Origin of the sequence: Algibacter lectus (assembly GCF_004368925.1) — a bacterium.
Taxonomy (GTDB): Bacteria; Bacteroidota; Bacteroidia; order Flavobacteriales; family Flavobacteriaceae; genus Algibacter; species Algibacter lectus.
The window spans coordinates 230,686-288,356 of the sequence record NZ_SORL01000007.1 but is presented as its reverse complement, the minus strand read 5'-3'; the positions used below and the strand labels follow the sequence as shown (position 1 = coordinate 288,356).

Below are 57,671 nucleotides of genomic sequence, written 5' to 3'. Positions count from 1 at the left end.
TTATTTAGACTTGATATAAATAGAGTTGCAAATATATTTTCTTTTTAAAGAAATCAAAGTTTATTTAGATTAAATCTTAATAAAAGATTAAAATGAACTGTTAACCTTTTTTAAATCAATCGTTTAAAACGTTTATTAAATCTTTAGAAAATATAGCACATTTACACCAAACACTTCTACCCTAGTAATGATTTACCAAATCAAAAAAGTTTAATTAATAAATACACTTTTTCGTAAAAACAAAACTCTTCTACACCTCTGAATTTAATAGATTTAGCAGTAATAATATTTAACTAATTAATAAACATTATGTAACATATCATATTGATTTAAATACGTTATTTAACACCAAAATAAAAAAACAACCAGACCAACATTATCAATGGATTTTTCTACAATAGTTATTTATCTTGGCTTTACATTAGCCGCCTATTCTGTAATAGGTAATGATACCATCCAAACGTTAGGGACTTTTCTAAGCTCTAATGAACGAAAAAAATGGTGGGTGTTGTGGCTTTATGCAGGTGGTATTCTAACATTTACCCTAATCTATGGTTACATTACTCATGACGGCGATGTCTCTTATGGACGTTTAGAAAAATACCCTATGCCAAACCCCTTTTCATGGTATTATATATTACCTCCTATTATTTTAATGATACTTACGCGTACCGGAATTCCTGTAAGCACATCATTTTTAATTCTTACGTTTTTTAACCAAAAGAATTTAACCGATATGGTTTTAAAATCCGTTTCTGGTTATGCGGTTTCTTTTGTTGCCGCCATTATTTTGTATTTGGCCATATCCAAAGTACTAGAGAAAAAATTTATAGAAAACCCAATTACAGCAAAAGAAAACCAAATATGGACCGCTTTACAATGGGGTTCTACCGGTTTTTTATGGTCGCAATGGCTTATTCAGGATTTTGCCAATATTTATGTTTACTTACCAAGACAACTCGAATTATGGCAGTTAATATTCTCTTTAATTATTGTATTAGTGATGCTCGCTTTTATTATCGCGAAAAAAGGAGGTGCCATACAAGGCATTATTAAATCTAAAACCAACACGGTAGATTTAAGGTCAGCTACGCTTATAGATTTTACATACGGTATTATTTTATTCTACTTTAAGGAGTTAAATAATGTGCCAATGAGTACCACCTGGGTGTTTATAGGTATTCTGGCCGGTAGAGAAATTGCCTTAAACTACATGCTTAGAAAAAATGAACCTAGAAGAGCTATGTTTAGTAATTTAGGTATGGATTTGTTTAAAGTTTTTATAGGCCTTGTAGTGAGTATTGTTCTAGTTTATGCTGTAAAATATTTAGCAACGCTATAACCTTACTTTCATTTAAAATTAAAACATAACCCTAATCGTTAAAAAGATGAAAAGCATATTATTTCCAACAGATTTTACCGAATTATCCTTAAATGCTTTTACATATGCTATGGAATATGCACAAAAGTCAAATTCTAAGTTAATTGTGTATCACACTTATACTGCCGGAGATCCTTTAAATGAAGATGCTCAGGCTGTTTACAATAAAGTAGATATACAGAACTTTAGAAGTAAAAAGGATAAATTTCCTCCATTTGAAAAACTTATTAAAAACAGTAAGGCAGGAAATTTAAACGTAAAATATGTTGTAGATGAAGGTACTTTTGTAGAGTCTTTAAAAAAGTATATTTTAAAAAAAGAAGATAAGATTGACTTGATTATTATGGGTACACAAAGTAGCCAAAATAGCCTGTTTAACATTTTTATGGAAACCAATACCATTAAAATATTAGAAGAAATTAGCAAGCCCGTTATTGCCATACCAGAAAAAGCTGTTTTCGATGGTTATTTGGATAATATTGTATTTCTAGTGGATTATAAGGAAGATGAAATTATTCCGTTAGGTCATGTTATCGAAAAATCTCAAGAATTCAATTCAAAACTACATGTTATTCATTTCGATTTAGCACATGTAGAATCAATTTCTCCTTTAATGGAAACCTTTAAGCAATCGTTAGATTTAGCCCACCTAAATAATGTAGAGTTTATTTCTATAGATTCTATTAACCTGAAGAAATCGTTAACAGAATACTGCATTAACAACAAAATAGATATGGTTTGCTTAATAAACCATAAACGGAATTTTTACCAACGTCTATTCTCTTTTAGTTTAACTGAAGATTTGCTAAACAATTTCGACATCCCGATAATGGCTATTTATCGTGACTAACAAAATATAATCCATAAAAAAAGCTCTAAAAATTTTTAGAGCTTTTTTTATTCTATAATACCAAGTAAATAATCTTTACTCAATTAAATCAATATGTCTGTCGTGATAGCCTAACAAGTATAAAACACCATCTAAACCAATGCTAGATATAGAACTTTGTGCATTATCTTTTACTTTAGGCTTCGCATGAAATGCAATCCCTAACCCCGCTAAATTAAGCATAGGTAAATCGTTGGCACCATCGCCTACCGCAATAGTTTGGCTAATATCGATACCTTCTTTTGCGGCTATTTCTTTTAAGTATTCTGCTTTTTTATTACCGTCAACAATATCTCCTAAATAGCCACCAGTTAACTTACCATCTACAATTTCTAATTGATTAGCATAAACATAGTCCATACCTAATTCTTTTTTTAAATACTCACCAAAATATGTGAATCCTCCAGAAAGAATAGCAGTTTTAAAACCGTAACTTTTTAATGTATCAATTAAACGGCGAGCTCCTTTTGTAATTGGTAAATTTACAGCAACATCTTGCAAAACTTCTTCGCTTAAGCCTTTTAAAAGCTTCATACGTTGTTTAAAACTTTCGTTGAAATCAATTTCTCCTTGCATAGCAGATTCAGTAATTGCTTTTACTTCATCACCAACACCAGCAAGTTCTGCTAATTTATCAATAACTTCAGCCTGTATCAACGTAGAATCCATATCGAAACAAACTAAACGACGGTTTCTACGGTAAATATTATCTTCCTGAAAAGCGATATCAACATCGAGATCATTAGAAATCTGCATAAACTTCGCAGTAACTTCAGCTTTATTATCAATTTGACCACGAATGGAAAGTTGAATAGAAGCACGTGGATATTCAGATTGCTTTTTTAAAGATAAACGCCCTGTTAAACGTTTAATAGAATCAATATTTAAATTCTTTTCTGAAATTACTTTCGTTACTTCAGATATTTGTTTAGCTGCTAATTTTTCACCTAAAAGTGTTACGATATAACGGTCTTTACCTTGAAGTGTAACCCAATCTTCATATTTATCTAAAGAAATTGGAGTAAACTTAGCCGAAATACCAAGCTCATAAGCCTTAAAAAGTAAATCTTTTAAAACAGCTGCCGATTTCTTTTTAGATTTTATTTCGAACAAAATACCAAGCGACAATGTATCATGAATATTGGCCTGACCAATATCTAAAACTTTTGCGCCATATTCGGCCAAAACGCCAGTTAAACTAGATGTTAAACCTGGTTTATCCTGTCCTGAAATATTTAATAAAACAATCTCTTTAGCCATAATTTAGTTTTTACTTTTTCAAAGATGTAAAAATCATTATTCTATTTGAATTATGAAAGTTTTTTATAGAATAATACACTTTGCCCTATTCTTGTAAAATATCAAACTGTTTGGATAAAAAAACACCCACAAATTTTAATTATTTGTGGGTGTTTAAATTTTACTTTACAAATCTACTATGCCAGCTTTCACTTGCAGGAACTTCCCAGTTTTCTTTAAACTCACCAACATTGGCAACTAAGTTATTGAAAACAATAGTATTTTTAGAAACAGCTTTGTCTTTTGCCATTTTACGGAAATCTGTTAATGTTTTATAAGCTACGTATTCACCTTGCTTATAAGACACGTTCATTTTATCCATTAAATCGACGTTGTAATCCTTTTCTAATTGCTGAATAAAATGCACCGAAGCATCTATAGAACAACCTGTAGCCTGACTCATAGATTGGTTAACACCAATAACGATAAAGCGTTTATACTCTATAGTGTAACCCGATTGTAAATCGCTACCGTGTGCCGTCCAGTTTTCTATAAAAACATTAAGTTTGGCCTTAATTTCTTCTAGCTCTTGTTCGTTAAACGAACGATTAGCTTGGTATATCCAAACGCGTGATTCTGGTGGTAATATATTAAAATCTACTAGCATTATTTTTTTCTTTATAAGATGAATAACGTTCGGGTTAATTAAACCTAAACATCCTTCATTTATTAAATTGAATTATTTATAAACCTTGAGACTGTGCAATTAATTCTGCAATATCTAAAACGGTTATTTCACTTTCTTTTTCTTTCACTTTTACGCCATCGCTCATCATTGTCATACAATATGGACAAGCCGTTGCTATGATTTCTGGGTTAGTTTTAAGCGCATCTTCTGTACGAAGTTCGTTTATTTCCTTATCCCCTTTTTCTGCATCTTTAAACATTTGCGCACCTCCTGCTCCACAACATAATGCAGTAGATTTGCTTCGTTTCATTTCGAGAAGATTTGCGTTTAATGTTGCCAATACATCTCGTGGTGCATCATATTCTGAGTTTGCACGACCTAAATAACAAGGATCATGAAAAGTAATGCGTTTTCCATTAAACACCCCGTCTTTTATCTCTAATTTCTTAGATTCGATTAACTCTTTTATAAATTGTGTATGGTGTAAAACATCATATTTACCACCTAAACTTGGGTATTCGTTTTTTAAGCAATTAAAAGAATGCGGATCGCAAGTTACAATACGTTTAACCTCGTAAGCATTTAAAACCTCGATATTCATCATGGCTTGCATTTGAAACAAAAACTCGTTGCCCGCACGTTTTGCAACATCGCCTGTACAAGTTTCTTCGGTGCCTAAAACAGCAAAATTAACGTTGGCTTTATTTAATATTTTAACAAAAGCACGTGTTATTTTCTTGGCTCTATCATCATAACTTCCAGCGGAACCTACCCAAAATAAAATATCGGGTTGTTTGCCTTGAGCCATGAGTTCTTCCATGGTTGGTACGTTTAGTTGTTCGCTCATTTTTATTCTTTTATAAATTAAAATGGTTTATTTTAATTATTTGTATTTATGTCTTCTTCTTCTATATCAAAATTTTCTCTTTTTAAACCCGCTAAATCCTTTTTTGAAACTCTAATGTATAAAGCATGTTTAAATGTGCCGTTTGTAAGTCGAACATTTTTATCATTACGAATTAAAAACGTTCTTCGGTAAGCCTCTTCTGATAGTTTTTCTATTTGAAACTCTGAGCAATAATCACAAAATACTTTTTTAACCTTAATTTCTGATGGATGACTATCTACATAGTCAATCGCAGCATAAACCTTTATTTGCAATGAATCTTTTTGGTATCCAACCTGAGATTGAACCCGATTAAAACAAAATAAATTTATAATTAATATGGTTAAAGCGTATCTCATTCATTATTTTTCATCTTTCCAATTCAAACGGTCCATTTGGTTGTATGGCCATGGCGCTCCGTTGTTCTCAATATTCGTCATCATGTTATTAAGTTCTGTTGGTGCCGCACTTTGTTCCATCACTAAATAACGACGCATTTCAATAATTATTGATAATGGATCTATACTCACTGGGCAAGCCTCTACACAAGCGTTGCAACTAGTACACGCCCAAATTTCTTCGTTTGTAATGTAATCGCCAAGTAATTGTTTCCCATCATCTTTAAATTCACCATTGTTGGCATCGATGTTTTTACCAACTTCTTCTAGACGGTCACGCGTGTCCATCATGATTTTTCGTGGTGATAATTTTTTACCTGTTAAATTTGCAGGGCATTCGCTAGTACAGCGTCCGCATTCCGTACATGTATAAGCATTTAATAAACTTACCCAACTTAAATCTTGCACATCGCTAGCTCCAAATTTAGCAGGAACTTCATCAACATCACCTTCTGCAGGTGCAGCAAATGGATCGGCATTAGGATCCATCATTAGTTTTACCTCATTAGTTACCGATTCTAAATTGTTGAATTGGCCTTTTGGTGTTAATTTGCCATAAAACGTATTTGGGAACGCTAATAATATGTGTAAATGCTTTGAAAAATATAGATAGTTTAAGAAAATTAAAATACCAACAATATGTATCCACCAAGCACTACGCTCTATAAAATGCAACGTTGTTTCAGGTAAACCTGAAAACATTGGTGCAATATATTGACTGATAACGTTTCCTGAGTTTACCCCTTGGAAATGCAAATCGGTAGCATTCATTATTAAGAAAAGGCTCATTAAAACCATTTCGAAATACAGAATGATATTTCCATCGCTTTTTGGCCAGCTAGTCATTTCACTTTTCCAAAAACGTTGAATTTTAATAACGTTTCTACGTATCCAAAATACAATTACAGATACAAAAACTAGACATGCTAAAACTTCAAAAGTCCCTATTAAAAAACCGTAGACAGATGTTGGCAAAACACTTAAACCTATACGGTGTGTTCCAAAAAGTCCATCGATTATAATTTCTAGAACTTCAATATTTATAATAACGAAACCGACATAAACCACAACGTGCAGAAATCCTGAAACAGGACGACGCACCATTTTACTTTGTCCAAGAGCAATGCGTGCCATGTTTTTCCAACGTTCGGGTTTGTTATCGCTAACATCAACATCTTGACCGAGGTTAATGTTACGGAATAGTTTTTTTACATTTTTTGCAAAATATCCAATGCCACAAAATAAAATTATAGCGAATACTATGTTTGGTAAATATGTCATTTAAATCTTAGTTAGTTTCTGGTTCTTGGTATGGAATTTCTTTCTTAGAAAGAATTCTAGTATAGCGGTTTGGGTGTAATTTAAAATCTAACAATAGAGACTCTAATTCTGCGGTTGCACCTTCTAAATTATCGTATAAATCGTCGTCTTTTAATAGTTTACCCATGGTACCTTCTCCCTTTTCTAGGTTTGCCATAATGTTTTCAAAACTCGCTAGCGTAGTTTCTAAATTCTTCATGGTAGCTGCTAAATCTGTTTTAGAAAGTTCTCCTGTCATTTTAGCCAAATCGTTACTTGCACTTTCAGCATTAGTTAAAACTGTAGTGATTTTAGATTGATTGGTTTGCATGATATTATTTAAAGCTTTTGAAGTGCCTTGAAAAGAATTCATGGTTTCACTCAAACTAGCCAAACTAGACTTTAAGTTTGCCTTTCCTTTTTCATCTAAAACATCATTTAAATTAGAAATTAAAGCATCGGCACTTGTAAGCATAATTTCAATTTTAGCTTGTAACGGTGTTAATTGGCTTGCTAATGCATCTGTAAAACCTGCTTTTACTTTTCCTGTTAACATAGCTCCATTTTCAGCTGTTTCTGCATTATCAAAAGCCGGTATTATAGCCACGGCTTTTCCGCCTATTAAACCAGTATCATATAATTGTGCAGTACTGTTTTTTGAAAATTCAAAATCGTTATCCACCAATAATTCTACTAATAATTTGCCTGAACCATCGCCTTTAAATTTCAAACTAATAACTTTTCCAACGTTAAGACCATTTATAGTTACAGGTGTTGCAGGTGCTAAACCTTCAACATTATCGTAAACTGCGTAGTAGGTTTTAGAACTATCTAATAGGTTTTGCCCTTTAAGGTAATTAAAACCAAATATGAAAAGGATAATTCCTAATAATACTAATATGCCTGTTTTTACTTCTCTAGATATTTTCAAATTGTATTTTCTTTAAATAACAAAGACAAATTTAAGATAATTTTAAAAAGAATGCTCTTATTTTCTGAATTACCTTTTTAAAGCTTCAGTAAGACTTATCTTTTTACCGTTCTTGAAAGCTACAACAAAACTAGATTTATAGCCTTTACTTTTTGCATCGCTCACCAATTGCTTTGTTTGTGTATAATTTGATGTAGAACCATAGTAATACTTGTATAAGTTACCTGTTTTTTCTTTAGAAATGGCAGATAATCCTTTAAAATTATAAGGTTTTGTAGCTATGGATTTTGAACTTGCCGCTATTTGTACTTTAAAAGTAACGTCCTTATATATGTCATCACTTGTTGATGCCGTTTCTTCAACTTCATCTTCAAAAACAGTATGGGCTACATTTTGTTCTATTGATGCCTTATATTGCAAAATAGCATCTGTAATAGCCTTAGACATATCTTGTTGTCCTTTTTTCGAATTTAAATACGCACCTTCTTTATTATTTGTTAAAAACCCCAACTCTACCAAAACACTTGGCATTACCGTTTGATGTAGCACAATAAAACCGGCTTGCTTAACACTTCTATCTTTTCGTTTTAATTTACCAACAAAATTACTCTGAATTAAACTTGCCAATTGAATACTTTGATCTAGATAATCTTCCATACCCATCATGATACTAATTGCCGATTCTGGCGAATTAGGATCGTATCCCGCATAATTTTGGTGATAATTATCTTCTAATAAAATCACCGAGTTTTCCTTTTTAGCAACTTCAAAATTAGTATTGTTTCTGTGTAAACCTAAAACAAAAGTACCTGCTCCATAAGCTTGAGAAGTGTGAGAATCGCAATGCACAGACACAAATAAATCGGCCTTAGCCTTATTTGCGATTTTACCACGAACAAATAAATCTATAAATTTATCTTCCTTTCGGGTATAAATAACTTCAATATTTGGGTTCTTTTCTAAGGCATTTCCAATAGATAAAACCACTTTTAATGCAATATCTTTTTCTTTATATCCATTACCCATATTACCAGGGTCTTTACCGCCATGCCCTGCATCTAGTACAACAACAAACTTATCGCCGTCGTTATTTCCATTATTTGCATATGAAGAAAATGTTAATACTAATATAAAAGATACGAAAAGTAATAAGGTGTTCGTTTTCATGAGATAAATCAGATTGTGTTTTAAACCGGTGTATTAAAAAATACGGCTATTTTTAAAATTAAAAGCATGCCATTTAAAAAATAGTAACGATTAAAATACTCGGTTTAGTTTAATTTAAAATTTTTCTAAGAATATAAAACATTCACAGAAAAATATATGTAATTTTGGCTTTTCAAAAACCGAGCCATACTTTTACAAAAATACATTTAAAAGCGTTGCAGACAAACAACTTTAATATACTTTTTGCACTAAGTTTTACCATGTTTATTAACATGCTAAGCTTTGGGCAGGACATCAAAAAAAAGACGGATTCTATTAAACCTTCTGTTGAAAATCGGGTGACAATAAAAACCGATAGTGTACTAGCACCAATAATTGATGAAAAAGTTCAGGATTCCACTAAAACCGATTCTATCAAACCTAAAAAAGGTCTTTTAGAAAATAAAGTGGTTTACAGTGCGGTAGATTACACCACCTTCAATCAAATAAAACACAAACTGTATTTATATAATCAAGCCAAAATTGATTATGGTGACATGAACATTTCTGCAGGAAGTATTATTGTAGATTATACAACAAACACCGTTCGTGCTCGAGGTATTATTGATACTACTGGTGAATACACTCAAAAACCCGTATTTACACAAGGAAGTAGCGTGGTAGAGCCCGACTCTATTGTTTTTAATTCAAAATCTAAAAAAGCACTTATATATAATTCTAAAACCGAGCAAGGTGAAGGAACTGTAATTGCTAGTATCACAAAAAAGGAAAACGATTCGGTTTACTTCTTAAAGAACGCAAAATATACAACAGCTGAAAATCTTGAAGATCCAGATTATTATATTAAGCTAAGAAAAGCAAAAATTGTTCCCGGTAAAAAAATTGTAACAGGCTTAGCTAACTTGTTTATTTACGATGTACCAACACCAATAGGATTACCTTTTGCCTTTTTCCCTCAGACTGAAACACATACATCAGGTGTTATTTTACCTAGTTTCGGTGAGCAAAACGATCGAGGTTTCTTTTTGCAAAACGGTGGATACTATTTTGCAATTAACGACCATGTAGATTTAACTGTTTTGGGAGATTATTACACTAATGGAAGTTACGGACTAAGAGTTGAAAACACTTACGCAAAGCGCTATAAGTACAGAGGTAATGTAGCTTTTAGATATGAAAGTTTAATAACGAGTGAACTTGGTTTTTCCGATTATGCTAAAAACACCTTGTACAACTTAAGATGGTCTCATAGCCAAGACGCTAAAGCTAATCCTAATTCACGTTTTTCTGCCTCGGTAAACCTTGGTAGTAGCAATTATTATAGCGGCTCTTTAAACCAAGTGAATATTGCAAACCGATTTAATAATACATTATCATCTTCGGTTTCTTACTCTAAAACTTTTCAAGGGGAACCACAGGTTAATGTTAGCTTAACAGCGACACACTCTCAAAATACGCAAACAGAAACCATTAATATGACGTTGCCTACACTGCAAGGTAGTATTGGTAGAATGTACCCTTTTGCTCCAAAAACGGGTTCTAAAAAAGGGATTATTCAAAATATAAATTTACAGTATAATCTGCGTGGGGAAAATAGAATTGAAACTACAGATTCTTTATTCTTTAAAAAGGAAATGTTCGACGATGCTCAAGCAGGATTTCAACATAGTATCCCGTTAACCACAAACTTTAAGTTATTCAAATATTTTAGTATGAGTACCAGTGCAAACTTCAATGAAGTTTGGACATTTAAAACTATTGATAAAAGTTTTGATACTACAACTAGAGAAACCGTTACTGAAACAGTAAATGGCTTCGATTCTTTTAGAACTTATAATTTCTCTACTAGTTTAGGTACAACTATTTACGGTATGTTCGATTTTGAAAAGGAAGGTAAAGATCCTAAAATACAGAAAATTAGGCACGTTATGCGCCCTGCTATTAGTTATAATATCAATCCTGCTTTCGATAAATATTATGATACTTACGAGGTTGTAAGTGCAGATGGCGAAACCAAAGAAGATGTATCCTTTACTAGATTTGAAGAAAGTATTTTTGGCACACCAGGTCAAACATTTTCTAGCTCTATGGGTATTTCATTATCCAATAATATAGAAGCTAAAGTACGCGATAAAGATAGCACGGCTACCGAGCCTAAAAAGGTGGTTTTACTTAATAACTTAAACTTTTCTACATCTTATAATTTTGCTGGAGATTCTTTACAATGGAGCCCAATAAGAATGAGTGGTGGTACACAACTTTTCGATAATCAATTAAGTTTGAATTTTGGAGCAACTTTAGATCCTTACGCTCTGGATAACAACAATAATAGAATTGATACTTTTAATGTTGATAACGGCGGAAGCTTATTTAGATTAACTAGTGCAAACATGACTGCTAGTTGGTCGTTATCTAGTGATAAAAAAGGCAAAAAAGATTCTAAAGACGACGATAGAAATCGTGATGAAAACTTGCAAGGTGGTGGTCGAGACGATGACATGTTTGGTGTATCTCAAGATTTCTCTAAACCTATCGCTAAAAAAGACGATGAAGATAAAGACACTAAAAGCGCCCTTTATCGCTATAAAATCCCTTGGAGTTTACGTTTAGCGTATGCAGTAAATTATTCTAACTCTACAAGGCAAAACGAAATATCATCGCACTCATTAATGTTCTCTGGAGACATTCAATTATCAGATAAATGGTCTATTGGAGCATCATCTGGTTACGATGTTAAAAACAATGGCTTCACCTCTACTCAACTACGTTTTGAACGTGATTTAGAAAGCTGGAGAATGAACTTAAGCTGGGTTCCTTTCGGAACGTATACCTCATGGAACTTTTTCATCGGTATAAAATCTAGCCTTTTACAAGATCTTAAATACGAAAAACGTAAATCTGCCGATGTACAACTTTAAAGTTAAGATGTTATATTTTTGTTTACACAGAAGTATATAATTCTTATTTTTATTGCTGAACTTAAACGATTTTCAACCTGATAAATAATTTTACTGATGAAAAAAATAATCACTACTACTGAAGCTCCAGCGCCTATAGGCCCATATAACCAAGCTGTATTAACAGGAAACACATTATATACTTCTGGGCAAATAGCTATTAACCCAAAAACTGGCGAGCTTGTTTTAGAAAATATTAAAGCAGAAACCACACAGGTAATGAATAACCTAAAAGCAGTTTTAAAAGCTGCTGATATGACTTTTGAAAATGTTATTAAATCGACGATTTTTATTAGTAATATGGACGATTTTGTAAACATCAACGAGGTTTACGGAAGTTATTTTGACGACGCCACAGCACCTGCACGCGAAACCGTACAAGTCGCTAGACTGCCTAAAAATGTAAATGTAGAAATTAGTGTTATCGCAATAAAATAGATAACAACCTTAGATTCTAAAGCGCATACTTATCCAACAACTCTTTTAGTTTTGGTAACTCAAGAGGTTTTGCTAAAAATTCATTAGCACCGGCTTGTTTTGCGCTTTCAATATCTTCTTCAAAAGCACTTGCTGATACGGCTATAATTGGTGTTTTATGTTGTTGATACTTTTTGGTTTTTATAATCTCACGGGTGGCTTCATAACCATCCATATCTGGCATATAGATATCCATAAAAATCATATCAAAATCTAATATTTTATAAAGTTCTACAGCTTCTAAACCGTTTTTCGCAAACGTACAATCGGCACCTTGCTTCTCAAGTAAAAACTTAATTACTTTTTGATTCATTCTATTATCTTCCGCAACCAACACATTAAATTTAGCATGAAGTCCAGGTGTTGCTTCCTCAACCATTTTAATATTAAGTGTCTTTTTTAATTGAAGACTAAAATAAAAAGTTGAACCTTCGTTCTCTTTACTTTCAAGCTTTAAGGTTCCCCCCATTAGCTTAACTAACTTTCTCGAAATAGAAAGTCCTAAACCAGCACCGCGATAATCTTTAATAATAGAAGCCGGAATATTAGTATCATCATCAAAAAAGCGCTTAACCTCGTCAGATCGCATCCCTACTCCAGTATCCTTTACATAAAATGTTACAATCTGTTCATGATCTATTCCCACAGTTTGATCGATAATAATAGAAATCTTCCCTGCATTAGTAAATTTAATAGCGTTATTAATCAAGTTAATTAAAACCTGTTGTATTCTAGACGAATCGCCATATACTAAAGATTTATCTTTTTCTTCAAACAAAAATTTAAAATCAAACTCCAATCCTTTTTCCCAGGCTTGGTATTCAAATACTTTAAATAGGTTACCTAAATCTTGTTTTAAGTCTATAGCGATAAAATTCAGTTTAACATCAGCACTATCAACTTCTGCATTATCCGTAACCATTTTCACCAACTGCAATAAATGCATGGATGAAAATTCTGCAATTTCTACCTGAGCCACCTGATCACTATCCAAATTGGTTTGTTTTAGCATATTTAGCATACCTAAAACCGTGTTAAGAGGCGTTCGCACCTCATAACTCATGTTCGCTAAATAGATTGATTTATGCTCGGCTAAATTTTCAGATTTTTCTAAATCTGTTTTTAATTCCTTTATTCTAGATGTTAAGTTTTCTTTTATTACTTCATTCTTTAACAAACTCTTTAAGAAGAATTGCAGAGCAAAAACCTGAATAACAGCTACTATAAAAAGAAATAAGGCCGCTAATTCCGCATAAATTTTATCATCAACAAAAAGATAACCAATGATTAAAATAGCCGCAATAGAAGTGAATATTGAAAAAGATAATTTCTTTTTAACGGTAATATACTTTACAGACTCCGGGATAAAATTCATTTATAATTGGCAGGTTAACAAATCAAAAAAGATAATGATTAAAACACTAATATAATTAATTAGTCATTCATTGTTCTATTCTTTTTGTTTAAATTTAAATTTTCTTTTAATAATTTTCAATAAAACACAATCGATAGTAATGCGCATAGAAAACGAAATAAAATTAGGCTTTAAAGATGTTATGTTCCGCCCAAAAAGATCTACTTTAAAAAGCAGATCTGAAGTAAGTTTAGAGCGTGAATTTAAATTTTTACACAGCACTACAGTTTGGAACGGCATCCCGATTATGGCTGCTAATATGGATACGGTGGGCACTTTTGAAATGGCCAAATCTCTTGCTAAAAAAGGACTTTTTTCTGCCATACATAAACATTACACCATTCCTGAATGGAAAGCTTTTTTATCTTCAATTTCAGAAAATCATTTAAATCATATTGCAGTTAGTACAGGTATTGGTAAAAACGATTCAGAAAAACTTGCTGCTGTATTTGCATTAAAACCAGAACTAAAATTCATCTGTATTGATGTAGCAAATGGCTATTCGGAATATTTCGCAGATTTTGTAAAAAGCACCCGAAAACAATATCCAGATAAAGTAATTATTGCTGGCAACGTAGTTACTGGCGAAATGGTAGAAGAACTAATTCTATCTGGTGCCGATATTGTAAAGGTTGGTATTGGTCCAGGATCTGTTTGTACTACTCGTGTAAAAACCGGCGTTGGTTACCCACAACTTTCGGCAATAATAGAATGTGCAGACGCTGCTCATGGATTAGGCGGACACATTATTAGTGATGGTGGTTGCACAACTCCTGGTGATATTGCCAAGGCTTTTGGCGCAGGAGCCGATTTTGTTATGCTCGGTGGTATGCTTGCAGGACACGACGAAAGTGGCGGTGATATTATTGAAAAAAACGGCAAACAGTTCCGAAAATTTTACGGAATGAGTTCCTCAACAGCTATGGATAAACATGTTGGAGGTGTGGCAGAGTATCGTGCTAGTGAAGGCAAAACGGTTGAAGTGCCCTATAAAGGTCCTGTTGACGTTACTTTGCAAGATATTTTAGGAGGTTTACGAAGTACCTGTACTTATGTTGGGGCATCTCGATTAAAAGAACTTACCAAACGTACCACATTTATTAGAGTTAACGAGCAGGAAAATAGATTTTACAATCATTAATATTTAGTGATTTAAAAAATGATTTATCAAAAAAGGGATAAACAATCCTAAAACTCATCAAATCATCATTTTTTATCTGCATAATTTTCAATGTTTTAATACTTATAGTAAAGCGTCTAGTTTTATTCAAAACCACTATTTTACAATGAAAATTAATGTATTTTTATAAGAATCTTTTTTACTAATAAATTCATTCATAATAAACCAAGAAATTTATGGCGTTAAAAATTGTAATCTCACACAAAACAAAGTACAAGTATGATAGACCTATAAATCTATCTCCACATATTTTTAGATTACGTCCTGCCCCACATAGCAGAACGCCAATTGAGGCTTATTCAATAAAAATTAAACCCGAAAATCAATTTTTCAACTGGCAACAAGATGCCTTTGGTAATTATTTAGCGCGATTAATTTTTCCTGATAAAACGACCGAACTTTCTGTTGAAGTTGAAATTATTGCCGATTTAAAAACCATAAATCCTTTTGACTTTTTTGTTGAAGAAGCTGCGGAAGAATACCCGTTTACTTATAGTGACACCATTAAAAAGGAACTTCTACCCTATTTAGAAATTACCGATAATGGACCGCTTATTCATGAATTTATTAAAACTTTAGATTATACGCCAAGAAAAACAATCTATTTTTTAATTGATATTAATCAGAAAATATACGAGTTCTTAAGTTATAATATTAGACTCGACCCTGGAGTACAAACTTGTGAAGAAACATTGCTTCAAAAAAACGGATCATGTCGTGATTATGCTTGGCTCTTTGTACAAGTATTGAGACATTTAGGCTTTGGAGCACGTTTTGTTTCAGGTTATTTAGTACAATTAAAATCTGATGAAAAATCGCTTGATGGCCCTTCTGGTCCTGAGGAAGATTTTACAGATTTACATGCTTGGGCAGAGGTTTATTTACCTGGTGCTGGTTGGATTGGTTTCGATGCTACATCGGGATTATTAGCCGGAGAAGGTCATATTCCATTAGCTTGTACCCCTTCATTTGAAAGTGCTGCACCGGTTTCTGGAATGACAGATATTTGTGAAACTGAATTTGAATTTGAAAATTCTGTAAAACGCATTTTCGAATCGCCTCGTGTAACAAAACCCTACACAGACAAACAATGGAACGACATTTATAAACTTGGTTTTAAAGTTGAAAAAGAACTAGAAAAAGGAGATGTACGTTTAACCATGGGTGGCGAACCGACTTTTGTTTCTATTGATGATATGGAATCGCCTGAATGGAACACAGATGCCGACGGACCACATAAAAGACAACTAGCAGACGACTTAACGAAGCGCCTATTTAATAAATTTGCTAAAGGCGGATTTTTACATCGCGCACAAGGTAAATGGTATCCTGGAGAACCTTTACCACGTTGGGGAACGGAGCTTTGCTGGCGTAAAGATGGTAGAGTAATTTGGCATAACGAAAAATTACTTTCAACCTTTGCTGATAATAAAATTGTACCCGAAAATGCCGATAAAATATTCTTAGAAACCTTAACCAAATATTTAGGTGTTACTGATAAAACAATAATGCCTGCCTTTGAAGATGCTTTTTATTTCCTTTGGGAAGAAGGTAATTTACCAACAGATATTGACCCAAGAGAAGATAAAGATGGCTCGTTAATTCAAAAGAAATTAGGAGAAATATTAGAGCAAGGCACAAATAAAGTTGTTGGGTATTTAATGCCTTTAAACAATAGTTTTGGTCAATGGCACACGTGTACATGGCAATTTAGACGTAATCATTTATTTTTAACGCCTGGTAATTCACCAGTTGGTTTACGTTTACCTTTATCATCATTAGTGCATAAATCGGAATATGAAGAATTTCCAAAATTCGAACCCGATCAATTTACCAAACGTGGCAGATTCCCTAGCTATAAAAAAGTAGCAACCAATAGATATACAGCTTTTGTTAACGGCGAATTAGAAAGTCCGAAAACTAATTATTTTATTAGAACCGCACTTTGTGCCGAGGTTAGAGATCAAAAACTATATTTATTTTTACCGCCATTAGATTGCGCTGAATTTTACCTCGACTTACTTTCTTCTATAGAAGCTACAGCAAAAACATTGAACATACCGGTAATTTTAGAAGGTTATCCAGCACCAAAGGATAACAGATTGGAGTCCTTAAAAATCACTCCCGATCCTGGTGTTATTGAAATTAATGTGCATCCAGCAAAAAACTGGGATGAGTTAACTAAAAATACATTTACGCTTTACGAAGAAGCAAAACAATCACGTTTAGGTACCGAAAAGTTTATGCTCGACGGTAAGCACACGGGAACAGGTGGCGGAAACCACGTAACTTTGGGAGGTATATCTCCTGCGGATAGTCCTTTGTTACGTAAACCTAGTTTATTACGAAGTTTATTAACCTTTTGGCAACATCATCCGGGGCTTTCTTATCTGTTTTCAGGGTCTTTTATTGGTGCAACCAGCCAAGCACCAAGAATAGATGAAGCGCGTATGGAAAACCTATACGAACTTGAAATTGCCTTTAGTCAAATACCTAAAGATGGTGAGGTTCCTTTTTGGTTAACCGATAGATTGTTTAGACATTTATTAACCGATTTAACCGGTAATACACACCGTGCAGAATTTTGTATTGATAAACTATATTCACCAGATTCATCATCGGGGCGTTTAGGTATTTTAGAGCTTCGCGCTTTCGATATGCCACCACATCCACAAATGAGTTTAATGCAAAATTTACTGGTACGTACTTTGGTGGCTTGGTTCTGGAAAAAACCTTACGAGCATGATTTAGTACGTTGGGGAACAGAATTACACGATAAGTTTTTAATAGAACATTTTGTACGAGAAGATATAAAAGACATTGTAAACTCTCTAAACAAAGCTGGATACCGCTTTAAAGAAGAATGGTTTAATCCTTTTTTCGAATTTAGATTTCCTTTACATGGTATGGTAACTATAAACAACATTCATATCGAACTTCGTGCAGCCATTGAGCCTTGGAATGTTTTAGGAGAAGAAATGACTGGCGGCGGAACGGCACGTTATGTAGATTCATCTTTGGAACGAATTCAAATTAAAGTTACTAATTTTACAGAAGAAAGATATGTTGTAACTTGCAACGGTGTTAAAGTAAACCTTAAAGCAACCTCTGTAAAAGGAGAATTTGTGGCAGGTATACGTTATAAGGCATGGGATCCGTATTCTGCATTACACCCAACTATTGGTGTAGATTCTCCTCTTGTTTTCGATATTGTTGACACATGGAACAAACGTTCTATTGGTGGTTGCACCTATTTTGTATCACATCCTGGCGGACGTTCTTACGACGTACATCCGGTAAATAGTTACGAAGCAGAATCTAGACGAATTAACCGTTTTTGGGAATCTGGGCATACGCAAGGCGAAATCGATCCGATAAAAGAAACTATAACAGATGATAATACATCAAGCATTACCGTTAAAAAGAAAGGAAGTTCTAAAAAATTCAATTATAAAGAATTACCTGTTAATTTTGAGTTTCCTAACACAACAGATTTAAGAAAAAAGTAATTAATAAATTAAATGACCATAGATTCAAATACACTATTTCAGAATTATTTTACCAATCATAAAAATTATGATGAAGTATTGAAATCTAATATGAAAATTAACCCAGAATGGGATGATTTACTATCTAATTTAATCACCGCAGGTCCTGACGAATTAATTTCTAGACAAAAAGAAATTGATTGGTTAATGGACGAAAACGGTGTAACCTACAATGTTTATAACGACCCAAAGGGCTTACACCGTGCTTGGGATTTAAGCATTGTGCCTTTTTTAATCCATGATAAAGAGTGGCTAACCATTGAAAAAGGTTTAAAACAACGCGCTGAGTTACTCAATTTAATTTTAAAAGATGTTTACGGTAAACGTGAGCTTATAAAAAATGGTATTGTACCTCACGAAGTATTGTTTGCTCATCGTGGTTTTTTACGCCAATGCGATCAAATAAAATACAACACCTCCAAAGATTTACTAATTCATGCAGCCGATTTAGCAAGAGGCCCAGATGGCCGTATGTGGGTGGTTAACGATCGTACGCAAGCACCTTCTGGTTTAGGTTATGCTTTAGAAAACAGATTCGCCATGAACAAGGCGGCATCAAATTTATTTAACGGTATAAATGTAAAACAACCAAGCGATTTTTTTCAGGATTACAACCAAATGCTTATTGATGCGGCTCCTAAAGATATCGATAATCCAAACATTGTTATACTAACATCTGGTCCGCATAACGAAACTTATTTTGAGCATGCCTACATGTCTTCATTTCTTGGCTATCCTTTAGTAAAAGGAAACGATTTAGTGGTTAGAAATGGTAGAGTTTGGATGAAATCTTTAAAAGAATTAAAGCAAGTTCATGTTATTTTAAGGCGTGTAGATGATGTTTACATGGATCCTTTAGAACTTCGTGAAGATTCTTATTTAGGCATCGCAGGTATTCTAGATGTTATTAGGCAAAAAAACGTAAGCATTGTAAACCCTATAGGTAGCGGTGTTTTAGAAAACTCTGGACTTATCCCGTTTATGAATGCTATTTGTAAGTATTTTTTTAATGAAGAATTACTGCTTCCGCAAATAGCCTCTTGGTGGTGTGGACAAGAAAAGGAACGAAATCATGTTTTAAAGAACATAAAAAAATATGTTGTAAAACGAATTGATCGCTCTAATAGAGAAAGTATATACTTCTGTGAATTTTTAAATGAAGCTAAACTAAATAAATTAAAAGAAGAAATATTAGCAAATCCTTATCGATTTGTAGCACAAGCAAAAATACAATTTTCTACTGCGCCAGAATTTATTGAAGGTAAATTAGAGCCGCGCAAAATAATGTGTAGAACCTTTGCTATCGCCAAAAAAGATGGTTACAGCATTATGCCAGGAGGTTTAGTACGTGTTGCCGCAGAGCGGGAGAACTTAATAGTATCCAACCAAAGAGGTGGCATTAGTAAAGATTTTTGGATTGTTAGTGATACGCAACAAAACTACTTCCATAATTATGCTTGGGATAATACATTTAGAAACCCTGTATCAGATATAAATGATTTACCTAGCCATACCGCAGAAAACTTATTTTGGTCTGGTCGTTACTTGGGGCGTGCTCTAGTCACTTCTCGCCTATTACGCATGTGTTTAAATAGTATGCAAAGTTCGCAATATAAAAATGGTGAAGTTCCTCCCGAAAATTTAAAAATTATTTTTGAAGCCATAACAGGAATCACCCATACTTTACCGGGCTTTGTGGGTAAAGGCAAAGAAGACGTGCTTAAAAACCCTTTAAAAGAACTAAACGCACTTGTTCTAGACAGTTATAAAGTAGGTTCGTTAGCACAAACTTTAGGTAGTTTCAATAATTCCTATTACACCTTAAGAAATTTATGGTCTAAAGATATGTGGCGCGTATTCGATGGTATCAAAAAACTATGGAATAAGCATGATAAAGACAAAGAATACTCGGTAGCAGCATTAATAAAATTACTCGATAGCACCATTACTCGCCTTATTGCTTTTATGGGGTTAATAGAAGAAAGTATTTTAGTAGACCAAGGTTTACTTCTTTATTTTATTGGTTTGCAAACCGAACAAGCAAGTTTAACCATTGCAAAATGCAGATCTTTAATTGTAGCGAGTTATGACGAAGATTTAGAATATGAAATGCTTGAGGCTTTATTATCTAGTCATGAAAGTTTAAATATTTACCGTTACAGTTACCGATCTTACCTAAGTGTTGAAAACGTGGTAAAATTAGTTATACTTAACGATAAATACAGCCGTTCTCTCACCTATCAATTAAGTCGTATTTTAAAAGATATTGGCAAATTACCATTACCAACTGGGATTACGGGTAACTCAAAATGTTACGATTTAATTCATGAGGCCAATCAAATAATTCTAAAATCTAATATCGATACATTATTAGAATTAGATGAAACAGAAGCTGTAAGAGAGAATTTAGAAGATATGCTTTCTGAACTTAGTGAATTATTGCATCAAACATCTTTATCTATTTCTGATACATATTTCAATCATTCATATCAACAAAATCAATTGGTTAATCAAAACTTTCCACTTCAATAATGGTTTTTCAATTATCACATACCACAAGTTACAAATACGGCAATGGCGTAACATTTTGCCATAATATCGCGACCTTAAAACCACGTGATTTTTTGGGACAAACCATTTTAAGTTACGACTTGGAAATTAGTCCGAAACCAACAGAAATATCTGAACGTACTGACTTTTTCGGAAACACCATCACCCGTTTTTCCATACAGCAATACCATAAAGAATTAAAAGTAATTGCAAAAAGCAAAGTGCTTCGTGATTATACTTTGGCTCCTGATATACATAAATCTGAAAGTGGTTTAACTATTACTTTAGATGAAGCCAAAAAGGAATTAAAATCTATTTCACCTGAAATTTTAGAAGTAAAACAGTTTTTATTAGAATCTATTTTAATTGCTAAAATATCCAAAAACATCAGAGACTACGCCTTAAAGTCTTTTAAGCCAGACCGACCTATATTCGAAGCGACTTCAGAATTAATGTTACGCATTTTTACCGATTTTGAGTTTAATTCAAATGCTACCAATGTGGCTACTCCTATCCAAGAAGTTATGGAAAACAAGAAAGGAGTTTGTCAAGATTTTGCGCAAATAGGGATTGCATGCCTGCGATCTATTGGCTTACCAGCTCGTTATGTTAGTGGCTATATAGAAACATTACCGCCTCCTGGAAAAGAAAAACTAATAGGAACCGATGCATCTCACGCATGGTTTTCTGTATATATTCCAAAATTTGGATGGGTAGATTTCGACCCTACAAATAATCAAATACCACAAAACCAACACATTATTGTGGCTTATGGTCGTGATTATTATGATGTACCACCATTAAAAGGTGTTATTTATAGTTCTGGTGCCAATAAAATGAAAGTAGCAGTAGATATTAGACCTGCGGTAGATTAATCGATTACACGCCCTGTAGAACCTTGTTCTGTTGGAAGTAATTCATAAATAAAATCAGGATCTAAATTAGCTTCTTTTCTATGAGATACATATAGAATAGCTGTATCAGTTTCTGTTGCTATTTTATTAATCAATTCGCAAAATAAAGCGGCATCACTATCATCTAAACCATTAGTAGGTTCGTCTAAAATAAGCAACGGAGGGTTTTTAACCATCGCTCTTGCTATTAAAACCAAACGCTGATGTCCGCGCGAAAGCGATAAAAAACATTGTTTTCTAATATCGAACATATTTAAAACCCGTAACCAATGCTGCGCGATTTTTATTTGCGCATTGGTTGGTGTTTTATACAAACCAACGGTATCAAAAAAACCAGAAGCAATCATGTTACCAATGGCATCTCGGCGGGTAAAACCGCGAAGCATTTCTGAAGAAAAATAACCTATTTTCTGTTTAATATCCCAAATACTCTCGCCACTCCCCTTTTTTACCCCAAATAACGTAATGTCTTGTCCGTACGCTTTAGGATTATCCCCAAAAATCATACTTAGTATCGTACTTTTACCAGATCCGTTTGGTCCCATTAATTGCCAAAATTGTCCAGATTTTATTTCCCATGAAATGGAATTTAAAATAGAACGTTCGCCATAATTAATAGATACTTGATTAAACTTGACTAAAGGATTTAAAATTTCGGGTTTATCATGATACTCTACCGTAGGCAAAGCTTCAATAAAATAAAAAGGTTCTGTTTTATTTTCTGTATTTGAAAACTCAACTAACTTATTATTTTCTACCTGATATATACCTTTTATAAAAGGAAGAACATCTAATTTTCTATTTGCTATTTGAACAATTGAAGTTGTTTCGCTTAAAGCAGCCAACTCCTTTTCAATATATGCTTGTGTAGCAACGTCTAAATTGCCAAAAACATTATCGATTACTAAATAATCGGGTTTTTGAGCTATTATATGATCGAGAAGTGCTTTTTTTCGTTCACCTTCTGAAGAATGAAGTAAACTATTTTTTGTTTGGGTAGCCACGTTCATTTTGCCGTGACGTATTTCTTCATCTATAAATTTATTTAAAATTACTTCAGAAAAAAGTGCACCCTTTAAACTTGAAAAACCAGAAATTAGTTCTCCAAAAAAAATAGTTTTGATAAGGCTTTCCTTATCAAAACTATTAGATATATAAATTGCTAAATGCTTTTGCATTTATCTTTTACTTTAAATTATTCGTATGAAATGGCACTAAACCATCAATAGGTCTACGCTCAAAATTTCCAACTGTAAAGCCCATTTCTTCTCCAACTTCTCTAATTTCTTTTTGAGCAAAAAAGGCTATAGATCCTGCAAAATGTACAGGTGCTGTTTTTAGCTCTTCTTTAAATTGGAAAATCATGTTTTTTGCAAACAAACGAATACCATCTTTAATTAAGTTAATGGTGTATTCTGAATCTTTATGTAAAAACATAAATTCAGCAAATCCCGCTAAATACGCATTAGGACTTGGTTGTTTGTATAGGTTGTATTTAATAAAATCTGCCTCCATGTTAAACTTAGCACCAAAGGCTATTTTAACATTTTCTGGCATGTTACCAAAGTAATAATCTCTAATTAACTGCTTACCATAATAATTACCAGAAGCATCATCCATTAGCGTGTAACCAAGTGATATAACGCGTTGGTGTAACACTTCACCATCATAATAACTACAGTTAGAGCCTGTACCCATAATGCAAACTACAGCAGCTTCCTTTGGATCGTTAATAGTAGCGTAAACGGCAGCTAATGTATCTTCGTTAACTTCAACATGAGCATTAGTAAAAATATCTTTTAAAACGGTACTTAATAAGTCTTTTGCATTATCTGTACCACAACCCGCGCCATAAAAGAACACGTGTGTTACTTTATCGGCATTAGATTTTAATTCTTTACTTTTCTTAATTAATTTATTAAGCTTTTTCTCGCTTAATATGGCTGGGTTTAATCCTTTAGTTCGGATTTTATCCATTAATCTATTTCCGTCTTTATCTACAGCCAGCCAATCGGACTTAGTAGAACCACTATCTACAATTAAAATCATAAGTTCTTAGAATAAAAAAATCCACAGCATTATTCAAAATAAATAACACTGTGGAAATATATAAATTATTTATTATATTGATCCGATATGTTGAGCTAAATCAATTAATTTAGTTGAATAACCAAACTCGTTATCATACCAAGAAACTAATTTTACAAAACCGTCATTTAATGCCATACTTGCGTTTGCATCGAATGTACTTGTTTTTGGTTCAGACACGAAATCTTGAGATACAACACCTTCTTCAGTATAACCTAAAATACCAGCTAATTCACCTTCAGAAGCTTCTTTTAAAGCCGCTTTAATTTCAGCCCATGGAGCTGGACGCTCTAAACGACAAGTTAAATCTACTACAGATACATCAACAGTAGGGATTCTAAAAGCCATACCAGTTAATTTCCCGTTTAATTCAGGAATTACTTTTCCAACAGCTTTTGCAGCTCCAGTAGAAGCTGGTACAATGTTGTTTAAAGAAGCACGACCTAAACGGTAATCTTTTCTAGATACACCATCAACAGTAGATTGTGTAGCCGTTGCAGCGTGAACAGTTGTCATTAAACCTTCAGCAATTCCGAATTTATCGTTAATTACTTTAGCTAATGGCGCTAAACAGTTGGTAGTACAAGATGCGTTAGATACGATAGTATGTGCAGCAGTAATTTCTTTATGGTTTACACCCATAACGAACATTGGTGCATCAGCAGATGGTGCAGAAATTGCAACCTTTTTAGCTCCAGCAGTAATATGTTTTTGAGCACCTTCTAAAGTTGTGAAGATACCAGTACAATCTAAAACAACGTCTGCTCCAATAGCATCCCATTTTAAATCTTCAGGGTTACGTTCTGCAGTAACTCTAATTGTGTTTCCGTTTACTACTAAGTTACCATCTTTAGTTTCGATAGTTCCATCAAACTGTCCGTGAACAGAATCGAACTTTAATAAGTAAGCTAAATGATCAACATCTAATAAATCATTAATTCCTACTACTTCAATATCATTAGATCTAGAAGCTGCTACTCTAAAAGCAATTCTACCTATTCTACCAAATCCGTTAATTCCAATTTTTAATTTTGACATATTCTTGTTTATAAATGTTAAGTGCTCATGATATCTGAGACACGCAATAATTCTAAGTTAATTTTTGTTTTTCCTTTTATGGCATTATCTAAAGGAGTAAGCTGCATTTTATTATTAATTAAACCTACCATATAGTTAGATTTACCTTCTAATAAAGAATCTACCGCTTTAACGCCCATTCTACTCGCTAAAACACGATCGAAACAAGATGGAGAACCACCACGTTGCATGTGCCCTAACACAGATACTCTAACATCGTACCCTTCCATGTTTTCATCAACATAATCCTTAAGTTCAAAAATATTTTTACCTATTTTATCACCTTCGGCAACCACTACAATACTAGACGATTTACCTGATTTCCTACTTCTTTTTAAAGATTCTACCAAACGTTCTAACCCTAAATCTTCTTCAGGAATTAAAATCTCTTCAGCACCACCAGCAATACCAGTGTTTAAGGCAATATGCCCAACATCACGCCCCATAACTTCTATAAAGAATAGACGGTTATGCGAACTTGCTGTATCTCTAATTTTATCAATAGCTTCTACTACGGTGTTTTGAGCCGTATCGAAACCTAATGTATGAGACGTTCCAACAATATCATTATCGATAGTTCCTGGAATACCCATTACTGGGAAACCGAACTCTTCGTTAAAAACCAATGCGCCGGTAAACGTACCATCACCACCAATAGCAACTAAAGCATCAATTCCTGCTTTGTTTAATTGATCGTAAGCTTTTTGACGGCCTTCTTTGGTTCTAAACTCTGTAGAACGTGCCGATTTTAATATAGTTCCGCCTTTATTGATAATTCCTTTTACGCTACGGGCATCCATCGATTCAAAATCGCCTTCCATTAAGCCTTCGTAACCTCTATATATACCAATACATTCTATATTGTAGTAGGCACAAGACCTTACTACCGAACGTATGGCGGCATTCATACCTGGAGAATCTCCTCCTGATGTAAACACTCCTATTTTCTTTATTTTATTTGGCATTTATTTCTTATAATTAAAACGTAAATTTAATAAAGAAAAAGAATATAATCATACTATTAACACTGTTTTATTAGTAGTTTGATACTATAACGTTTTAGTAATAAAAAAGAAATAACATGCTATTTTAACCCCGAATTATTCGATTAAAATCAAATTGAGGTAATTTTATTGAGAATTATTGAAAAAAAATTAGTTTTTTGAAGCTGGCTTTACAGAAATATAATCAGGTAGTGCGTTTTCCGCTTCCTTTTCAGGTCGCTCTAATACATCATCTTCTTTGTCGGACTTCTTTGTAAATATTTTTCTAAGCAACTCCTTAAACGTATCGAAATCGACATTGTACGAAAGCCCTACACCTTGCGTGTACCCAATATCTTCACCAAAATTACGAATACTGTTTTCTCGGTTAAAAACTTTAGCGGTTAACGTACCATCTTCATTTAAAAGAAAAGAGACTTCCACATCGCCAGCAATAACTGTATCGGTTGCGCCACCAACAGGCACACCTACTTTACCATTGATAAGTACACGATCGCTAATTTGTGTTTGCAGTGTTAAACCAACACGATCATCGGTTTGATAATCTGGAGTATTTTGTCCCGCCTCATAATTTAGACCTAAACTTAGTTTACTATCTCCGTTAGAAAACACACTATTAATTATACCATTAAGACGCTCTGCAATGGTGCCCGAAAAATTAAGTTCATCTAAACCTCCAGAAAAAGAACCTGTTGAAACAAGATACAAGGCCTGATCCTGACGATCACTATCCGACTCTAAACGGTAATTTAACTCCGATTTTATGGTAGAATTCACATTAGGAAACTCAAAAGTAAATTCTGGAACAGGGTGCTCCAAACTTCCTGTTAAAGCAATATTTAATTCTACAGGTATACTTCTATTAATTGGTGTATCTAGTAATGGTGATGGATTTGCCTGGGTTTTATAAATAGCATTCATGTTTATCTCTGCATCTAAAGGAGAACCTTCCCAAGCTAAAGTTCCACCCGGCTGAACCGTAAATTGCTTTTGCACAAAACCGCCATAAGCAAAATTATAGAGTCCTTCGAAAACCGCGAAATCTCCCCACATATTAAACTTTCCGTTAGTATTAATTTCAACTAACAATCCGCCTCGCCCTCTACCTTTTAAGGAGTGCCCTGTGGCTTTATCAATTATAATTTCTACTTCGGCATCTTCGGTTACATCTAAATCGAAATCAAGCTCTAAACCTTTAATTTCATCAAAAATGAGTTCTTCTCCTTTGTTACGTGCCTCTTTTTCTTCCTTAGTAATAAAATGTATAAAGGTGTTATCTCCAAAAGATTCGGCATCATTCAATGGTATTTTGAACACCGTTCCTGGCTTAGTTTCTCCAATAACATTTATCCTTAGCTCCTCGGTTGGTCCCGAAATACTAGCTTCACCTCCAATAAAACCTGTACCGTAATACAGCGCATCTTCCGTTTCCTTCGTATCTAAAATTAATAAGTTTTTAGTTGTAATATCTAAGCCTAAACTCCATTTAGCAAAGTTAACATGGCTTAAATCGCCTTTTAGCAATCCTTTTGTTTTGTATTTTGTATCGGTAATATTGATGTTGTTGAATATAAAACTTTGATTTTTTAAAGTCACAGAAGCATTTTCTGCAAAATCATAATTCACGTTTAGAAACGGAATTCCTAATCCTGCTTTTTTCACTATAAGTTCACCATTAAAATTAGGTTTTCTTAAATCGCCAACAACCTGTATTTCTCCTTCGGCCTTACCTCGAATATCACTTAAAACATCTCGTAACAAAGGGTTTAATGGATATAAATCGAAACCATCAAACACCAAGCCTACGTCAATTCGAGAAGCCTTACCTGCTACATAAATATCACCTTTTGCGGTAAACGAATTAGAATCATCGTTTTTAATTGTAGCATCAACAGTGTAATTTGTTAACGACTCATTACCGCTAATATTAGCATCAAAAGAACCTAACAGAAAATCGTTAACCCTAAAGTTATTAATAATGATACTTGAATTAGGTAAATAATTCCCATTTTGCTGCACTAAATCTAGTTTACCATTAACGTTTCCAGATAAATTTAAACTATCAATATCCGGCGTTATTTTAGCTAAATCGACATTAGTAAAGTTAAGTTTTATATCCTTTTCTGTTGAATCTCTCAAGAATCCGGAGAGTTTAATTTCTTCATTTTCATGATTAATTCTAAACTTATCGATATTAAACTTCGTTAGTTTTTTATCAAATGATATTTTATGAAACTTATCTTGTAACTCATTAATATTCCATTTATTATCCTTAATTGTAACATCCGATTGTTTAAACCCAATAACCGACTCGTTGGCTTCGTTGATAGTATGATAGAAACTTAAGTTGAAATTATCTTTATTACGTTTTCCTCCATTAAATTCCGATCGCATAAATAGCGTATCATTAACCGTTACATTAATTAAATTAAAGTTAGAAACATTGTAATATTTAGTATTTAAACTATCTATTTCTACGTAAGTATTAAAAACTGGATTACTGTTATCTACTTGTAACTCGATGTTGTTAGCAAAATAATTTTGAAGCTTAATTTTAGGTGATTTAAAGGTGAGTTTAAATTGACTTTCATCACTCTCTACTTCCCCACGAATAAAGGTGTTTTTTGCCAACTGAAGCTCTGGATAAATAACTTCTACAATTTTATTATAAATGGTGAAATTAAAATCGACGCTTTGGTTCGCTTCTACCTCATTCGGTATATAATTGGTATAAATGTAACCAATAGAATTTTCGAATAATTTTTTAAGCTCCTTAAATTTAAATTTTCCTTTAAAATCACCTTCTATAATATCTGGTGAGTTAATTTCTATATAACGTAAACCTTCGCTAAAACGCGATGAAATATCGAATTCATCAAAATAATAGGTGTCATTTTCGTTTTTATAATTAGTTTTTCTAAATGAAATTTTACCGTAAGCATCATCATAATTACTGGCATTCATATTCATTTTAACTGTACTTTTAAAAATAGAAATACTATCTTTTTTTACGAAGTTTAAAGCGTTTAAATTGGCATATTCTACCTTAGCTTCAAAATCATATTTATTTACAGTTTCAGAGAAATCTACAAGGCCTGTAAAGTTTAATTTCAGGTTTCTATCATTAGCGATAAGGTTTCCGTCAAAAATATTATTTCTAACATTTCCGGCTACTTTTACACCTTGATATTTGTAGTTATTGTACTCAACTTCAAACACATCACCTTTTACTTGTGTATTAATAGTTTTAGTAACAAAACCATTACCATCTACATCAAAATTAAGAGATGCTTTACCAACGGCTGGAGAGTCTAAAAATGTTCCAAAATCGAATTCCTCAAAAATAATATTACCTTTATAAGCCGCATTATCAATATCGTTAATTTTACTTATTCTTAAGTTAGAATCGACAAAACCTAGCTCGGTATCTATTTGAATATCTGCAACCACCGTAGACGATGTAATTTGAGAATTTCCAACTACGGTAAAATACCCTAACCTATCAAAAGATGACGGAATAGCTGCGCCTAGTACGTTTGGTAACAAGGCTTTTAAATCTTTATATGTAGAAGATAAATTTCTGAATTTCCCGTTCATATAAAAATTACCTTCCTCCTTATTAAAAAGGTTTTTAAAACTAATATCTCCGTAAATTCGAGTATTTCTGTTGGTGTTTAATTTTAAATTAGAGGTTTGTAAATCATTTAAAGTTCCTGAAAGATCTGTACTAAAAGTTGCTGTTTGGTTTACACCAAATTCATTGTAAAACGTATTTAATTCGTCTAACTTAACTTTAGAATCCTTAAAACTAGCCGAAACCAAAACCTTATCGGTAAAGTATTTAAAATCTGCTCTATCATAAGAAAATTTCAAATCGCCTTTTAATTCTGAGTTTGGGGTTTTAATACTCAAATTAGCGAAAGTCATATCGGTTAAGGTATAACTAAAATCGGTCATCATATTTTTAACGGTAACACCACGACTATCAACAAAATTAAGTGTATTAATTCTGGCATTTACATCGCTTCCGTTAATTAAAAAATTGGTAGCGTTTATGTTTAAATCTTCAAAATGCAGTAACTTAGTTGTTTCTCTATTTTCATCTATAAATTTAAAAACACTGTTGTATATGGATACATCACTACTCGATAATAAAAAATTACTTTTCTCCGATCTTGGATTATCACTATCAAAACGTGCCACAAAAACATCTAAATTAGTATCCGTTTCGTCTTTATAAGTTTTAATATTAAAATTAAGATTTTCAATATCAATATCTCCAAAAACCAATTGTCCATTAATTAGGTTCCTAACACCTAGAATAGATGTATTTAATTCGGCAATACTTATTAAGGTATCCTGTCTATAATCTTCAATGTAAATTTGCTTAAGTTCAACATCTCCATTAAATTGAAGACTAACTTTATCTACATTTATATTGGTCTTAAAATCACTATTAATGCGCTTAGTGACGTAATTACCTAAACTTGTTTGTATGGCAGGAATAGAGAGAACCAACACCAAAATGATGAACAACAATAGCAATATACCTGCTATTTTCAATAATATTTTTAGAAATTTTTTGATACCCTTAACGTTATAATTTTATTTAGAATAAACTATTTTTGCAATCACAAACAAATAGAATTTCTTAATTCGGTTACTCGGATTCAAAATTAACAATTATTGTGCCTAATATTCACTAATGAAGGAACAAAATATTTATATACTCGGAATTGAGTCATCTTGCGATGATACAGCGGCTTCCGTAATACACAACGGTAAAATTTTAAGTAATGTTGTCGCTACCCAAAAAATACATGAAGAATTTGGCGGTGTAGTACCAGAATTGGCGTCTAGAGCGCATCAACAAAACATTGTACCTGTAGTTCACCAAGCGTTAAAAAAGGCAAATATTACCAAAGAACAACTTCATGCTGTTGCTTTTACACGTGGCCCAGGATTAATGGGTAGTTTATTGGTTGGTACATCGTTTGCAAAATCTTTAGCCTACGGATTAAATATTCCGTTAATTGATGTAAACCACATGCAAGCGCATATTTTGGCTCATTTTATAGATGAAAAAGGTTTTGATAAACCACCTTTTCCGTTTTTAGCCATGACGATTTCGGGCGGGCATACACAAATTGTGCGTGTAGATTCTTATTTTGATATGACGGTAATTGGCGAAACTATTGACGATGCCGTAGGTGAAGCCTTTGATAAGAGCGGAAAAATTTTAGGGCTAGGTTATCCTGCAGGTCCAGAAATTGATAAACGTGCCAAACTAGGAAATCCTAAAGCTTTTAAATTCACAAAACCGAAAGTAGATGGATTAAATTTTAGTTTTTCTGGTTTTAAAACAGCTGTTCTTTATTTTATTCAGCGTGAAGTTAAGGCCAATCCTAACTTTATTGAAGAAAACTTAAACGACATCTGTGCCTCTATTCAATATACTATTATTGGTATTCTAATTGATAAATTAAAACTTGCCACTAAAGAAACAGGTATCAGTCATATTGCTATTGGTGGCGGTGTTTCGGCTAATTCGGGAATAAGACAAGCTTTAAAAGATGGTGAACAAAAGTTTGGTTGGACAACCTACGTGCCAAAATTTGAATTCACTACAGATAATGCCGCTATGATTGCTATTGTTGGTTATTTAAAATTTTTAGAAGAAGATTTTGCCGAGCAAGATGTAGTAGCATCAGCACGATTAAAAATCTAAATTTCATTATAATATTTTTTCAAAACGAGCCGCATAATTTATGTGGCTTTTTTGTTTTTCAAAAGTTCCATATGCTTCGTTTTCTTCGGAACGGTCTATGGATTCATCCTTTTTTACAGTTCTAAATTGAATAGCTAGGCTTTTATTTATTCAGCTTAAAGCTGAAAAATAACGCACAACTTCAATAATCACCTTGTTATTCAACGTAGTCAAAGCAAAAAAAATATAAATTAACGCACTCAATTTAAAGCAATTAACAACATATTCTTAATAACTTATAGCCTCTACTTTCATATCACAAACATTAACTTTAAATTTGGCTCTGAAAATATACCCCAAATATTATGACCAAACTTTTATTTATTTCAGCCTTTATAGGCTTTTCATCTTTTTTGAACGCACAAAAATCAATCGAAAAAGAATTAGAACTTGTTGAAACTCCAGAACAAATTGAACAATTTCTAGAGTCGAAAAACTCTAAAAAAAACAAACTTATTACCTTTAACGAGGAAAAACACAAAACAAATTTAGCAAAAGAGCTTTTCGATATGCGCCTTGGAGGTACTAAGGTTAACGAAAACGAATACGAGAAAACAGTATATAAAGTTGTTAAAAAGAATAAGAAAACCTATTACAGAGTTGCGTATATTTATCTAGATGGCACGAAATACCAACTAGATGAAATTAATAACTTGCGTGATAAAATTATTGCAAAATACCATAACGGAGCACCATTTGATTTTTTATCTAAACAATACTCCATGGATGAAAACGCCAATAAAGGAGGCGACTTAGGTTGGTTTTTATCAGGAGAAGTACATCCAGATTTTGAAAGCGCAATTGTAAGTAGCGAACATCACTTAAATGATATTTTCACAGTGGATGTGACTGAAAAAAACTGGTATTATGTTGTTTTAAAAACACATGAACCAAAGGACATTGCCGAAATTGAAGTTTTAAAAATTGTTGAAGCCAAAAACTAATGCAACTATTCTATAATCCCGACATAAACGAAAACACAACACAATTTTCTTTTGAAAAAGAAGAAAGCAGGCATATTGTAAAAGTGCTTCGTAAACAAGTTGGAGATACTTTGCATATTACAAATGGAAAAGGTTGGCTCTTTTCTGCTCAAATATCGATACCTAATATCAATAAATGCACAGCAGAAATTGTATCCAAAACATTACAACCTAAAAAAAAATATAACTTACACCTAGCGGTCGCTCCTACCAAAATGAACGACCGCTATGAGTGGTTTTTAGAAAAAGCCACAGAAATAGGTATCGATAGTATTACCCCTATTATTTGCGACCATAGCGAACGTAAAATCATTAAGCCGGAACGTTTTGAGCGCATTATTCAATCGGCAGCAAAACAATCTTTAAGTTGCTATTTACCAGAATTAAAAGAGGCTGTGCCTTTTAAAACCTTTATAAAACAAGACTTTTCTGGACATTTATTTATTGCGCATTGCGAAGAAACCGATAAGAAATCGTTAAAGAACGAACTCCAGTCGAATCAAGATATCACTATTTTAATTGGTCCGGAAGGTGATTTTTCGGTTAAAGAAATAAATCAAGCACTTCAAAACAAATTTATTCCTGTAACTTTGGGAGAAACACGTTTGCGCACAGAAACTGCGGCTATTGTTGCCTGCCATTCTGTTGCATTTATTAATGAAATGTAATACCCTTAAATCATGAAATCCATTACTTCCATTTTATTTTGTCTGCTTTCGGTGGTTTGTACTGCACAAGATTTGGCGATTTTAAAATATCAAGGTGGTGGTGATTGGTATGGGAATGCCACGGCTTTACCAAACTTAATTACATTTTGTAACGAAAATATTAATACCAAAATAAACCCTAAAGTAGAAACTGTTGAAGTGAGCAGTCCTGATATTTTTCAATATCCTTTTATTCACATGACGGGACATGGTAATGTGTTTTTTAATGAAACAGATTCCGAAAATTTACGTAACTATTTAATTTCAGGTGGTTTCCTGCATATTGATGATAATTATGGCATGCAGCCTTATATTACAAAGGAACTTAAAAAAGTATTTCCGAATAAAGATTTAATCGAATTGCCAGCCACTCACCCTGTTTTTAATTCGGCTTTTAGTTTCCCTAAAGGTTTACCAAAAATACATGAGCACGATGGCAAACGCCCGCAAGCATTCGGTTTATTTGAAAAAGATAGATTGATATTGCTATTTACTTATGAAAGTGATTTAGGCGATGGTTGGGAAGACCCACAAATACATAACGATCCTGCAGATGTTAGAGAAAAGGCTCTAAAAATGGGAGCTAATATTGTAAAGTATGCTTTTGAACATTAAATTAAATTATGGAAACTATAGTTCATCTTGTTTTTCAGTTGGTTGAACCCTTTTTTAAATCCAATTCTTTAAATGAGAAACTGTCTAAAAAAATAAAACGAACACTTATTGGGTTTATATTATTCCTAATATGTATGCTAGTCCTAATTAGTTATATCGTAATTTCACATGAGAATTTCTCAATTACACGCTAACCATTCAAACAAAAAAATTGCAACTCACCCACTACACCACCAACTTCAAAAAACGTACATTTCCAATCACTTTGGTATGCGATAATGTTACCAATGCACCAAATATTGGTAGTTTATTTAGAATGGCAGATGCTTTTGGAATTGAAAAATTGGTGCTTTGTGGTGAAAACATTCAGTTGGGACGAAAAATATCAAAAACATCACGAGCAACAGAAAAAGTGGTTAATTATGATATATGTCCATCGGCTTTAGAGGTTGTAAAAGAATTAAAAGAAAACAATCATCATGTTATTTCTTTAGAAATAACGGATAAAAGTGAACCGATTCACACCGCTAAATTTTCAAATGAAAAATCTATTGTTTTAGTTATTGGTGATGAAAACTTTGGTGTATCCGAAGCTATTTTAAATCTATCAGATGCAGTATTTCATATTGATATGTTTGGCCAAAATAGCAGTATGAATGTTGTGCAAGCCACAAACATCGCCGTTTACGAAATTACAAAGCAACTTTCATAAATTACTGTTTATACCTTTTTCAAAAAAATGAATGCTCTCAAAATTTCAACGTAAATAATATTATATTTACAAGATGAATTCGAACACCATTTCAAACGGTATACTCAAAGCTATTGGCATTATTTTAGGCATAGCACTCATTTTATATTTTCTATACCAAATACAATCGGTGATTGGTTACGTGGCCATAGCAGCAGTAATTTCATTAATTGGCCGACCTATTGTTCTGTTTTTAGAACGTAGATTGAAGTTTAAAAATACCATTGCCGTTATTGTAACTATGCTTGTTTTGTTAAGCTTATTTATAGGTTTGGTTGGCTTATTTATTCCGTTGGTAGTAAAACAAGGTCAAAATTTATCGCTTTTAGATATTGACTTATTACAAGAAAATATCGAAAATTTATATATTGAAATCCTCAAGTATTTTGATTTACATAAAATTGATGTAGAACAATCTTTAAAAGACTCTAACCTACTGTCTAAAATTAATTTCGCTATGATTCCGAACTTTTTAAACTCGGTTTTAAGTGGACTTGGAAGTTTTAGTATTGGTTTATTTTCAGTATTGTTTATTTCATTTTTCTTCTTGAAAGATAGCCGTTTATTTGAAAATGGCATTCTAACATTTATTCCCGCTAACAAAGAGTCTCGCTGGAAAAACTCTTCAACTAAAATTAAAGATCTACTATCCCGATATTTTGTAGGGCTTATTTTTCAAATACTAATTCTATTTATTATTTACACCATCGGTTTACTTATTATTGGTGTAGAAAACCCTATTGTTATCGCTTTTCTATGTGCATTGTTGAACCTTATTCCTTATGTTGGTCCGTTAATTGGCGCGGCATTAATGCTTACTTTAACCATGACTAGTAACTTAGGCGAAAGCTTTAGCGACGTTATTTTACCTAAAACATTTTGGGTATTTATTGTGTTCATGATTGGGCAACTTATTGATAATTTTGGCAGCCAACCCGTAATATTTTCTAAGAGTGTCAAATCGCATCCGTTAGAAATATTTTTGGTGATTTTAATTACAGGTATTCTTTTTGGCATTATTGGTTTAATAATAGCCGTGCCTGCTTACACCGCTATTAAAGTGATTTTAAAAGAGTTTTTAGCTGAAAACAAGATTGTAAAAAAACTAACTAAAGGTTTATAAATTCATTTTGAATAATTCTATACTACATACTGAGATTCAAAATTTTATTTATGCTCATTTAAAGGCAGATATAAGCTCCGTTTTATTAAAAGGCACCAATTTTGAAGCTGTTGAAACCAACGAAATTATCGAACAAATTGAAGCAAAAAAACGAAGCGAAAAAAAGTTAGCCACTTGGTTTAATGCTGAAAACATTTATTTTCCTAATAAATTAAACATAGAGCAAACCTCTTCTGAAGTTACAGCAAAACACAAAGCTAATTTAATACAAGGCGATGCTATAATCGACTTAACCGGTGGCTTTGGAGTAGATTGTTATTATTTCTCAAAACACTTTAAAAAGGTTACTCATTGCGAAATAAACCCCAAATTATCTCAAATAGTTAGTCATAATTACAAACAATTAGGTGTTGAAAACATAGAAACACAAACTGTTGACGGTATTGAGTATTTAAAAAACCTTGATTCTCAATTCGATTGGATTTACATAGACCCTTCTAGACGACATGATAGCAAAGGAAAAGTTTTCTTTTTAAATGATTGCTTACCTAATGTACCTACACATTTAGATTTACTTTTTAAAAGAAGTAAAAATATTATGATTAAAACATCACCGCTTCTCGATTTGTCCGTTGGTATTGGCGAATTAAAGCATGTAAAAACCATACATGTTGTAGCTGTAAATAACGAAGTAAAAGAATTACTTTGGATTTTAGAAGCTGATTTCAATGGAGATATCGGTATTAAAACATGCAATATTAAAAAGGAAAAAGAAGACCTTTTTAGTTTTATTTTAGATGAAGAAAAAACGACTGATTCTAATTACAGCCTACCACTCACCTATCTTTACGAGCCGAATTCGGCTATTTTAAAATCTGGCGCTTTCAATTCTATTTCTAATCAATTACAGGTTTCTAAACTTCATAAACATTCGCATTTATACACCAATGCGACTTTAATAGATTTCCCTGGAAGGACTTTTAAGATTGAAGACATTTTACCGTATAACAAAAAAGAGATAAAAAAAAGAGGCTTAAATAAAGCGAACATCACCACGAGAAATTTCCCGGAAACGGTACAAAATATTAGAAAAAAATTCAACATTAAAGATGGTGGCGATCTCTACGTATTTTTCACTACAGACTTAGGCAATAACAAGGTGGTCCTGATTACTAAACGGGTAACTTCTTAAAAACTACTTCAAAAAAAAATCTCAGACCATAAGCCTGAGATTTTCCATATTACCAATTTATAAAATTGATGCTTAATTGATATACCCGAAATTTTGACTAATTTCAGCGGTTACATCGATAGTAGCCTGAGGAATAGCATAAACTCTTAAATACGGCTCCGTAGTTGGTTTGGCTGTATAAGGTTTATCAAAAGTTCCAAAACGTATCATTTGTTTTCTACGATACATCTCCCAATACATTTCAAAACCAATTTCGTTATAAAGTGTTGTTTCATCTAAAGAAGTAATAGCAACACCTGGCGCATTTCCGAAGAGTGCTTCACGCGTTCTACTTGTTCTTAACATATTGATATCGGCAAGTGCTAAAGCTGTTTCTCCGTTACGGAAATAAGCCTCTGCACGCATACAATACATTCCTCCTAAACGGTATAATGGCACATCTACAGCAGAGTTTCCGTTACCGTAGTTAGGGTCGAATTCCCATTTAAAGTTACGTACACCACGATTAATTTGATCTTGAGAAAACACAGCTTCTACAGGGTTACTAAAATCTAAATCTGGAGTGTAATCCATTGGTGTTGTCGTGTTTTTTTCCATGTACAATTTACTGATTTCAATACGTCCATCAACTGTCATATTAAAACCACCTTTTCCGTCTAAAGTTGGGCCATACTGCTGCCCTACTTGTAAACCACGGTTAAAATGTACAAGTAACTTTCCGGTATCTGTTCTGCTATCTTCAGCAGGTACACTCCCTGTGGTTCCATCGTTCATAAACCAAGTACCATCACTATATTGGTAGTAACGGTGAAAACGAGGATCATCATGATTTCCATCCCAAGTGTAGTAAAACTCAGGTTCTACGCAAGATCCGTTTGTACCACGATTATCTGGTGTTTGCTTTTGTGCACGCCCTGTAGACATGTATGCAAAATCGTTATCACTACTTCTAATGTTATCATTTTCTTGAACAATGGCAAAAATAATTTCAGAACCGCTGCCATTATCTATATCAAAATTCTTGAAATAGTTGCTCTCTAAACTAAAGCTACCATCAATTAATAATGATGTGTAATAAATAACTTTATCCATATCGCTACCATTATTATCTACAGCAGTTTCCGTAAAATTAAAACTAGAACTGGCATTATAACGATCTTTAAAAACAGCTCTATTTAAGTACATATCTGCCAGTAATGCATAAGCCGCCTGTTTTGTAAAACGCCCATTATAGGTTTGTTGCTCACCTAAATTAACAAGGTTTGGTATAATACTTTCTACATCGGCAATAAGGTTATCGATTTCAGTTTCTCCTTGAAGAATTTCTAAAGGCGCACCCGCTGTAAACGGATCTCTGTATGGCGCTTGGTTAAATAAATCTAACGTATTGTAAACATATAAAGCCAATAAACCTTGAGCTTCTGCTAAAAACAAATCGTAATTTGCATAATCTGGATTTTGCTCTAAAGACTCAATTGCCGTTAAGGTTTTAGTGATTCCGCTCGTTAAATTATTCCAAGTACCGGCAACTGCAGCATTGTTTGTTCCCCAAGTAAACTCGGTTAATGCACGCCATTTTCCACCATCGCCCCAGTCACTTCCGCGGGTTGGCAGCATACACTCATCGGTTGGATATTCTTGCAAACCAAATACATTACCGTGATCGGTAAAGGTTCTATTTGCTAATTGACCGTAAGCCGCAGCCATGGCGCTTTCTGGGTTAGAGCTTTCTCCACCAATAACTTCGTCTATCACTTCTTCATTCAAATCTGTACAACTAAAAACGAGTACACCAACCATGAATACGGAAGCTATTTTTGATATTTTATTTGAAATTTTCATAAATTATAATTTTAAAGTTGCACCAAGTAAAAATGATCTTGAAGAAGGATAAGTAGTATAATCTATACCAATAGATTGATTTCCTCCAGAAGCACGCGGACTATTAACCAACGGATCGAATCCTGAATAATTAGTGATTGTAAAAATATTTTGTCCGCTAACGTATAGGTTTAAACCTTGTAACCACGTAATATTAAGCGCATCGGTATCTATAGAATAACCAAGTCTTGCATTGTTTAAACGAATGAAATCTGATTTTTCTAAGTATAGTGTAGATAATTGTGGTTGGTTTGTAAAACTTGCACCATCGTTATAAAACTGAGACAATACATTTCTATCTGAAACAATATTGTTGATGTTTAATGCCAAGTTGGTATTATTAACCAATAAACCTCCTGTTTGCCCAATAAAAGCAAGACTTAAATCCCATCGTTTGTAGCTTAAGTTTGTATTTAAACCAAAGGTGAAATTTGGAAGTGCGCCTTCAAATATTTGACGATCTTCAGTATTAATAACGCTATCATCATTAAAATCTTCAAAAATATCGTTTCCATCAGCATCAAAACCTAAATGTTTCAGCATAAAGAAAGAACCAGCCTCGTATCCGCTTTTATAGATATTGGCAAAAACCCCAGATAATCCAGGACCTGCAACACTCCCTGAGTATAATTCTGATACTGGTAGATTTTGTATTTCATTATCTAAAGTTGCACCGTTGACATCTACACTCCATGAAAAATCTTCGGTATTAATAATTTTACTACCTAAAGCAAACTCAAAACCTTTGTTTACAATTTTTCCATCGATGTTTTTCCAAACCGTTGTAGTAGGACTTAATGGTTCCGAAGAAATATTTAAAATAGCATCGGTTGTCGTTTTATTGTAATAATCTAAAGATCCGTAAAGCTTGTTGTTCCATAAACTAAAATCTATACCAACGTTAAGTTGTGTTACCACTTCCCATTTCAAATCTGGATTTGCCGTACGATTTACAACAATTCCGTTTATTAAATTGTAATCGTCATACAAGTAATATCCACCTGAAGCCGATTGCGAATAACTCGCTTGAGTAATTTTATTCTGAACTTCTTGGTTACCAGTTTCTCCCCAACTCATTCTGAATTTTAATTGATCGATATCGTCTATTTCACTAATAAAGTTTTCGTTATCTAAATTCCAACCTAAAGCAAACGATGGGAAATAACCGTATTTATTATTTTCTCCAAAACGTGTAGAGCCATCGGCTCTTAAAGAAGCTGTAAGTAAATATTTATCATCAAAATTATAGTTTAATCTTCCAAAATAAGATTGCAACTCATTTCTTTGCGCATATCCACTAACTCCAGATTGCTCGCCAGAATAACCAGGATCGTATTCTGGAGCTACGCCTGTACCTTTTTCATCTATACCTATTAAAGAAAATGTAGTTCCAGAGAAATCGAATTCTTGATAAGAAAACCCTCCTAAAACTTCAAACTTACTTTTGTTTAAACCAAATCGGTAGGTTAAATAATGTTCCATTAAAACACTTTCAGACTCTAAATTATTCTGAACATAAGCACCATCTGGCGTTCTATCGGTAGCATTTGGATAAATAGTAGAATTTCTTTCGGAAACCGAACGATCTATACCATAATTAAACTTGTATTCTAAACCATCTATAATTCTGAATGTTGTTTCTAGATTTCCTAAAACACGTAGCGTTTGCGTATGGTCATCATAAATATCCAACAAATACATTGGGTTATAATTCTGGTTTAAGTTGAAATTGGTAAAATCGCCATCTTCAGTAAAAACAGGTTGTGTTGGGTTTGCCATTAATGCATGAATAATTAATTGCCCATCCGATCCAGCATCTGCTCCATTTGGAACTCCTGTTTCGTTAATTTGACTGGCCGTTAAATTCACTTTAACTTTTAAACGTTTGTTATCTAAAAATGACTCTTCAGCATTTAAACGTGCTGTTGTTCTTTTAAAACCACTCGTTTCAACAATACCTTCCTGATCCATAAAAGATAAAGAGGTATAATAGTTTCCGCTGTCCGTCTTTTTAGCAAACGAGAAGTTGTTGTTATGCGTAACAGCACTGCGCAATAACTCGTCTTGCCAATCGGTAGACCCACCATGATCGTAAGCTACATCTGTAATAGCGTTTCTGTATTCACTAGCCGATAAAACATCTGTTTTTTTAATCACAGAAGCGATACTTAAATAAGAATCTACGGTAATAGACGCTTCTCCAGTTTTTCCTTTTTTAGTAGTGATAATTACAACACCGTTAGAACCTCTAGCGCCATAAATAGCTGCTGCAGATGCATCTTTTAAAACTGTAATAGAAGCAATATCGCTAGTATTTAAAAAGTTTAACGGGTTTTTAGCGCTAGAACTACCCAAACCAACATTTGGGCTGGCAGCACTAACGTTTTCGTTACTTAGCGGTATACCATCTACCACAAATAATGGCGAACTACCACTACGGATAGACCCTACACCACGAATGGAAACATTAACACCTGCACCAGGCTCGCCACTAGATTGCACAACGCGTACACCTGCGACTTTACCTTGAATTAAATTATCGGGTGATACATTAACTCCCTTTTTAAAATCGCCAGTAGAAAGCTGAGTTACTGCACCTGTTAAATCCTTTTTTGTTTGTTGACCGTAACCTACAATTAGAACTTCATCTAACATGGCGTTTAACGGCTTTAAGTTAATTTTTAAATCTGTAGAAGTTACATCAACGTACTGAGATTCGTAACCTACAAAAGACACCTGAAGTGTTTGCCCTATTGCGGCATTAATAGAAAATACGCCATCAAAATCGGTAGAAGCACCTGTTGAAGTCCCTTTTAAAATAATGGTAGCTCCAGGTAATGGTACTCCAGATTCGTCTAAAACAATACCCTTTATAGTTGCTTGAAAGGTATCATTTTTGAAATTTAAATCTCTATTAGGCATACTATTTGCGTACCCAGTTTGGTATAAGAGAATAGATAAAACTAAAAAAGCTATGTTTTTTAGTGTAAAAAAATTATTTTTAGTGTACATTTTTAAGTGATTGGTTTTACAATGCTTAATAATTTAGCCGTAGTTGTTCCAGCAACTACGGTTTTTAATTTGTAAATTAGGGTTGCTATTTAATTATTACATAGAGTCGAATTTTTTAAGTTATAGGTTTAATGTTTTAGCATGTTGTTATGCTCTTAGAGATTGCAAAAAAAGAAAATATTAAGCTGTTCTAATTTACCTTATCGTTATCTCATTATTAAATAAACCATAACTTACAATTCCGACCTTAAATCGTTAAAAAACATAAAATCAACCAACTAAACATCTTTCAAAACATTAATATGAAAGTAAATATTCATGTTTTGTTTTCAATTTATTAACATAGCATTAAACTTAACAGTCTACTTTTGTGCCTCTAAAAAACCCAACTTATTTTATGAAACATTACAACACTTTACTCCTTCTATTTTTTAGTTTTAATTTGTTTGCGCAAAACGATGCCTTACATATTAATCAAATACAAGTTATAGGTTCTCACAACAGTTATAAAAAGGCTATTGAAGATAAATTGTATACCTTTTTAGAATCACAAAGTGATAAGATGAAATCTCTACAATACGATCATATCTCAATACCAGAACAGTTAGATTTAGGCTTACGAAATTTAGAAATAGATGTTTACCTTGATACAGAAGGCGGGAAATTTGCAAATCCTAAAGGTTTACAGTTTGTCGAGGCGCAAGAAGATTTTGACCCTAATAAAGATATGATAAAACCAGGTTTTAAAGTTTTGCACATGCCAGATATCGATTTTAGATCGCATTACAATACTTTAGAAGCGTGTTTAATGGCGATAAAATCTTGGTCTGACGCCAACCCAACGCACGAACCTGTATTTATAACTTTAGAAGCCAAAGATGGAGATACTAATAGATTTGGAACTACACCTGAAGCCTTTACGGAAGCTGGTTTTAAAAAATTGGATGATGCTTTAATAGCTGGTCTTGGAAGAGATAAACTTATAACTCCGGACGATGTTAGAGGTGAACATGCTACCTTAGAAGAAGCTGTTTTTAATAATAACTGGCCTACTCTAAAAGCTTCGCGTGGAAAGTTTCTTTTTATTTTAGATGATGCAAAAGCTAAGCGCGCTTTATATATTAAAAACCATCCGTCACTAAAAGAGCGTGTTTTGTTTGTAAATGCAGAACCAGGAACTCCAGAAGCTGCAACTTTAATCATAAATAACCCAGAGAATGAAACCATATCTGGTTTAGTATCTAAAGGGTATATTATTAGAACACGTGCCGATGCCGGAACAAAAGAAGCGAGAGCAAACGATTATAAACATTTTGAAGATGCAAAAAAATCTGGTGCACAAATTATAACAACCGATTATTATTTACCAAGTCGATTTTTTGAAAGCGATTACCACATCTCTTTTAAAGGAAAAACATATGTACGTGAAAACCCTATATCATCTAGACAATAAGATTTTATAGTATAAGAATTAGAAACGTCTGAAAATAAATTCAGGCGTTTTTTTGTTAAAAAAAGTCTGGTGATTTAAATGGAATTTCTTTCAATATAATTAAAGACATTTTTTACTTGATTTTTTTTATTATTTAAAACCAAATAAGCCGCTTGGTCACCCATAGCTTGAAAATCTGTACTAACTACGTTAATTCCTAAAAGATCTTTTAAAGGTGTATCGTTGTATGAAATAATACCGATATCTGTTCCTAGAACCAAGTTCTTTTTACGCACTTGGCGTACTAAGTTTACCAAATCGTTTTCTTCAATAATAATAAAAGCATCTTTGCTGTCAAGATCCATATGATCATAAATTTGATCTAAAACTTCAAATTCAAAATTAAACTCCGCGCAAAATTTCTGAAAGCCATGCACAATACGTTTTGGATATGGATACACCAACTTATCGGGATATATCAAAACAAGCTTGTCATAGTTTTTAAGTCTCTCTAAACCTTCTTGTAGCGCTTCATAAATATCTTCCTTAAAATCTTGATAAACGGCTGCAAAATTACCAGCGATATCAATTTTACTATTATCTAGAATAACTAATTTATCTTTAGGGACTTTATCTATAGCCAATTTAACAGGCGTAGTTGTACTAATATGCTTAGAATCTTGAGATTTAAAATGTGGCATGATTACATAATAATCAAAGGCGCCTAAATTTTTCTCTAAGGTTTTAATAAAAATAGATTCTTCGCAGTGATAAACAGATAGTGTAACAAGGGCATCGCTTCCTAAGCTTTTTACAAACGAATTATAAATCATCATTTTGTAATTACTCAGCTTGTTAATCATGAAAAACACATTAACCTTAGAAATTAAATCTGTTTTCGCTGTATAAAAACCTTTTCCTTTAACTGATACGATAGCTTTCTGTTCCTTGAGTTGTCGGTATGCTTTTTCTACGGTATCTCTAGATAAATAGCAAGATTCACTCAACTCATTTATAGATGGTATTTTTTCACCAACCAATAGTTTGCCTCTCGAAATATCGTTTACAATAGAATCTACTATTTGCTTATATTTTGGTACACGAGAGTCCTCGTTAATTTTTATTTCGAATGGTTTATCCATATAAATTGCAGTAAAAATAACTATGAAAGAAACATAATAATCTAATTTCAGGTTGTACCTATATTTTAAATGTAAATCAAAATTATTGGTATTATAAATGTTCTATTTCGAATACTTGTTATTTGTCTTATTTTGTTTAGTAAAATTACAATAATCCACCGATTACCTTAAGGTTTTAACATAAAAGTCAAACAAAGAGACTTATAAATTTGAAACTTTAGCTAAGCCTCAAATTAAAGTTTCAAAATGTGTTTAAGTAAATAAGGTTGAATTTTTAGAGCCTCGATAAAATTGTGAGCTTTCTAAAAATTCAACCTTAAAATTATAATTTAATATTTACGGTTACAACCCTAAAAGTCGTGGTAAATACATTGAAATTGCAGGGATATAAGTAATTAAAAGTAGTACAACAACCATAATTACTAAAAATGGAATTAATGGTTTTATTACTTGCGATACCGAAACATTGGCGACTCCACTACCTACGAAGAGAATGGTTCCAACGGGTGGTGTACACAAACCAATACAAAGGTTAAGTACTAAAACAATTCCGAAATGCACAGGGTCCATTCCTAGGGCAACTACTACAGGTAAAAATATTGGTGTAAAAATTAAAACCGCTGGCGTCATGTCCATAAAAGTTCCAATAATTAAAAGTACCAAGTTAATCACTAAAAATATAACTATTTTATTACTAAACTGTTCTAATAAAAAGCTACTAATAAGTTCCGGAATACCTTCAAAAGAAAATAACCAAGACATCGCCATAGACGTACAAATTAAAAACATCACTACTGCTGTAGTTTTTGCACTCGTTAATAAAATAGATGAAAAGTCTTTAGGTTTTACATCGCCATAAACTAATGCTAAAACACCAGCATAAAGCACAGCAATAGCAGAAGCTTCGGTTGCTGTAAAAATACCAGCAACAATACCACCAACTACAATTACTAATAATAATAAGCTAAAAAATGCTTTTCTAAAATACTTCCAAATTAAAGATATTGGTGCACGATCACCTTTAGAAAACTTACGTGTAATCGCTACAAAGGCAATATACCCCATGATAGCAACACCTAATAAAATACCTGGTAAATAACCTGCAATAAATAGCGCTGCTACAGATGCTGTACCACCACTTGCTAGGGCATATACAATTAAAATATTACTTGGGGGAATTAACAATCCGGTAGTTGCCGAGGTAATATTTACCGATGCACTAAATTCTCTTGGATAACCTTCTTCTTCCATTCTATCGGTCATGATACTACCAATGGCAGAAGTTGCTGCAATAGCAGATCCAGAAATAGCACCAAATAACATAGACGCTAATACATTAACATAAGCTAATCCTCCTGGTAAACTTGCTACTAAAGATTTGGCGAAATTTATTAACCTATTGGCTATACCTCCTTGCTTCATAATTTCACCTGCCAATACAAAAAACGGAATGGCCAAAAGTGCAAAACTATCAATACCGGTCGTCATTCGTTGCGCAATGGTTGTTAGACCTGGTAATTTGTCAATATTCAACAATAAACTTATAGTTGTGGAGATACCAATACTATAAGCTACTGGTACTCTTAACATCAATAATGTAAAGAAACTTACAAATAAAACGATGATACTTATTACTTCAATACTCATAATTATTCGGTTATTTCGTTAGCATTAATTTTTCCTAAATGGTATACAGAAAAACACATAATAAAAAGGCCACTTATTGGTAAAATAGCATAAATGTATCCTAAAGGAATACGCAATGTACCAGACAATTGCCCTAAATGTAATGTGGTATAAACTAAATTAAAACCACCAATTACCATAACGACCAATGCAAATAATAAAATACATATTTCGATAAATATGAGTGCTTTTTTCTTGGTTTTACCCGAAAATTTTTGATACAAAAAATCCATAGATAAGTGCTCTCTTTTTCCGCTTAAGTAAGCTGCACCAAGTATAGATAACCATATTAATGAGAAACGCGCTAACTCTTCGGTAAATGCAAAAGATGTATTTAATACATATCTAGAGAACACCTGACTTAAAACATCAATAACCAATAATCCGAATATGAAAACTAAAATAATTTCCATAATCCGACATACTTTTTCAAAAAGAATATCTGCTTTTTTCATACTTATTGATTTTTGATTTTATTGATGATTTCGCTCATTTCTGGATGATCTTTCACAAAAGCCTCTAATACAGATTTAGATTGCTCTTGAAACAATGATTTATCCGGAATTATAATTTCTACACCAGCTTTTCTAGCCGTTGCCATAGATTCTTCAACTGAATTCTGCCAAAACACTTTTTCGGCTTGCGATGATTCATCGGCCGCTTCTTGAACCCATTGTTTTTCTTCAGCAGTTAATTTCTCCCAAAATTTGGTTCCAATTAACAACACATCAGGCACTGAGGAGTGCTGATCTAAAGTATAATATTTACTTACTTCGTAATGATTTGAAGATACAAATGATGGCGGATTATTCTCCGCGCCATCTACCACACCTTGTTGTATAGCAGTGTATAATTCGCCATAAGCCATCGGTGTTGGCGAACCTCCAAGAGCCTCTACCATATTAATAGCCATTTGGTTGTTCATCACCCTAATTTTAAGGCCTTTTAAATCTTCTGGCTTACGTATCGCTTTATTCGATGTATAAAAACTACGGCTACCAGCATCATAATAACACAAGCCACGTAGCCAAAATTTACTTCCTTTTTCTAAAATAGATTTCCCTACTTCGCCTTCTAAAACATCGTATTGATGTTGTTTATCTTTAAATAAATATGGAATACCTAAAATATGATATTCTGGAACAAAGTTAGATAAGGTGGCTGCACTTACTTTTGTAACTGCAACACTCCCTATTTGAAGTAATTCTAAAGCTTCACGCTCGGAACCTAATTGGCCATCAGGAAAAATTTTAATTTGTATTTTTCCGCCAGATTTCGCGTTTAATGCCTTTTGAAATTCTAAAATCCCTTTGTGAACGGGATGTGTTTGCGGTAATGTATGTGCCAAATACATCATTTTAATATCGTCGTCTTTTTTGCAACTCTGCATAACGAACAAAATTAAAAAGGCACATAATATTCTATTCATCATTCTTATTTAGTTTAGTTTAGTGTTTTTGGTCTAGTCGTTGAATTTAAAATATTTCACAGCATTAAAATAGCAAATGTTTTGAATTATTTTTCCTATAAATTCTAAATCATTTGGAACAAGTCCATTTTTAACATCTTCTGCCACAAGGTTACATAAAATACGTCTAAAATACTCATGCCTAGGGAATGATAAAAAGCTACGGCTATCGGTTAGCATACCAACAAAGCGACTTAATAAGCCCATATTAGACAGCGTATTTAATTGTTTTTCCATGCCGTCTTTTTGATCTAAAAACCACCAACCAGAGCCCCATTGCATTTTACCTGGCGTATCAGCACTTTGAAAATTCCCCATCATGGTAGCGAATACTTCGTTTTGCGATGGATTTAAATTATAAGTGATGGTTTTTGCTAATTGATTGGTAGATTCTAAAGCTTTAAACAATTTAGACATAAATTCCGCTACCGGAAAATCTCCAATAGAATCGCAACCAGCATCTAGACCAATTTCTGCCTCTAGCCTAGTATTATTATTTCTAAGTGATCCTAAATGATATTGCTGTGCCCAATCGAATTCGTGATATTTTTTTCCTAAATACAGAAATAAAAATGAACGATAAGTTGTGATTTCTGAAGTTGAAAGTATTTCTCCTTTTAATTTTTTATCGAAAATTAAAGCAACATCTTCTTCAGTAAAATCTACAATATCGAGATGTTCTCCTAGTCCAAAATCTGATAATTTACAGCCTAAACTATCAAAATAAGCAATACGCTGATCTATCGATTTTAAAAAAGCATCAAAAGAATTAATAGTAATTCCTGAAGCATCTCCTAAACGAATTAAATATTTAGAAAAACTTGGCTTTCCTATCCAAAATAAATTATCCGATCTAAACGTTGGTAATACTTTGGTATAAAAATCACCTTCTGCAATTTTTTTATGATCCATTAAATCATCAGCAGGGTCGTCTGTAGTACAAACTACTTCCACCTTCATATCTTCTAAAAGTTGTGCAGGTGTTTTATGCTCTAAAATACTATTCGCTTTCTCATAAATAGCATCAGCTGTACTTGGTTGTAGAATATCATCGATATCAAAATAACGTTTTAATTCCAGCTGAGTCCAGTGAAACAAAGGGTTTCTTAAAGTATAAGGCACTGTTTCTGCCCAGCTTAAAAACTTATCTTTTAGCGATGCCGCACCGGTAATATTAAACTCTTCAATACCATTAGCACGCATGCCGCGCCATTTATAGTGATCGCCTTTTAACCAAACCTCCGTTATGTTTTTAACCGGTTTATTATCGGCAATTTGCTTAGCCGATAAATGGTTATGATAATCTATAATTGGTAAATCTTTAGCGTACTGATGGTACAATGTTTCAGCTATATCAGACTGCAACAAGAAATTATCAGTTATAAAGTTTTTTGAATTTATAGTACTCATAATTATATGCTTTTCGAAATTCCAAACTCCAGTCCTCTTAACTCTGCTAAACCACGCAATCTTCCAATTCCAGAATAACCTGGGTTTGTTTTCTTATGTAAATCATCTAACATTTGATGTCCATGATCAGGACGCACAGGAATTAAAGCATCTTTCATACCTGCAGCTATACGTCTTCTTTCTTCTAGAACAACCGCTTTCATTACGCTATACATATCAACATCACCTTCTAAGTGGTTGGCCTCGTAAAAGTTTCCTTTTTCATCACGTTGCGTACTTCTAAAGTGTAAAAAGTGTACACGATCGGCAAAACGCTCGAATATTTGAACCAAATCATTATCTGCTCGAACCCCTAAAGAACCCGTACAGAATGTAATTCCGTTAGATCGATCTGGTACTTGCGCAAATAAATAAGCATAATCTTCCTCTGTACTCACAACTCTAGGCAAGCCTAAAATAGCGTAAGGTGGATCGTCTGGATGAATACACATTAACACCTCATTTTGTGAAGCTACAGGAATAATTTCTTTTAAAAATGCGGCTAAGTTTTCTCTTAATTTTTGCGCATCAATATCAGCATAAGTATCTAATATCGTTTGAAACTGCCCTAAAGTATACCCTTCTTCTGCTCCTGGTAAGCCTGCAATAATATTATTAATTAATTGCGTTTTATCTTCTTCGGAAAGGTTTTCGGCGTAAACTTTAGCTTCGGCTTGTAATTCTGAAGAGTAATCGTTTTCTGCACCCGGACGTTTTAATAAAAACAGTTCGAAAGCAGCAAAAGCAACCACATCAAATCGAAGGGCTTTAGAACCATCTTCAACTTCAAATCCTAAATCGGTACGTGTCCAATCTAAAACAGGCATAAAATTATAACATACAATATGGATACCACAAGCTGCTAAATTTTTAATGCTGGTTTTATAATTTTCAATATACTCTTGAAAATTTCCTGAACGTGTTTTAATAGTTTCGTGAACAGGTACACTTTCTACAACACTCCAAGTAAGACCCGTATTTTCAATAGTATCTTTTCTTTTTTGAATTTCTTCTACAGTCCACACTTGTCCGTTAGGAATATGGTGTAATGCAGAAACAATACCTGTTGCTCCTGCTTGCTTTATATCGGATAACGATACGGGATCATTCGGCCCGTACCAACGCCATGTTTGTTCCATAATTTTTAATATTTTATTATAAACTTACAAGATTAACACCTTGCAGAATTTGATTTATTTAAACACCACTATAAGCGCTAAAACCACCATCAATAGGGATTACTACACCTGTTACAAATGATGCGCCTTCGCCACATAACCATAAAGTTGTACCTACTAAATCTTCTGGTTCACCAAATTTACCCATTGGTGTTTGCTCTATAATTTGATTACCACGTGCTGTTAAACTACCATCGCTTTCGGTAAGTAAACTTCTATTTTGATCGGTTAAAAAGAAACCTGGTGCTAATGCATTTACACGAATTCCAACTTTAGAAAAGTGTACCGCTAACCATTGTGTAAAGTTTGATACAGCAGCTTTTGCACCACTATATGCAGGTATTTTAGTTAAAGGTGTAAAAGCATTCATAGATGAAATATTTAAAATACTACACCCTTTTTTACCTACCATATCTTTAGCAAAAACTTGAGTTGGTAATAAAGTCCCTAAAAAGTTTAAATCGAATACAAACTTAATACCTGTAGGATCTAAATCGAAAAAGGTTTTAAAACCTTCTGCTTTATTTTCTAAATCTGCTTCAGCAAAATGAGGATTAGAAGTTGTTCCTAATGGGTGATTCCCTCCTGCTCCGTTTATCAAAATATCGCAAGCACCTAATTTAGCATTCACAATATCTTTAGCTTCTTGCAACGATTCTTTTTCTAAAACATTGGCAGCAACACCAATTGCTACACCGCCAGCAGCATTAATTTCGTTTGCAATAATATCTGCGGCTTCTTTACGCAAATCTAGAACGGCAATTTTATGACCTTCTTTTGCTAATGCTTTGGCTAATGCGCCACAAATAACGCCTCCTGCTCCTGTTAAAACAATTACTTTACTCATAGTTTTGATAGTTGAATTTTTCTTTAATTTTGCGTTTTCGTGTACGCACACACAAATGTAACGAAAAAAAATAGTGTGCGCACACAAAAAATAAAAAATATTAACTAAATTGCTTGAAATTAAAGTTATACATTTCAGTTTCTAATTGCTTCGTATAAAGTTAAACGTGACCTATTTAAGATGATTACAATAAAAGATATAGCAAAAGAAGCCCAAGTTTCTGAAGGTACCGTAGATCGCGTTATCCACAATCGCGGTGGTGTGTCTAAAAAAACAGAATTAAAGATTAGAGAAATTCTAGATCGGCATAACTTTAGTGTAAATCCTATTGCGAGTGCGCTTGCCATGAAAAATAAACACACTATTGCAACGTTAATGCCTAAACATAATGCTGACGATTTATTTTGGAAATCGCCACATATGGGTGTTTTAAAAGCAGCCGATGATTTAAAAACGTTTGGTATTCAGGTTAACAATTTCACCTTTAACCAATACGATGCACACTCCTATTTCGAAACTTTTAAAACTTTATTAGAATCGGAACCTACGGCAGTAATTATGGTGCCAAACTTTTCGAAAGAAACCAAAAAGATAGTAGCACTTTTGGAAGATAAAAACATTCCTTATTTATTTTTAAACATTGATATTGATGGCTTTAAAAACATGGCTTTTGTTGGTCAAGACTCATACAATGCTGGATATATTGCTGGAAAATTAATGCATTTTAGTAGTCCGAATGCTGAAACTTTTTTAATTCTACAGGCACGACATAACATATTAAAAAACAACGCGGTATCGAACCGAATAAAAGGCTTTAATGATTATTTTTTAAAAAACAATGTGAGCTCTAAAAGCCAAACATTAAAGTTGGAAAGCTTAGATAACACGGTAGAAACTAAAGAAAAAATAAACAGTTATTTAATTGAAAACCCTGAAATTAAAGGCATTTTTGTGCCTTCGAGTAGGATTTATATTACTGTAGATTGTATTGAAAATAAAACTTTAGAAAACATTAAACTAATTGGTTTTGATAATACGCCGCAAAATATAGAATGCTTATTAAACGACTCAGTGTCTTTTTTAATATCGCAAAAGCCATTCGATCAAGGCTATGAAGCTGTGCGTATATTAACCGATTATTTGGTTCAAAATAAAACACCAAATTCTAAAACATTTTTACCTATCGATATTCTTATAAAAGAAAATGTAAAATATAACGAACGTAGTGAATATATGTTTGAAAGTGAGCAGAGTTAAAACTAACTTTTCTCCTCTTTCGAACGTTTTATAATTTCCTTTAATCGCTCTTTTCTTAAAGCAATTTCGGCTTTTTTCTTATTCTTCTTTTGATCCATTAACCTAGAATGCTTTGCTTTGTTTTTCGTGTTTTTATCACGCCCTGTTTTTCCCATGATGCTACTTAGATTTCAGTAATTTATTTTGCTCTTCCATTAAATCGGTAAGGCGTGCTAATAATTCAATATCTTTAGGTGTTGTAACCGTTTTATCTTCAGAGTCTTGTGCTTTATTTCTTAATCTATTCATAAACTTCACCACGATAAAGATAGTAAAACCAATAATTAAAAAATCGATTAAAGCTTCACCTAACGCGCCATAACCAATAGCAACCTCATCGGTTAAAATTTCTCCTGAAGCATTAAGAAAAGCATCTTTAAGGATAAGGCGCTGATCTTTAAAGTTAACACCGCTAGTTAATAAAGTTAATGGAGGCAAAATTACTTTTTTCGCTAAAACATCGATTACCTTGTTAAAAGCAGCACCAATTATAATACCGACTGCCATGTCCATCATGTTACCTTTTACGGCAAACTCTTTAAATTCTTTAAATAACTTCATACCCATATTAAATTTTTATGCAAAGATATTAGTTTGAATTTTTAATTTTCCTCACTTTTAGAATTAAAGCAGAGAAATAGTAGTTAATTACGATATACATCCCATTATAACCTTAAACAAGCATAAATGCAAATATTACCATATTAAGGAATAAAATTAAATATTCTATTTTAAAGGAATATATTTTGAAGTAAACAAGAAAAGTAATACATTTGATGAAGAAGCCCATAATAAAATGACTAGCATAATAACCGGAGATATTATTAACTCGAAATCGAGCGAACCAAAAAAATGGTTAGATGCTCTTAAGGAGGTTTTAAACCAATATGGCCGTCAACCCAAGCAATGGGATGTTTTTAGAGGAGATAGCTTTCAATTAGAAACAGCTCCAGAAGACGCTTTAAAAGCAGCCGTTTTAATAAAATCGAGTATTAAACAATTCAAAAATATTGATGTTAGAATTGCCATAGGTATTGGCGAAAAAACCTATACATCGGACAAAATAACAGAATCTAACGGCACCGCTTTTATAAATTCTGGAGAATGTTTTGATGATTTAAAGAAAACAACTCTCGCTATTAAATCGCCTTTTGAGCAGTTTGATTTACAAACTAATATTATGTTCGAATTGGCTTTACTGACTATAAACAGCTGGACTACAACCTCAGCAAAACTTATAAAAACGGCTCTAGAAAACCCAGAACTTACTCAAGTAGAGCTTGCCAACCATTTTGAAACCACACAAAGTAATATTAGTAAAGGCCTTAAACGTGGTGGTTTTGACGAAATTTCTAAACTATTAAACTACTATAACGCACAAGTAAAAACACTATGATTATACTTTTTATAAAACTCATACTTGCACATTTTATAGGTGATTTTCTATTACAACCTCAAAAATGGGTTACACATAAAGAATCTAAAAAGCATAAGTCTAAATATCTATATTATCATATTTTAGTACATTTTGCAGCTTTACTTGTAGTACTTCAATTTAACTTTGAGTATTGGCTTGCGTTTGTGTCAATTATATTATCTCACTACATTATAGACCTTATTAAGCTAAGGCTTAAAACAAAATCTAACGGACGCCTGTTATTTGGTTTAGATCAATTGGCGCATTTAATAGTGATAGCTATTGTTGTTAGTATCTATCAACCTTACGAGCTAAACATAAACTCACTTTACAATCCTAAATTCTTATTATTTATTACTGCACTTTTAGGTGTTACCGTGGTTTCATCTATCATTATGAAAACTGTAATTTCTAAGTGGTATTTTAAAGAAAACAACAGTAATCTATCTTTAGAAAATGCTGGTGCTTTTATTGGTATTCTTGAGCGTTTATTTGTATTTGCATTAATTATAACACAACATTGGGAGGGTATTGGTTTTATAATTGCAGCAAAATCGGTGTTGCGTTTTAGCGATTTATCCAAAGCTAAAGACCGTAAGCTTACCGAATACATCTTAATAGGAACTCTGTTAAGCTTCGGTTTAGCTGTTATTTTTGGAGTAACTTACGAGTATGTATTATCACTTATTCAATAATTTTTATATCTATAGACGTTCTAGCTTGCCAACCTGTTAAATCTGTTACCGAATAAGCGCAATGGTAATCGCCTGTATCAATATCACCAGGGATGGTTAAGCTAATATTTATTTCATAAGAAGTTAAACCTTCTTCTATGGTAAAATTTTCGACGTAGATAAATGGATTAACTGCTGCTTTCACATCTCCCAAATCGCAAGTTTCTTCTTGATCGTCGTGCGTATGGTGGTCAAAATTATGATGAATATCCAAACTATAAGCAGCCAAGGCTAAATTATCGGTAACCATTGCTTTAAACGTATAGGTTTCGCCTTTTACGAGTGCTGTGCAGGCCTGTGGAAACCCTTCGGTGTAATTAATACTTATTGTTGGTTTTTCTTCATCTTTATTAGCACTATCATCTCCGGAGCAGGATGCTAATATTAAAACAAACAATATGCTTAGGTAATTATATTTTGATATAAATTTCATTTTATTGGTTTTAAAAACCGCATAACACCATGAGCTGCTATGCGGAATAATTGTATTTATTCTACTGTAATATCAATATGAGATTCGTATGTTTTTGTGTTTCCTTCTTCATCTTCAACAACAAAGCTTAAATGATATTCTCCAGCTGGTGCTGTAGCAGGAACATCAAAATGCTCATGGAATTCTATTTCAGTTTCTTCATGGTAACCATCTAAAAACTCTTCTTCATAATCCCATTCTACTTCACCTTCACCTACAGTAACGCCATGAGCATGAAAATCAACTGTAATATTATGGATGCCATTTACTGCATTAATCATAAATTCTACATGAAAATCGTTACCTCGTACCACTGTAGAATCGATAGACGCCTCACTTATAGTGATGCTATCTAAAATTTGAAGATCGCCTTCAATCTCTGTGCTATTACCTTGCTCATCTACAACTGTTAATTCTACATGATATTCTCCAACAGGGATATTATTTGGGATATCTACATGCTCATGAAATGTAGGATTGATCACTAAATAATTAGCATCTGTAAATACTTGTTCAAAATCCCAATCTACCTCATCCTCACCTGGAGTTAAATCGTGAGCATGAATAGAAAGCGTAATACTACTTACTACGGCTTCGGCAGAAATAACAGCTTCTAGATGAATATCTGAACCTTTATAAGCTACTAAATCTGTAGAATGTGTAGAACCTTCGCCATACTCAAAACTAGAGATAACAGGAGCATCTAGTGTTTCAGTATCATCGCTACTACATGAGTTTAATAGGAGTCCGAAAATAGCTGTAACGGCTAATACTTTAAAATTTGTTTTCATAATTGTTGTTTTCATTTGTTTGTTTTTAATAATTAATTTGAATTTATTTAAAAAGGTATTGTTAAAGAGAGTGATATATTCCTGCCCGCCTCGGGAACATCGATTAACCTATAGAAACTGGTGTGGTCGAAATACTTTGTGTGGAATACATTATTTAATTTTAATCGCATTTCTATGGGAAGGCTATTTTTAGAGGTGTTTAATTTAGAAACAAAAGCCATGTTTAAAACCTGATAGCCAGCTGTTATTTGCTCTGGTGGTACAATTTCGTTTTGAGCTCCTGCTACTTTCAATTCTGCGCTTAATTGCGGACTATTAAAAAATAGCAAATCTTTAAATTGATAATTAGCCGAAAGCCTACCAGATAATGGAGGAGAAAAAGGCAGTGTAAAATTCTTTTTGGGTCCGCTGGTTTGTCTAGAGTACACATATTCTGCAGAAGCATTTAGCGTTACATTTTTTAGCACCGTACTACTTGCGCTTAGCTCACCACCAACCCTAAAAACCTTAGCTTGTGTATACTCGTAAATTTGTAACGTTTCGTAATAACTAGACGTTGGGTTTAAATAGATATAGTTATCGAAAAAGTTAACAAAAGGACTTAGGGCTACACTAAACTTTTTAGCACTATAATCTACCTCCATATCTAATTGATAGGATGCTTCGGGATCTAAATCTAGATTCCCTTTTTCGTAACGATACATATGATAATTAACCCCATCTGAAGCCAACTCATTAGATAGAGGCATTCTAAAACTCTTTCCTATATTTATTTTATACGTTGTTTTATTACGCAAATAACTAAGCCCTACAGAAGCGCTTGTACTTCCAAAATTCAAGGTTTTATCTTGAGACCTCTGCAAATAAATATTAGAGGTTGTATTATCGTCATTATTTCGAGTAGACGGATACCAATCAAAATAAGAGTGCGTATCTACAACACCAAAATCATATCGAATACCGGCTTGTAGATGTAAGTTTTTATTAATTTCAAATTGATCGTAACCAAAAGCTCCAACAGTAAAACGAGTATATTCTGGAATTAAAAAACCCCAGCCGCCAATATTGTTATCTTGATATTCCATATTCAACCCAACAACCACATCATGCTTAGCATTAGGTTTAAAAACATCTTTAACATTTAAAGTGTACGTGTTTTTATTAAAAGCACGCTCTTTACTATCTGGTGGTGTTGGCATATAACCATGTGGTATAGGCTCGGAGTGTTCTTCTCTATTATTATTTTGGTAACCTAAATCTAAATGAAATGTATGGTTCCCTAAATCTAGCGATGTATTGTTTGTAATTTTAAAATGATTCACCTTGTGGTATGGTAAATCGACATCTCTACTATAACTATCATAATCTATACTAGAAGTTCTAACTTCTAAGCCATGAGCATTAGCAAAAAAACCGTTTTTAGCGTTTACGTTACTAAATGATGTTTCCGTAGTAAACCCCTCTGAAGTATACCCAATATTAAAACTAGCATTAGCCTCTATACCTGCGGTATTTCTTAAATGATTGTCATGCAGTTCAAAAATGTAATTTTCGTAATTAATTTTATCTGTTGGTACTTTATAATCACCATAATCTCTTAATGTTAAACGACTACGATAAAACCAATTTTCCTTTCTCGCC

The 57,671-nt window shown here is 33.1% G+C and carries 46 protein-coding genes (1 of these 46 running past the window's edge); 19 read left to right on the top strand and 27 right to left on the bottom strand.

All coding sequences use genetic code 11. From position 1 onward, the window contains the following. Positions 1 to 382: 382 nt before the first annotated feature. Together DFQ06_RS02230 and DFQ06_RS02225 are read left to right on the top strand one after the other, a co-directional pair. Positions 383 to 1,342, top strand: coding sequence for a hypothetical protein (locus DFQ06_RS02230; protein ID WP_133965781.1), 960 nt, complete (start codon positions 383 to 385; stop codon positions 1,340 to 1,342). A 46-nt stretch (positions 1,343 to 1,388) separates the two neighbouring features. Continuing rightward, on the top strand, positions 1,389 to 2,231 hold the full coding sequence (locus tag DFQ06_RS02225; RefSeq protein ID WP_042506478.1) for a universal stress protein: 843 nt from the start codon (positions 1,389 to 1,391) through the stop codon (positions 2,229 to 2,231). Positions 2,232 to 2,306: 75 nt separating this feature from the next. Here DFQ06_RS02225 and serB read toward each other — a convergent pair whose 3' ends face one another. The 7 genes from serB to DFQ06_RS02190 form a co-directional block, all read right to left on the bottom strand. Beyond that, on the bottom strand, positions 2,307 to 3,530 hold the full coding sequence (serB, locus tag DFQ06_RS02220) for a phosphoserine phosphatase SerB (protein WP_042506476.1): 1,224 nt from the start codon (positions 3,528 to 3,530) through the stop codon (positions 2,307 to 2,309). A 160-nt stretch (positions 3,531 to 3,690) separates the two neighbouring features. Further along, complete coding sequence (locus DFQ06_RS02215; protein WP_042494888.1) at positions 3,691 to 4,176, bottom strand: hypothetical protein; 486 nt, start codon at positions 4,174 to 4,176, stop codon at positions 3,691 to 3,693. A gap of 76 nt (positions 4,177 to 4,252) precedes the next feature. Beyond that, on the bottom strand, positions 4,253 to 5,044 hold the full coding sequence (locus tag DFQ06_RS02210) for a (Fe-S)-binding protein (RefSeq protein WP_133965779.1): 792 nt from the start codon (positions 5,042 to 5,044) through the stop codon (positions 4,253 to 4,255). Positions 5,045 to 5,076: 32 nt separating this feature from the next. After that, a complete protein-coding gene (locus tag DFQ06_RS02205) occupies positions 5,077 to 5,442 on the bottom strand; it encodes a hypothetical protein (protein ID WP_052415523.1) in 366 nt (121 codons plus the stop codon). Positions 5,443 to 5,445: 3 nt separating this feature from the next. After that, on the bottom strand, positions 5,446 to 6,762 hold the full coding sequence (locus tag DFQ06_RS02200) for a 4Fe-4S dicluster domain-containing protein (protein WP_133965777.1): 1,317 nt from the start codon (positions 6,760 to 6,762) through the stop codon (positions 5,446 to 5,448). Between the two features lie 7 nt (positions 6,763 to 6,769). Continuing rightward, positions 6,770 to 7,711 carry an MlaD family protein gene (locus tag DFQ06_RS02195; protein ID WP_133965775.1) on the bottom strand — a complete coding sequence of 314 codons (942 nt, stop codon included), beginning with the start codon at positions 7,709 to 7,711 and terminating at the stop codon, positions 6,770 to 6,772. Positions 7,712 to 7,780: 69 nt separating this feature from the next. Beyond that, on the bottom strand, positions 7,781 to 8,878 hold the full coding sequence (locus DFQ06_RS02190; protein ID WP_042506470.1) for an N-acetylmuramoyl-L-alanine amidase family protein: 1,098 nt from the start codon (positions 8,876 to 8,878) through the stop codon (positions 7,781 to 7,783). Between the two features lie 164 nt (positions 8,879 to 9,042). Here DFQ06_RS02190 and DFQ06_RS02185 point away from each other — a divergent pair, with 164 nt between their 5' ends. Both DFQ06_RS02185 and DFQ06_RS02180 read left to right on the top strand, forming a co-directional pair. Next, positions 9,043 to 11,796 (top strand): putative LPS assembly protein LptD, encoded by a 2,754-nt coding sequence (locus DFQ06_RS02185; protein WP_042506468.1) that lies wholly within the window; start codon positions 9,043 to 9,045, stop codon positions 11,794 to 11,796. 96 nt (positions 11,797 to 11,892) lie between these two features. Then, positions 11,893 to 12,273: a RidA family protein gene (locus DFQ06_RS02180; protein WP_133965773.1), complete on the top strand. Its 381-nt coding sequence runs from the start codon at positions 11,893 to 11,895 to the stop codon at positions 12,271 to 12,273. Between the two features lie 16 nt (positions 12,274 to 12,289). Here the strand turns inward: DFQ06_RS02180 and DFQ06_RS02175 are convergent, their stop codons facing one another. After that, on the bottom strand, positions 12,290 to 13,687 hold the full coding sequence (locus DFQ06_RS02175; RefSeq protein WP_074936141.1) for a response regulator: 1,398 nt from the start codon (positions 13,685 to 13,687) through the stop codon (positions 12,290 to 12,292). A gap of 139 nt (positions 13,688 to 13,826) precedes the next feature. On the opposite strand from DFQ06_RS02175, the gene DFQ06_RS02170 reads away from it, so the two are divergent. The 4 genes from DFQ06_RS02170 (at position 13,827) to DFQ06_RS02155 (ending at position 21,879) form a co-directional block, all read left to right on the top strand. Beyond that, entirely contained in the window at positions 13,827 to 14,867 is a 1,041-nt protein-coding gene (locus tag DFQ06_RS02170; protein WP_133965771.1) for a GMP reductase, read from the top strand. A gap of 215 nt (positions 14,868 to 15,082) precedes the next feature. Continuing rightward, a complete protein-coding gene (locus DFQ06_RS02165; protein WP_133965769.1) occupies positions 15,083 to 18,415 on the top strand; it encodes a transglutaminase family protein in 3,333 nt (1,110 codons plus the stop codon). Between the two features lie 12 nt (positions 18,416 to 18,427). Beyond that, positions 18,428 to 20,986: a circularly permuted type 2 ATP-grasp protein gene (locus DFQ06_RS02160; RefSeq protein ID WP_133965767.1), complete on the top strand. Its 2,559-nt coding sequence runs from the start codon at positions 18,428 to 18,430 to the stop codon at positions 20,984 to 20,986. Next, positions 20,986 to 21,879 (top strand): transglutaminase family protein, encoded by an 894-nt coding sequence (locus DFQ06_RS02155; RefSeq protein ID WP_074936150.1) that lies wholly within the window; start codon positions 20,986 to 20,988, stop codon positions 21,877 to 21,879. Before DFQ06_RS02160 ends, DFQ06_RS02155 begins: the two co-directional genes overlap by 1 nt. Here DFQ06_RS02155 and DFQ06_RS02150 read toward each other — a convergent pair. The 5 genes from DFQ06_RS02150 to DFQ06_RS02130 all read right to left on the bottom strand — a co-directional run bounded on the left by DFQ06_RS02150 (position 21,876) and on the right by DFQ06_RS02130 (position 30,650). Continuing rightward, positions 21,876 to 23,096: an ATP-binding cassette domain-containing protein gene (locus DFQ06_RS02150; protein WP_133965765.1), complete on the bottom strand. Its 1,221-nt coding sequence runs from the start codon at positions 23,094 to 23,096 to the stop codon at positions 21,876 to 21,878. The two genes, DFQ06_RS02155 and DFQ06_RS02150, sit on opposite strands and share 4 nt — an antisense overlap. 7 nt (positions 23,097 to 23,103) lie before the next feature. Then, on the bottom strand, positions 23,104 to 23,967 hold the full coding sequence (locus tag DFQ06_RS02145; RefSeq protein WP_042503936.1) for an N-acetylglucosamine kinase: 864 nt from the start codon (positions 23,965 to 23,967) through the stop codon (positions 23,104 to 23,106). Positions 23,968 to 24,039: 72 nt separating this feature from the next. Then, complete coding sequence (gene gap / locus DFQ06_RS02140; protein WP_042494878.1) at positions 24,040 to 25,044, bottom strand: type I glyceraldehyde-3-phosphate dehydrogenase; 1,005 nt, start codon at positions 25,042 to 25,044, stop codon at positions 24,040 to 24,042. A gap of 17 nt (positions 25,045 to 25,061) precedes the next feature. Further along, entirely contained in the window at positions 25,062 to 26,048 is a 987-nt protein-coding gene (gene pfkA, locus DFQ06_RS02135; protein ID WP_042503934.1) for a 6-phosphofructokinase, read from the bottom strand. Positions 26,049 to 26,237: 189 nt separating this feature from the next. Continuing rightward, positions 26,238 to 30,650, bottom strand: a complete 4,413-nt coding sequence (locus DFQ06_RS02130) for a translocation/assembly module TamB domain-containing protein (protein ID WP_235833463.1) — start codon at positions 30,648 to 30,650, stop codon at positions 26,238 to 26,240. Between the two features lie 142 nt (positions 30,651 to 30,792). On the opposite strand from DFQ06_RS02130, the gene tsaD reads away from it, so the two are divergent. The 7 genes from tsaD (at position 30,793) to DFQ06_RS02095 (ending at position 37,225) form a co-directional block, all read left to right on the top strand. After that, positions 30,793 to 31,815: a tRNA (adenosine(37)-N6)-threonylcarbamoyltransferase complex transferase subunit TsaD gene (tsaD, locus tag DFQ06_RS02125; protein ID WP_133965763.1), complete on the top strand. Its 1,023-nt coding sequence runs from the start codon at positions 30,793 to 30,795 to the stop codon at positions 31,813 to 31,815. Positions 31,816 to 32,159: 344 nt separating this feature from the next. After that, the gene (locus DFQ06_RS02120; RefSeq protein WP_074936157.1) at positions 32,160 to 32,798 is read left to right on the top strand and encodes a peptidylprolyl isomerase; all 639 of its coding nucleotides are present in this window, start codon (positions 32,160 to 32,162) and stop codon (positions 32,796 to 32,798) included. After that, positions 32,798 to 33,505, top strand: a complete 708-nt coding sequence (locus DFQ06_RS02115; RefSeq protein WP_042503930.1) for a 16S rRNA (uracil(1498)-N(3))-methyltransferase — start codon at positions 32,798 to 32,800, stop codon at positions 33,503 to 33,505. Before DFQ06_RS02120 ends, DFQ06_RS02115 begins: the two co-directional genes overlap by 1 nt. Positions 33,506 to 33,517: 12 nt before the next feature. Further along, entirely contained in the window at positions 33,518 to 34,159 is a 642-nt protein-coding gene (locus DFQ06_RS02110) for a DUF4159 domain-containing protein (protein WP_042494876.1), read from the top strand. A gap of 211 nt (positions 34,160 to 34,370) precedes the next feature. Further along, positions 34,371 to 34,871, top strand: coding sequence for a TrmH family RNA methyltransferase (locus DFQ06_RS02105; RefSeq protein WP_133965761.1), 501 nt, complete (start codon positions 34,371 to 34,373; stop codon positions 34,869 to 34,871). A gap of 73 nt (positions 34,872 to 34,944) precedes the next feature. Further along, positions 34,945 to 36,033 (top strand): AI-2E family transporter, encoded by a 1,089-nt coding sequence (locus DFQ06_RS02100; protein WP_133965759.1) that lies wholly within the window; start codon positions 34,945 to 34,947, stop codon positions 36,031 to 36,033. A gap of 7 nt (positions 36,034 to 36,040) precedes the next feature. Further along, positions 36,041 to 37,225, top strand: a complete 1,185-nt coding sequence (locus tag DFQ06_RS02095) for a class I SAM-dependent methyltransferase (protein WP_133965757.1) — start codon at positions 36,041 to 36,043, stop codon at positions 37,223 to 37,225. A 72-nt stretch (positions 37,226 to 37,297) separates the two neighbouring features. Here DFQ06_RS02095 and DFQ06_RS02090 read toward each other — a convergent pair whose 3' ends face one another. Together DFQ06_RS02090 and DFQ06_RS02085 are read right to left on the bottom strand one after the other, a co-directional pair. Further along, positions 37,298 to 39,067, bottom strand: coding sequence for a RagB/SusD family nutrient uptake outer membrane protein (locus DFQ06_RS02090; RefSeq protein ID WP_133965755.1), 1,770 nt, complete (start codon positions 39,065 to 39,067; stop codon positions 37,298 to 37,300). Positions 39,068 to 39,070: 3 nt separating this feature from the next. Next, the gene (locus tag DFQ06_RS02085; protein ID WP_133965753.1) at positions 39,071 to 42,118 is read right to left on the bottom strand and encodes a SusC/RagA family TonB-linked outer membrane protein; all 3,048 of its coding nucleotides are present in this window, start codon (positions 42,116 to 42,118) and stop codon (positions 39,071 to 39,073) included. Positions 42,119 to 42,515: 397 nt separating this feature from the next. Between DFQ06_RS02085 and DFQ06_RS02080 the strand changes: the two genes are divergently transcribed. After that, positions 42,516 to 43,571, top strand: coding sequence for a phosphatidylinositol-specific phospholipase C1-like protein (locus tag DFQ06_RS02080; RefSeq protein WP_133965751.1), 1,056 nt, complete (start codon positions 42,516 to 42,518; stop codon positions 43,569 to 43,571). A gap of 74 nt (positions 43,572 to 43,645) precedes the next feature. Here the strand turns inward: DFQ06_RS02080 and DFQ06_RS02075 are convergent, their stop codons facing one another. The 7 genes from DFQ06_RS02075 to DFQ06_RS02045 all read right to left on the bottom strand — a co-directional run bounded on the left by DFQ06_RS02075 (position 43,646) and on the right by DFQ06_RS02045 (position 51,320). Further along, positions 43,646 to 44,692, bottom strand: coding sequence for a GntR family transcriptional regulator (locus DFQ06_RS02075; protein ID WP_133965749.1), 1,047 nt, complete (start codon positions 44,690 to 44,692; stop codon positions 43,646 to 43,648). 342 nt (positions 44,693 to 45,034) lie between these two features. After that, positions 45,035 to 46,339, bottom strand: coding sequence for a TRAP transporter large permease (locus DFQ06_RS02070; protein ID WP_162857625.1), 1,305 nt, complete (start codon positions 46,337 to 46,339; stop codon positions 45,035 to 45,037). A gap of 2 nt (positions 46,340 to 46,341) precedes the next feature. Next, positions 46,342 to 46,833: a TRAP transporter small permease gene (locus tag DFQ06_RS02065; RefSeq protein WP_133965747.1), complete on the bottom strand. Its 492-nt coding sequence runs from the start codon at positions 46,831 to 46,833 to the stop codon at positions 46,342 to 46,344. 2 nt (positions 46,834 to 46,835) lie between these two features. Continuing rightward, positions 46,836 to 47,810: a TRAP transporter substrate-binding protein gene (locus DFQ06_RS02060; protein ID WP_162857626.1), complete on the bottom strand. Its 975-nt coding sequence runs from the start codon at positions 47,808 to 47,810 to the stop codon at positions 46,836 to 46,838. 30 nt (positions 47,811 to 47,840) lie between these two features. Further along, on the bottom strand, positions 47,841 to 49,256 hold the full coding sequence (gene uxaC / locus DFQ06_RS02055) for a glucuronate isomerase (RefSeq protein ID WP_133965745.1): 1,416 nt from the start codon (positions 49,254 to 49,256) through the stop codon (positions 47,841 to 47,843). A 2-nt stretch (positions 49,257 to 49,258) separates the two neighbouring features. Further along, on the bottom strand, positions 49,259 to 50,434 hold the full coding sequence (gene uxuA, locus DFQ06_RS02050) for a mannonate dehydratase (protein ID WP_133965743.1): 1,176 nt from the start codon (positions 50,432 to 50,434) through the stop codon (positions 49,259 to 49,261). A 58-nt stretch (positions 50,435 to 50,492) separates the two neighbouring features. Then, a complete protein-coding gene (locus tag DFQ06_RS02045) occupies positions 50,493 to 51,320 on the bottom strand; it encodes an SDR family oxidoreductase (protein ID WP_042495374.1) in 828 nt (275 codons plus the stop codon). 180 nt (positions 51,321 to 51,500) lie between these two features. On the opposite strand from DFQ06_RS02045, the gene DFQ06_RS02040 reads away from it, so the two are divergent. Further along, the gene (locus DFQ06_RS02040) at positions 51,501 to 52,577 is read left to right on the top strand and encodes a substrate-binding domain-containing protein (protein ID WP_133965741.1); all 1,077 of its coding nucleotides are present in this window, start codon (positions 51,501 to 51,503) and stop codon (positions 52,575 to 52,577) included. A gap of 2 nt (positions 52,578 to 52,579) precedes the next feature. Here DFQ06_RS02040 and DFQ06_RS19335 read toward each other — a convergent pair whose 3' ends face one another. Continuing rightward, positions 52,580 to 52,732: a hypothetical protein gene (locus DFQ06_RS19335; RefSeq protein ID WP_162857627.1), complete on the bottom strand. Its 153-nt coding sequence runs from the start codon at positions 52,730 to 52,732 to the stop codon at positions 52,580 to 52,582. A 4-nt stretch (positions 52,733 to 52,736) separates the two neighbouring features. Further along, a complete protein-coding gene (gene mscL, locus DFQ06_RS02035) occupies positions 52,737 to 53,177 on the bottom strand; it encodes a large conductance mechanosensitive channel protein MscL (protein WP_133965739.1) in 441 nt (146 codons plus the stop codon). 235 nt (positions 53,178 to 53,412) lie between these two features. Here mscL and DFQ06_RS02030 point away from each other — a divergent pair, with 235 nt between their 5' ends. Continuing rightward, on the top strand, positions 53,413 to 54,012 hold the full coding sequence (locus tag DFQ06_RS02030; RefSeq protein ID WP_042503915.1) for a SatD family protein: 600 nt from the start codon (positions 53,413 to 53,415) through the stop codon (positions 54,010 to 54,012). Beyond that, entirely contained in the window at positions 54,009 to 54,728 is a 720-nt protein-coding gene (locus DFQ06_RS02025; protein WP_042494864.1) for a DUF3307 domain-containing protein, read from the top strand. Before DFQ06_RS02030 ends, DFQ06_RS02025 begins: the two co-directional genes overlap by 4 nt. Here DFQ06_RS02025 and DFQ06_RS02020 read toward each other — a convergent pair. The 3 genes in view from DFQ06_RS02020 to DFQ06_RS02010 are tightly spaced (at most 56 nt apart) and all read right to left on the bottom strand, a layout consistent with a single transcriptional unit that may run on beyond the window. Beyond that, positions 54,718 to 55,200, bottom strand: coding sequence for a DUF4625 domain-containing protein (locus DFQ06_RS02020; RefSeq protein WP_133965737.1), 483 nt, complete (start codon positions 55,198 to 55,200; stop codon positions 54,718 to 54,720). The two genes, DFQ06_RS02025 and DFQ06_RS02020, sit on opposite strands and share 11 nt — an antisense overlap. A gap of 56 nt (positions 55,201 to 55,256) precedes the next feature. Beyond that, positions 55,257 to 56,045, bottom strand: a complete 789-nt coding sequence (locus tag DFQ06_RS02015; RefSeq protein ID WP_133965735.1) for a DUF4625 domain-containing protein — start codon at positions 56,043 to 56,045, stop codon at positions 55,257 to 55,259. Positions 56,046 to 56,077: 32 nt separating this feature from the next. Beyond that, positions 56,078 to 57,671 carry the 3' portion of a TonB-dependent receptor gene (locus tag DFQ06_RS02010; protein WP_235833461.1) on the bottom strand. Its footprint extends 728 nt past the window's final position, so 1,594 of the gene's 2,322 nt are visible here — the last part of the coding sequence; its start codon lies off the right edge, out of view; the stop codon is at positions 56,078 to 56,080.

What these genes read in the sequence shown, in the direction of transcription:
- DFQ06_RS02060 (WP_162857626.1), bottom strand. Translation starts at nt 47,810, where the DNA reads ATGATGAATAGAATATTATGTGCCTTTTTAATTTTGTTCGTTATGCAG.
- DFQ06_RS02215 (WP_042494888.1), bottom strand. Translation starts at nt 4,176, where the DNA reads ATGCTAGTAGATTTTAATATATTACCACCAGAATCACGCGTTTGGATA.
- DFQ06_RS02040 (WP_133965741.1), top strand. Translation starts at nt 51,501, where the DNA reads ATGATTACAATAAAAGATATAGCAAAAGAAGCCCAAGTTTCTGAAGGT.
- DFQ06_RS02020 (WP_133965737.1), bottom strand. Translation starts at nt 55,200, where the DNA reads ATGAAATTTATATCAAAATATAATTACCTAAGCATATTGTTTGTTTTA.
- DFQ06_RS02070 (WP_162857625.1), bottom strand. Translation starts at nt 46,339, where the DNA reads ATGAGTATTGAAGTAATAAGTATCATCGTTTTATTTGTAAGTTTCTTT.
- DFQ06_RS02045 (WP_042495374.1), bottom strand. Translation starts at nt 51,320, where the DNA reads ATGAGTAAAGTAATTGTTTTAACAGGAGCAGGAGGCGTTATTTGTGGC.
- DFQ06_RS02165 (WP_133965769.1), top strand. Translation starts at nt 15,083, where the DNA reads ATGGCGTTAAAAATTGTAATCTCACACAAAACAAAGTACAAGTATGAT.
- DFQ06_RS02025 (WP_042494864.1), top strand. Translation starts at nt 54,009, where the DNA reads ATGATTATACTTTTTATAAAACTCATACTTGCACATTTTATAGGTGAT.
- DFQ06_RS02100 (WP_133965759.1), top strand. Translation starts at nt 34,945, where the DNA reads ATGAATTCGAACACCATTTCAAACGGTATACTCAAAGCTATTGGCATT.
- uxaC (WP_133965745.1), bottom strand. Translation starts at nt 49,256, where the DNA reads ATGAGTACTATAAATTCAAAAAACTTTATAACTGATAATTTCTTGTTG.
- DFQ06_RS02230 (WP_133965781.1), top strand. Translation starts at nt 383, where the DNA reads ATGGATTTTTCTACAATAGTTATTTATCTTGGCTTTACATTAGCCGCC.
- DFQ06_RS02110 (WP_042494876.1), top strand. Translation starts at nt 33,518, where the DNA reads ATGAAATCCATTACTTCCATTTTATTTTGTCTGCTTTCGGTGGTTTGT.
- DFQ06_RS02090 (WP_133965755.1), bottom strand. Translation starts at nt 39,067, where the DNA reads ATGAAAATTTCAAATAAAATATCAAAAATAGCTTCCGTATTCATGGTT.
- tsaD (WP_133965763.1), top strand. Translation starts at nt 30,793, where the DNA reads ATGAAGGAACAAAATATTTATATACTCGGAATTGAGTCATCTTGCGAT.
- DFQ06_RS02075 (WP_133965749.1), bottom strand. Translation starts at nt 44,692, where the DNA reads ATGGATAAACCATTCGAAATAAAAATTAACGAGGACTCTCGTGTACCA.
- DFQ06_RS02190 (WP_042506470.1), bottom strand. Translation starts at nt 8,878, where the DNA reads ATGAAAACGAACACCTTATTACTTTTCGTATCTTTTATATTAGTATTA.
- DFQ06_RS02170 (WP_133965771.1), top strand. Translation starts at nt 13,827, where the DNA reads ATGCGCATAGAAAACGAAATAAAATTAGGCTTTAAAGATGTTATGTTC.
- DFQ06_RS02225 (WP_042506478.1), top strand. Translation starts at nt 1,389, where the DNA reads ATGAAAAGCATATTATTTCCAACAGATTTTACCGAATTATCCTTAAAT.
- DFQ06_RS02180 (WP_133965773.1), top strand. Translation starts at nt 11,893, where the DNA reads ATGAAAAAAATAATCACTACTACTGAAGCTCCAGCGCCTATAGGCCCA.
- DFQ06_RS19335 (WP_162857627.1), bottom strand. Translation starts at nt 52,732, where the DNA reads ATGGGAAAAACAGGGCGTGATAAAAACACGAAAAACAAAGCAAAGCAT.
- DFQ06_RS02030 (WP_042503915.1), top strand. Translation starts at nt 53,413, where the DNA reads ATGACTAGCATAATAACCGGAGATATTATTAACTCGAAATCGAGCGAA.
- DFQ06_RS02150 (WP_133965765.1), bottom strand. Translation starts at nt 23,096, where the DNA reads ATGCAAAAGCATTTAGCAATTTATATATCTAATAGTTTTGATAAGGAA.
- DFQ06_RS02015 (WP_133965735.1), bottom strand. Translation starts at nt 56,045, where the DNA reads ATGAAAACAACAATTATGAAAACAAATTTTAAAGTATTAGCCGTTACA.
- DFQ06_RS02155 (WP_074936150.1), top strand. Translation starts at nt 20,986, where the DNA reads ATGGTTTTTCAATTATCACATACCACAAGTTACAAATACGGCAATGGC.
- mscL (WP_133965739.1), bottom strand. Translation starts at nt 53,177, where the DNA reads ATGAAGTTATTTAAAGAATTTAAAGAGTTTGCCGTAAAAGGTAACATG.
- DFQ06_RS02120 (WP_074936157.1), top strand. Translation starts at nt 32,160, where the DNA reads ATGACCAAACTTTTATTTATTTCAGCCTTTATAGGCTTTTCATCTTTT.
- DFQ06_RS02205 (WP_052415523.1), bottom strand. Translation starts at nt 5,442, where the DNA reads ATGAGATACGCTTTAACCATATTAATTATAAATTTATTTTGTTTTAAT.
- DFQ06_RS02210 (WP_133965779.1), bottom strand. Translation starts at nt 5,044, where the DNA reads ATGAGCGAACAACTAAACGTACCAACCATGGAAGAACTCATGGCTCAA.
- DFQ06_RS02115 (WP_042503930.1), top strand. Translation starts at nt 32,798, where the DNA reads ATGCAACTATTCTATAATCCCGACATAAACGAAAACACAACACAATTT.
- DFQ06_RS02145 (WP_042503936.1), bottom strand. Translation starts at nt 23,967, where the DNA reads ATGATTTTAATTGTAGATAGTGGTTCTACTAAGTCCGATTGGCTGGCT.
- pfkA (WP_042503934.1), bottom strand. Translation starts at nt 26,048, where the DNA reads ATGCCAAATAAAATAAAGAAAATAGGAGTGTTTACATCAGGAGGAGAT.
- gap (WP_042494878.1), bottom strand. Translation starts at nt 25,044, where the DNA reads ATGTCAAAATTAAAAATTGGAATTAACGGATTTGGTAGAATAGGTAGA.
- uxuA (WP_133965743.1), bottom strand. Translation starts at nt 50,434, where the DNA reads ATGGAACAAACATGGCGTTGGTACGGGCCGAATGATCCCGTATCGTTA.
- DFQ06_RS02160 (WP_133965767.1), top strand. Translation starts at nt 18,428, where the DNA reads ATGACCATAGATTCAAATACACTATTTCAGAATTATTTTACCAATCAT.
- DFQ06_RS02175 (WP_074936141.1), bottom strand. Translation starts at nt 13,687, where the DNA reads ATGAATTTTATCCCGGAGTCTGTAAAGTATATTACCGTTAAAAAGAAA.
- serB (WP_042506476.1), bottom strand. Translation starts at nt 3,530, where the DNA reads ATGGCTAAAGAGATTGTTTTATTAAATATTTCAGGACAGGATAAACCA.
- DFQ06_RS02085 (WP_133965753.1), bottom strand. Translation starts at nt 42,118, where the DNA reads ATGTACACTAAAAATAATTTTTTTACACTAAAAAACATAGCTTTTTTA.
- DFQ06_RS02200 (WP_133965777.1), bottom strand. Translation starts at nt 6,762, where the DNA reads ATGACATATTTACCAAACATAGTATTCGCTATAATTTTATTTTGTGGC.
- DFQ06_RS02065 (WP_133965747.1), bottom strand. Translation starts at nt 46,833, where the DNA reads ATGAAAAAAGCAGATATTCTTTTTGAAAAAGTATGTCGGATTATGGAA.
- DFQ06_RS02080 (WP_133965751.1), top strand. Translation starts at nt 42,516, where the DNA reads ATGAAACATTACAACACTTTACTCCTTCTATTTTTTAGTTTTAATTTG.